The sequence below is a fragment of the Lentibacillus songyuanensis genome (assembly GCF_039548255.1).
GTDB classification, from domain to species: Bacteria; Bacillota; Bacilli; order Bacillales; family Amphibacillaceae; genus Lentibacillus_C; species Lentibacillus_C songyuanensis.
Genome location: NZ_JBCLVH010000014.1, coordinates 57672 through 106379, shown reverse-complemented (window position 1 = coordinate 106379; position 48708 = coordinate 57672). Strand labels below are relative to the sequence as shown.

Here is a 48708-nt window from a genome sequence, read left to right as displayed (position 1 = left end):
TGAATATTGTTTTCTTTTCCCCATAAATCTACTTTAACATCTCCTTATTTCGTGTCTAGATTTATGGGTCCATTATATTATACCTATTTTATATTTAAGCGAGCAATTATTCCAGTAGCGCAACTATGTTTGTTCAGCTATATTTCCTAAAAGGTTTAACCTTTTAATAAAATAGGTTTGCAGTAAAACTCGTTTATCCTTTTTACCAACGTGATAGCATTTTATCGAATGAAATATGATCCATAAACATCTTTTTACATGTGATGCACAACTTATAACCCCATAATCAAAAACGCAACTACATTATTTTTCATCATTGGGAGTTTCTTCTTGAGCTTTTCATTTTAATTTTTAATATTCTATATTCCTCTAGTTTCAAATATAATGAGATTTCAATTTGTAATTCATGCGGCGAAAATATCTGTATTTTCCACTATGTTCAGATATAACAAAGGCACCTGCAAAAAAATATCACACGGTAAAGTCCTTTATATCCCACTATGTTCAGATATAACGATGAAAACGGAAATGGTATGAGCGACAGTCCTGTCTTTATATCCCACTATGTTCAGATATAACGCAATTACCGATTGCCGAAATGGTTGGGTGCTTGAACTTTATATCCCACTATGTTCAGATATAACATATTCACTAGAAGGGACGGATGAATATTGATATTCTTTATATCCCACTATGTTCAGATATAACACGTTTGTGTACTTCCTCCGCCAGACGTAGTTGTTCTTTATATCCCACTATGTTCAGATATAACGATCCGGTAAACGTGAAGCTAGATGACATTTACATGCTTTATATCCCACTATGTTCAGATATAACTAGAATTGGGGGTTCAGTGACCCTCTACTTTTTAACTTTATATCCCACTATGTTCAGATATAACGTAAATGCTAAATCCAACTATCAGTCCGCCTAAAACTTTATATCCCACTATGTTCAGATATAACCCACAGATCGCCTTTTTTCGGGTTAACCGGTTCATCCTTTATATCCCACTATGTTCAGATATAACGCTCGTTTTTATTTTTCAACTCTTCAAAACGGCCAACTTTATATCCCACTATGTTCAGATATAACTATCAATGCCTATTGATATATCTTTTTTAATTCCCACTTTATATCCCACTATGTTCAGATATAACCGCATTGCAAACATTAATCGATCGGTCTACACGTAATACTTTATATCCCACTATGTTCAGATATAACGGTTAAATTTAGGGCGTGGAACAAGAAACTGAACGCAACTTTATATCCCACTATGTTCAGATATAACCTTTCGGGATCCGTTAAAAGTTAGACTAGGTAACACGCTTTATATCCCACTATGTTCAGATATAACTTGCGAGTGAGTAAGTAACAAGGCTGTTCTTGATTGCTTTATATCCCACTATGTTCAGATATAACACTCAATCCAGCCTCTAACATCGTCCGGATCAATAGACTTTATATCCCACTATGTTCAGATATAACCTATTGCATACATACGTTTGATTTGCGCATCCGATCGTCTTTATATCCCACTATGTTCAGATATAACAACCGGATCATTTTATTCAGGTCCGGTAATATCTCCTTTATATCCCACTATGTTCAGATATAACTTTAACTATGAACCAAATATTGGGGAGGAAGATTAAACTTTATATCCCACTATGTTCAGATATAACCATGATTTTGCCACTAGTTACACGTACCGCCATTAACTTTATATCCCACTATGTTCAGATATAACAAGGCAGGAACGCCAGATATATTGGCTTGTATCAACTTTATATCCCACTATGTTCAGATATAACTTAAGGGTTTCAGCCAAGCGGAAATCGCAGATATTACTTTATATCCCACTATGTTCAGATATAACCAACCAGCTCATTAAAAGCCGATTGCATTCTATCGCTTTATATCCCACTATGTTCAGATATAACTTTGAAATGAGCGGGATTATGGATGTTTGGGACAGTGACTTTATATCCCACTATGTTCAGATATAACCAAAACAACCAGGGTTTTATCTATACATGCATGAATTCTTTATATCCCACTATGTTCAGATATAACTAGATGCAGCAGAGCCACTCATTGAAAAAATAGAAAGCTTTATATCCCACTATGTTCAGATATAACTACTAGCAGTTTACGATCTGGTCGAACCAAATCGTGCTTTATATCCCACTATGTTCAGATATAACTGGAAGAGTGTTTAAGTTTGTTTGGAAAGAACCTAAGCTTTATATCCCACTATGTTCAGATATAACTAGTAATGTTGTAGATAAAGTCAAAAGCGGCATCACTCTTTATATCCCACTATGTTCAGATATAACCAAAAATGAGATTAACCATAAACGGCAAAGTACCCGACTTTATATCCCACTATGTTCAGATATAACGTAGATAGCGGTCTGATAAATGAAATTGGTATCGGCTTTATATCCCACTATGTTCAGATATAACTTCTTAATAAATTCACGCTGTGTTTCCTTGAATACTTCCTTTATATCCCACTATGTTCAGATATAACTTGATACAGCATTTGACAGTTTCCATCGTGAGTTTCTTTATATCCCACTATGTTCAGATATAACCGCGAAGGAAATCGAATTGGAAGATCACTTTGAGAACTTTATATCCCACTATGTTCAGATATAACTCGCATGGAAAAGGAAAAGGCTATTTCTAGCGTGCGAACTTTATATCCCACTATGTTCAGATATAACAATAAATGATAAAACAATTGAGATCGTACAAGCAACTTTATATCCCACTATGTTCAGATATAACTTGTAGTTTCATCTGCCTCAGTAAGTTCATCGTGTGGTTCTTTATATCCCACTATGTTCAGATATAACGACCATTACCGGATTTAATTAAATCCTTCACATTGAACTTTATATCCCACTATGTTCAGATATAACGGGAAAGACATTTCTTATGTCTGTTCTAGCCCATCACCTTTATATCCCACTATGTTCAGATATAACCCGTTAGGCAATTACGTTGAAAGTGGTGATGAAATTCCTTTATATCCCACTATGTTCAGATATAACGGTTAATAATTTGTAATTGCCCTTTCGTTGTGACTTCTTTATATCCCACTATGTTCAGATATAACGGGGTTTTGAGTACTGAATATTAGTTTTATTCCACCTTTATATCCCACTATGTTCAGATATAACATCCAATACGACTATGCTTGCTGTTGAGGTATCTACCTTTATATCCCACTATGTTCAGATATAACCCGTTACTCATCAATTAAAGGTGGAGGATAAAAACTTTATATCCCACTATGTTCAGATATAACACGAAAGTTGCTTGTTGGGTTCTTCCAAGCGAATCTCTTTATATCCCACTATGTTCAGATATAACCAAGTGTCAAGGCTTTCTCCTGTTTCTTTTAATACCTTTATATCCCACTATGTTCAGATATAACCTACAGCAAATGGATTAACTATATTAGGTGGAAAAAACTTTATATCCCACTATGTTCAGATATAACAAGCTAACTTTGGCAGGGCGGCAACAGCTTTTCGCAACGCTTTATATCCCACTATGTTCAGATATAACGGATCGATCTCTTTAATCATCGCCGGCCCATGAATCCTTTATATCCCACTATGTTCAGATATAACAATTTAAGTGGCTTTAAATCGCCATCAGTACCGTCAACTTTATATCCCACTATGTTCAGATATAACCATGGACATCATGGATGAATTGAAAGAAGCAAAGACAGCTTTATATCCCACTATGTTCAGATATAACCCAATTTCCTGATTAAGATACTCCAGCTTTTTATACTTTATATCCCACTATGTTCAGATATAACGCGAGAGTGTTGCAAGTAAACAAAGACTATGATCAACTTTATATCCCACTATGTTCAGATATAACGAGTGGCTCTGCTGCATCTAGAGCACCCATAACAGCCTTTATATCCCACTATGTTCAGATATAACCAGCTAAACCTAAGTCAAAGACAACAACAAAGCCTAACTTTATATCCCACTATGTTCAGATATAACGTGAAATCGGGAGGTGACGGCATTGGCGGAAGTGAAGCTTTATATCCCACTATGTTCAGATATAACTAGGATGGAGCGAAAAGTGTATTACCTATCCAGTAACTTTATATCCCACTATGTTCAGATATAACGCAGGACGATTTTAAAACTTTACTCGCTAGATTTACTTTATATCCCACTATGTTCAGATATAACGGTGATGATGTTTTTGAACGTTCTTGTAAATGTGGGCTTTATATCCCACTATGTTCAGATATAACGGGATAGAATGCAATCAATCGGTAGAAATATGTCATCTTTATATCCCACTATGTTCAGATATAACGGATAAAGTTTTTTCCAATATTCATGATCAGAATACGACTTTATATCCCACTATGTTCAGATATAACTGGCCAATTCTTCCACGAAACTATTGAGTAATTGTCTTTATATCCCACTATGTTCAGATATAACAGGGTATAAGCCTATTCGTTATGCGGAAATACCAACTTTATATCCCACTATGTTCAGATATAACCAGCAGCACAACCTCATCAATGCAGACAATGATATCTTTATATCCCACTATGTTCAGATATAACAATATTGCCCCACGGGTTTTCTATGCCGCGATATACAACTTTATATCCCACTATGTTCAGATATAACCGATCGATGTTTGCATTAAACGCTGGACCCATGAACTTTATATCCCACTATGTTCAGATATAACCTGGCCTGTTATAAGCCCCAAAATTAAGCATTTCCCAACTTTATATCCCACTATGTTCAGATATAACCGAGAGCGGAATAAAACAATTAAAGCACCTCCACACCTTTATATCCCACTATGTTCAGATATAACGAAAAATCTGCAATCGTTACGAAGAATGGCAACGGAGCTTTATATCCCACTATGTTCAGATATAACGGCGTCGCTTGGTAAAAGACATCAAAAGCGAGTAACTTTATATCCCACTATGTTCAGATATAACTATGAAAAAGACTTTAATTTAGGTGATAAGGTACAAGCTTTATATCCCACTATGTTCAGATATAACAATGCGTGAACATAACGAAAAAAAGGGATTTGTTTGCTTTATATCCCACTATGTTCAGATATAACTCGACTTTTTTATTGCAGGACAGGCATGTTTTAGTCACTTTATATCCCACTATGTTCAGATATAACCCAAAACGGAGTGATAGGGGTAGCTTCATCATCTCAACTTTATATCCCACTATGTTCAGATATAACCAAAACAATTTTGGCAAAGATGGCTGAACTTGTTGCGCTTTATATCCCACTATGTTCAGATATAACTCTTGACGTTTTATTTCAGCATTTAGCCTAGCCAGTCTTTATATCCCACTATGTTCAGATATAACACGATGACGAGAAAATGGAATTGATAGAAAGTTTGATCTTTATATCCCACTATGTTCAGATATAACTTTGCTGTGTACAATGTGGATCACCTCCTTGAAGTACTTTATATCCCACTATGTTCAGATATAACCTAATTTTAAAGTGTCGTATTGAAGATCTTTACGAACTTTATATCCCACTATGTTCAGATATAACACGTGTAAAGGCCGTAAAGGTCGAGCCTACAGCAAACTTTATATCCCACTATGTTCAGATATAACCCTCGTTTATGGCAGGGAGTAGTTTTCGAGATAACTCTTTATATCCCACTATGTTCAGATATAACTTGATTATTGTTTTTATTAAGTGGCCAGTTGCCGCCTTTATATCCCACTATGTTCAGATATAACCAATATAGAATGACTAATCTATATTGCTTTTTCTTACTTTATATCCCACTATGTTCAGATATAACGTGATGATGTTTTTGAACGTTCTTGTAAATGTGGGCTTTATATCCCACTATGTTCAGATATAACCCGGCTTAGAACTAACTGCACAAGCTAACTTTGGCCTTTATATCCCACTATGTTCAGATATAACCAGACGGGTTTTTCTAGTGGAACATTCACATTTGACTTTATATCCCACTATGTTCAGATATAACTGAACCTCCTCACCTACAGCTTTCCAATCTTCAGCAACTTTATATCCCACTATGTTCAGATATAACGAGCAGTTCTTGAAAGATTTCCAGACATTCCTTGATGAACTTTATATCCCACTATGTTCAGATATAACACTAGACGAACGGATTATACAGGAACATGGTCTGGACTTTATATCCCACTATGTTCAGATATAACTGATTGACGGGACAGTGGAAAACCTTAATAACCGTCTTTATATCCCACTATGTTCAGATATAACTCAGCGTGTTTTAAACTATTTTGATGCCAATGTATTCTTTATATCCCACTATGTTCAGATATAACATGATTTCCGAATGGCGTGGATCACATTTTTAAACATCTTTATATCCCACTATGTTCAGATATAACGTTTTATTTGATAACATGAATTACTAACCGATTCGTCTTTATATCCCACTATGTTCAGATATAACCCGACATCCACAAAGCTATTAAGATGTGCCAAATAACTTTATATCCCACTATGTTCAGATATAACTAATAATATCAGCAGTTTTAAAGTCGTTCTCCATGTCTCTTTATATCCCACTATGTTCAGATATAACCTACCTTGTGCATCATCAGCATATTTAACCCAAGTATCTTTATATCCCACTATGTTCAGATATAACCCTCGCCTGTTTTCTTTTCCTTCTCTACATCTTGTCCTTTATATCCCACTATGTTCAGATATAACCTAATGTTTTTAACATTAAATTTAATAACTTACCTGTCTTTATATCCCACTATGTTCAGATATAACCTAAAAAAAGACGCCTAAAAACCCCGCCATGTCAATAATTTAAAACCTACTAACAAATTTTTCTGCAGTAAACCTCCAATGCAATGTTTACCAAGTTAAAAATATTCTCTACAGCACTTATTATAACAACGTTTATCAGTAGTTTCCACAAAACAAGGTTCACTGCAATTGGAGCATAGGATCATAAAAACATCTCATCAAATGACTTCTCTATCCCAAAAGTCGTTTTTCGCAAATGATTAGGGTTTTTAACTTCATAAACATAGATTGAATCTATATTTACATCGATTATCGTTTCCAATTCATGAAGACATTGCATTAATAATGTCTTGGTGATTTCCCCCTCAAACACAGAGTTCTGAGACCAAGTTAGATATTCTTTTAGCTTTTTACAAACTTTACCGACGCGTTTAACGCCGACATCATATGTAATGATGACAAACATATTTACCACCATGCCTTTAAAGGTTTATACTGCTGATCGCCAATGAAATGTTTTATTAATTTATAGCATTCCAACCTGACAAAATACTTGTATGAAACGTTACGCTTTAATTTTCGATGTCTAATTGTAGTTTCTAGCTTTTCGGTCCATTCCTTAATAAATTTTTTACGTCCTGATTCGTTCAATAAAACCATGTTCTCCATAAACTCAAAATCCGATATTTTAATTTGTTTCCGATTTAATAAAGCAAATATAACCGGATCAACCATTAAAGGTTTAAAAATTTCTGCAATGTCCAGACTTAAGGAAAAGCGTTTAGTAGACGGCTCATGTAAAAAGCTTACTGTCGGGTCTACCTGCGTCTTATAAGTTTCCGTTAGAACTGTTGTATAGCACATACTATTACCAAATGAAATCAATGCATTCAGTGGGTCTCTTGGTGGACGTTTAGTTCGCTCATCAAAGGCAAATTCATCCGGCAGAAAATAATTAAAAGCAGAATAGTACAGTTGTCTGATTGTACCTTCAACGCCCATAATTTCCGGAATACGGTGGACATTTTCTAAAAGCTTAAGGTTGGTTTGAATACGTTTAATAATCAATTCAACCTCAGAATACCTTTTATAATTTCTCAAATTACGCAGCATGTGAAATGTACCGCTGTAAATAAATTGTTTAGCCAGGTACTCCCGTTTATCTTTTTCAAAATAATGTCTGCTTTGATTAACAACTGTAAACCCTGATATATTTTTCGAGCGCGGATAATAGGTCCCGTTATAGAATCCATAATAATTATAAAAATGAACGCGCACATCATTTTGTGTAAGCAGGTTCAAAAAGTTTGTATTGAAATCGACCTGACCAAAAACATGTATATTTTCCATTTGATGAATGGGTAACGATTTCTTGTTTTCTTCTTCATCGATAAAATAAAATGTATTATTTTTTCTTTTCATTCTGCCATTCTTAAAAATGTAGTAGTCCTTGTTCATTTAATCATCACCCTCTTCCGCATAACAAAAATCGTAATATGCACATTTCGTACAAAGGGGGGCGTTAATTACTCCCGGCGGATATGGTTTTTCCATAATCTCATAGATTCGTTCAATTACTTCATTCAGTTTTTTTTCATCATCTTCCGTCAATAAGACCTCTTCTGTCCGCTTCTCTTTCGTATAACTGATCAGCCCCTTTTTGTTAAGCCCGCGTTTTTTCAACTCATATAAATAGAATAGCAGCTGCCAGCGATCTGCCTTAGTCATACTGCTGGTTACCTTTACTTCTCTAACATATTCACCATCGATAGCATCAATTTTGATATTATCTACGGCCAATTCTTTTTTGTCTGAGTTTTTGTACGAACGATTATGCAGTAATTTTCCTGCCTGTACACGTTCATGTCCTTCCTCCAATTGGATGTTCTTGGAGTATAGCCAAAGTTTACGATGACAGACGAAATAGTACTGAATGTGTACACCACTTACCATTTCCATCGACCCACACTCCCTAAAAAAAATTCATAGATACCTCGGATGTATCCTTCGCTGCCAACCCAACTCCACTCAAATCTTCGCAATCAAAATCATACTCAACATCCAGGATCTCAACATGAGGCAATACATTATATTTTCGTCCGTCTTTTCCTGTCTGGTAAAAATCGATTGGAGATCGCAATCCTTTATATTTGTAGGTTGGAACAGAGACGGTATAGCTTTCTATTTCTCTGCGCATTCTAATTCGCTCATTAGAATTTGTTTCTTTTTCCAATTTTTCTAGTAAATCAATGATTTGATCATAAATAACCCTCGGTATGACATTTGATGATTGAATCCCGCGCAATATTTTCTGTGCTTGGTCGTTCGTATATTGATAGTCCTCCAAATTATTCAGTTTGTGCACTGCGCTCCTGAATTCCTCATAAAATTTAGTGCCTGCCAATTCGTCCTTGGAATATATCTTTTTCACCAAATTCACTTTATCCACTTCGGTTATAGCCTGATGGTCAAATGGGCGTAAATACTCCTCCGTCAAATCCAAAATATCTTCATCATACACATATTTTCTGCCCGACACATCCCTCGTATATATGAATACATTAGGATCGTCATGATCCAATTCCCTTTTCCGATAGCAACGGCCAAAGCGTTGCAACAAACTGTCGATAGTAGAAAGCTCGGTAAACAGAACATCAAAATCAATGTCAATAGATGCTTCTACCAACTGTGTCGTAATCCAAATTCCATTTTCATCAGATTCTGCAAATCTTTTTATTTCCTTTTCCAACAATGCTCGATCACGTTGAATAAATCTGGAATGAAGCAAGTGAACATTTTCCCCATCCAGTTGCTGGAAAAGCTCGACTGCACGATCAACTGTATTGACTATGACCAAAACTTTATAATCACTAGCCATTGATGAAATTCTACCCACAGCTTGACCAATTTCTTTATCTTGCAAACTAACTTTGTGCCTGATAAAAGCTTCATCGGCAAACTCCTGATATTCGCAACTGTCATCCAATATTTTTCTGTCCTTTAATTCATCAAGATAGATTTGTGGCAATGTTGCAGTCATGATCATGAATTTGCCGCCAATACGGTGAATCATTTCAATCGCTTTCAGCAGGACTGCAACAATCCACGGGTTATATGCCTGGATTTCATCGATCACTACCTTGGAATATGCCATGGTGGCAAAAAATTTCTCATAGCCTTTGAATTTAAATGGAAATTTTAATATCTGATCGACTGTTGTGAATAATAATTTGCTGGCAAAGTGTTTCGACTGATCATTAATTACTTCCCAATTCTCATCTCCATTTTGATCCAGATGTGATGCACTAGACCCATGTAGCAACCCTACAGTTGGATACTCCATTTCATCATGGACGCGATTATATAAAGCGTTCAACGAAACCCGGATTGGCAGCGTGAAAAACGTCTTATCTTTGCCTGCCCATAATAAAGAGGCCTCGGTTTTCCCCATACCTGTTTGCGCAACAATGATTAAATTTTTGTCTTGATGTTGATACGTGAAGTTTTGGAGCGGTCTAAGAGGCTTTTTGATTTTTTGTTTAAGATATTTTCGGGTCAAATCTGCAATATCTACTTCTTGATCGACCTCGATTGGTACGTGTGCAGACGCTGCATGGTCGAGCCTGTGCAGCAAGCCTTTGATTAAAATATATAAGTAATACGTATCCCTACCGTCTTTGATTTCATTAATACGCTCTTCTTGCCTCAACTCCCTTCTAATCTTAAGTACTTTCTGATCTTTATTTGGTAATTCCACTTCCATTTCTTTTTCTAAATTCAGAAAGTGATTTACCAACTCCTCTTTATATATATTGGATAAAAGTGAAACATCAGGCTGGATATTTCTTTCATGGTGATATGCAATTGCTTGAATGAGAACCCTTCTCTCATCCTTTGTGAGATTCCATTTTGCAACTGGTAAAAAGAAGGGAGACAAATAGTTATGCGGTACATGTCCATATTTTGACGGCACAATTACCTCTCCAGTATTCAAAGCCTTGTGCATTTTACCCTGAAAGTCGTTATTCATTTTACCTAAATCATGATATTGTGCGGCCTTATATAATAGATTCCATATTCGTTCATTAGGAATTAGGCTAAAATAGGCGCCTCTTAATACGTGAAATCTATCAAGTAAATTTTGAGTATGTTCTTTTAATGATTCTTTTACAGGTCTTGTTTTTGCGATGATCACTTATAAATTCCCCCTTTTTAAAAAAAGCCGATGAGTAGCCCATCGGCTTTCAATAATTATATATTCCAGAACACAGGATATTCATTTTCATCTACATAAAGAGGAACTTTAAAACTTTCATCAAGTAGTTCCTCGTTTTTTAATACATAAATGGCAGGTATCTTCTCCCATTCTCGAATACCCTTTTTGATTTTGTATGTCCAATTTAGCAAATAAGGTATGCCGTGTCCGGTTGTCGTAATTTGATTCTTTGGTATATACATCGCATGTTCGGCCTCACATTCATCCGTCTCTTCCAACGCCACATATTTCACTTCATCAATCCGTAACAAGTCCTCATGACGACCCAATGCAACAAAAGAATCCAGTTGCTTAAAAGAATTATATATTTCCTCCAGCACTGCATCCTCCGCCTTAATATGAAAGACTAGCTGAACATTATACAACATGTGTGTATAAAGCGGCATAGACGACATGACACTAGTTGGATATGTTGGCGTTGCATCGGAGATTCCATCAAGAACTATTGGCATGGCAAATTCATGCTTTTTAACAAAATAGGTTTTCCTGTAATCAATAATTTGACTTTCATAATCTCCCTGTATCGATAAAGAAAACGGAACCAGTCTATCGGCGTTCAATACTGCATGTACCATCCCTTTAACTGTTGAATAGGGGGGGAGAGGATACGTCTCAGTTACCTTGTTAGCAAAGGGTTTTTTATAACATGCGGCTTCCTGGAATGCCTTGATTCTCAAGACTTTCATATAGAAACACCGTAATATTGATCTACTTGTTCGGTCAAATCTTGATAAAATGCGTCAACCGTCTCTGCCTTTGCAATACTGGAAAATGCTTCTTCATTTTCAAAAATGCCCCGTACATACCCAATTTGTGTATTGTCCTTAACCGATACATTGAATACAGAGGAATTCACCGTATCTTCTAGTAAGCTGATATTCAATCTATCTTTTCCATTAAGTGATATACGTCCTTGGAAAAATGGATTAGCTATCGGGTAAGCTCCACCAATTACGAACAATGGTGAAAGATTTTCCTGTCTGCCCCTGATTTCGCGATTCAAAAACTTGGTGACTTCCAAAAACTGTTTAACTCGATTCAGCTTTTCCTCTGTATTTAGTTCGACACCTTCATCGATCCCAACGCGCGATAAATCGATTGTAACAGTATAAGCATAATAGCTAATGTGTTGTTCAATGGTTGCCAAATTTGCATCTTCATTAATTCTTGTTGCAAGTCCCATATTGTTCAAAAATTCAAGATCGCTCTTGTACGGCTCAAGCGATATGGCATGGCTTAAGCGAACAACTGCAGATCGTTTTGCCGCACCTGTTTTTGCTTTTGTTTTCATATAGCCAAACAAATCCATTTCAACAGAGTCTTCAATCGTGCACTTTTCCTTGAATTGTATAACGCTCTGCGATTTATCAACTACATCCAGATTCCAGTCAAAAAATCGATTGCCAAGGCGCACCATATCATAGCGGAGACTTTGCCTGGATGCAAAAGAATATACCCCCCCATCGCCGCGATGAAATTTTTTTAACTCGGAAATATTCGCAGTACCTTCCCCATAATTCAATGAATTCGCCCGAAATACAACAGTGAATGTAATTGCTTTATTATTAGCCATTTACAGCCTCTCCTTCTTCATTTGGTTTGGAAATCAATCCAGCGATCCATGCATTCGCAACTGTTTCAAAGTCCATCTTACTTTCATGCAGTACCTCCAGCAGCAGTGATGGCATTTCCAATTCATTGGAAATAAAGGTTCTCATCACAGTATCCATGAATGTGTTCTTGTTTCCAGCTTGGACAGCATTCAGCAAACGATAGGCAATTCCCTGTGCCTTTTTCAAACCAATCTTACTTCTTACAGCCTCACCACTTTTGTATAGTACCCAGACATACTTCTGTTGTTTTTGCGGATCCATATGCATTTCTCTCTCCTTTTTATAAAACTGATCGTAGTGTCTCAACAGCGTCATGAAAACTACTTCCAGAGACGAATACCTTTGTTTGATTTTTTCCCTTAAAACGTTTGAAATGAATTGCTTCGTGTCAATTTGCTTAATCAAATACTTTATAAACGGTATTTTGTTCGTATAATGTAGATACCCAAACAGTTTTCCGTGATTTTGGAACAATTTAATCAAACCAGGCGTTAAAACCATGTAGTCCAGCAATGTTTTTTTCGCTTGATAGTCGGACTCATATTCCACTATTAAATAATGCTTGGCAAGCCAATCAGCCCGTAATTGTTGTTCACTAACCAAATCGAAAATTACTTCATCAAAAGACTTATCCTGGTCAGTCTCTGTGTTGTAGTGTTCATTGGCCTGATAGATTTGATCAAAAGAACCATCAAACTGCACGAATACCGATTTTCTGTTAGAAATAGTGGCTCCTGCCGGTGCACAAAAAAGTAGCAATTTTGCCAGTGCACTTATCGGGAAAAAGTTTTTTCCATCACAGTCCCAAGTGCTGTTCAGGGAATTACCCAAGCTCAGTGCCAGCGGAGAAAACACGCTTTCTTCCAGGGAAAAAAGCCCCAGTGGGAAATCCGTAAAACTACATTTAAGAACTTCTTCATCTATGTATTGTTTCATCTCTTCGGTGGATTTCTTCTTAAATGTTGTTTTAAAGGCTGATAAAGGGTGTTTGGAATTCATTTCTTTCAATAGCTGCAAGCCTTCATCCTGCTTTCCTTCATCAATCAGGCTTATAAATTTCCACTCATCCAAAACGGGTTTGACGTAATCATATGAAAATAGCTCCCTCTGTTCATCAACGGTGAGTGAATTTTGGGATACGTTCAGAAAGCTTGGCTGCCCGAAATATGGCGAGAGATATACAGCTTTAAACGTATTACAAGTTAGCTTTTCATTGATTTCTTTGGTATGGACATCTGCTATGATTCTATCCAACCAGCTGTCCATTTCTTTTTTGTATTCTTTTTCAGCCCTGTATCGTTGGACGTAATTCAAAATTTCCTTACCAGTACTGTCATCTTTGAAATATTTCCCTACCTTTGTTTCAATATCTTTCAGTCGGGTATTTAGCTCTTTTTTATATTTCTTTTCTCCTTTTTTCCATCTGGCATGCCAACTTGTCAGGCGCCTCTTATGGCCATTGGCAACACTATACTTTTGAAGGAAAAAGTTAAAAAAGGCCTCAGGCAGTTTTTCCATCTGCTCTCTGGTAACAACAATGCCATCATCTGTTGTTTCAACATCAATGTCGTAATGGTTCAAAATCCGCTTATAGCCCACCATACCTTGCGTAAGGGACCAATCCCCCATCGATACTTCCATCTGATCCATTTATCCCACCTCCTCAACGATATCCAATAACCCAAGTCCAAGCGAACGCCTCATACTGACACCTGCATCGTATAGACATTGAAGGTCTTCCGGATCACCTTGTAATTGCAACAACCCCTTATTGGCGGTCAGATAAAGTGCGCTGTTTTGTTTCTGGTGAAGATTCTCTTTCATGATTTGTTTCGTCATCATGGTTTGCACGACTTCGATTGATTGTTTCGGTGCTCTCCCAAAGACTTCTGTGATGACCAAGTTTGCAACATATTGAAACTCTTTCTTAAATTCATCATCCGTAGCCAAAACAGGCTTTCCTTTTTTGGTTTCAATTAATATCGGTGACAGCGTCTTGAATATAACGTTTGTTTTAGAAATCCTATTTTCCGGTAATAGCCTTTTCTTTTTTAGCGTGAGTTCTGCTTCCCTAATAAAATAGTTTCTACCTTTTTGTGCACCATTAACCAGGAACATGATAAACTCATAGTTCGGGCTTGAGATATTCAGGTGAAGTTCCGTTCCACGTATTATTTCACCTTCAATAACAAGATTTGGAATAAAGGTCGAATAGGAGAACGGTTTCATTTTTCTTTTAGCTTTGTTGAATAACCTATCATAGTAATCCTCGGAACCATTCCGTATCATTTCTTTAATGATCGATAGCGTCCCCAATCTGTAGGCTACAGGGATTTGCATCATTTCAAATACCATTTGAACTCTCATCTACATTTCACCTCCTAATAAGTTATTTTACTTACAACTTAAAAAAGTTGTATCGCAAGCAATACAACTGTTCCCACTAAGTTCGAATATAAATTTCTTATTCTCAATTTTTTTACCCTTCGCCATTCAGATATATCTTTAACGTCACCATAAATAGGAGGATAAAAACAGGGGATTTAGTTGTATTACATATATTTAGCATAACATAATACCTATACAAAATAATGTATCCCCTAAAAATAATTCTCTGATTGTATTTTTAAAAACAACTATTCTGCCTAGAGATAACTTTTTGAGTACTGCCTTCCTTTTATTCTATCTATCCCCCACCCCCCTCACAATACTGCTCATACTGCTTATACAAATCCTTCAACGCCGATTCCAATGCATTTCCCGCCTTACCTAAATAACGTTCCCGCACTTCTTGCAAAGGCTTATCAATGCCATCCTGTAAACTATAACCTCGCAACAGTTGCTGCACATATTCTCTGCCATGTAATGTTGCTAGCGTACAGCCTGCTGTTACAATAACGCCATATTTTTTATCTACCTCAGCCGTAATCGTTAACGTCTCATAAATACTCTTCGCCGCCATTCCGGATGGCAGCCTAGCATGTCCAGCAATAAAAACCGTATTCATATTCGTCATCCTCCCTGTTGTTCAACTTACAAAACCTTCACCACGATAGCCTAACTTATTCGAGATTGCTTCGGCCGACAGTTTTGTGCTAGTTTTAATAAATGCTAGATTTTCACCTTCGAAATGGCTGGTTAACCCGCTGACCGTTAAAGCGGCAACAACAACCCCGAGATGATTATAAACCGGATACGAGATGCCTGTCGTGTCAGCGTCTTGTTCGCCTATACTACAAGCATAGCCCTCTTGTTTAATTTTTTCTAGTTCCATTGTCAAACTTTTTCGATCAATTGGCTGATGATCACCCAAAAAATGCAGTTCCTCCGCTTGCAAAACTTTTTGCTGTCGCTCCTCGGGTAAAAATGCCAACAGCAGTTTCGGCCCGGAACCCATATATAATGGGGTGCTTTTGCCAATTCTTGTGTACAAGCGCAACGCACGGCTGCTTTCTACCTTTTCAATATATGTAGCTTCATCCTGGCTAACAATGACCAAGTGAATCACTTCATTAATTTCATGGGCTAATCTTTCCATAAACGGTAAAGCAATACCACGCAATTCCAACTGGTCGGATACCATGTGCCCCAATTCGAGCAGTTTTAATCCTAATCGATAGCGGCTGTCATGCTCCGTCTCTTTTGTTTTATATAAAAAGTTACATGACTCCAATGCCGATAATAAGCGATACGCGGTGGGTTTCGGCATATTTGCCTGATGAGAAATTTCCTTCAATGTCAGCTCTTGCTGGTCTTCAGAAAATAAATCGAGTAATTTTAATGCTTTGATTACGCTTTGATTCATCGTAGAAAACTCCTTCAATTATGTACGATATAATCAACCCCCTACCAGATCAGTAGAGGGATTGACAGTTAACGATTCACTTGTGTTTGTTCTGCCGTACTAATTTCCTTAATGTCCACCCCGCGTTTCGCCATTTCCTGAATATACGTTTCTCCTGCAACGATTTGCTCCGGCGGGTAGACACCCTTTTTGACTATTGTACCATTTCCAATCATTTGCGCAACAACCGAGATAGTATTCGCGGTTGCCCGGGCCATGGCAGTGACATTCGTTGTACGATCCTTGTATGTCGTCATTTCGTATTGATAAGTGGCCGGCTTCCCATCTTTTTCACCGGAAGCAACAATTCGTAACAACACGGCATCATCTTTATCCCCTAATTCAACAATCGGATCAAGCACTTTTAATAATACCTGACGCGGATTAACTTTTTCTCCGTTTACGTCCACCTCATAGTCCATCCGTGTTAAATTCAAATCAACTAACAGTTTGAATTTCTCGGCATGCCCTTTATAACGGATTGTCTTGTATTCCAACGTTTTTAATTCAGGATACGAGATTGATAAAGTCGAGGTTCCTCCGGATGTATGGAATGCCTCCAGTGGACCAAATTTTTCAAAATGAACCTCCTCCAACTCGGATAATGATGGGATTTCCTGTTTAATACCGTCACGTATAATCAGGGATGGGTCCGTGTAATGGTCAAATACCCCTTCCATCGAAAACACATGATTGTATTCAAATGGTGGTTCTGGACGCACCGGTATACCGCCAACATACAGCTTGATTGCTTCCAATTTATCCAGTTTGCCTGCCCCATGACCGGATAAAATATTAATCATTCCAGGTGCCACGCCAAGATCAGGGATCAGCGTCACGCCTGCTGCTTTTGCCTCCTCCTTTAATGCTAAAACTTTATCGGTAATGTGTCCAATATGCCCACCAAGATCAACCGAATTGACGCCAACCTTGATTGCCGTTCGCGCTACTATTTCGTTAAAGGAATAAAACAAGGCATTAATAATGACATCAAATTGTCGCATATAATCAGCCAGTTCCTCTTGATCACTGGCGTTCACCTGGTATGCGGTTAATTTTGATGAATTAAGCGAATCGCAGACCTGTTTTGCCCTGGCAAAATCAATGTCAGCCAAACCGACCGCTTCCACACCTTCACTCCCTATTAGATCGCGAGCTGCTTCTTTTCCCATTAATCCAGATCCGAGTACCCCAATTTTCATCCAACCACTCCTTCTGAAAAGTTTTTATGCTGGTATAGGCGTACTAGCGAGTGCCTCAAAACGTTTCATAGAAAACCAGAAACTACCTTACTGCAAGAATCTGGCCCTCTATACCAGATTCCGGTATAGCCATTTCCGGCTCCAACTGCCAGCATATCGTGTGGAATACCCGCTTCTGCGATATCCGCCGGCGTTGGTGCAGGTCGGCCTTCCTTAAAACCAGTCGCTTACGCCTTTGTATTTATTCCACATCAATCTGGGCCCGCTGTAATTTTCCACTAAAATCGACATACACTGCCTTCCATTCAGTAAACACATCGAGCGCTGCCACACCAGAATCACGATGACCATTTCCGGTTCCCTTCGTTCCGCCAAATGGCAGGTGAATTTCAGCTCCTGTTGTTCCGGCATTAACATAAACGATTCCTGTATCCAAATCACGCTGGGCCTTGAATACCTGGTTAACGTCAGCGGTAAAAATGGAACTTGACAAGCCATATGTCACGCCGTTATTCACCTCGACCGCTTCCTCAAAACTTTTTACCGGAATTAGTGACACAACAGGACCAAAGATCTCTTCCTGGGCAATCCGCATATCTGCCGTACAATCCGTGAACAATGTTGGTGCAAAATAATTCCCGTTTTGCGGAACATCTTCATCTACTACATATCCCCCAGCAAGCAGGTTTGCCCCTTCTTCTTTGCCAATTTCCATGTATTGTTTTATTTTTTCCAGTCCTTGTTTGTTAATAATTGGACCGACTTTATTCACTTCATCCAGACCGTCGCCAATAGTCAATTTCTCCATTTCCACAAGAAGACGTTCTTCTAATCGTTCCTTGACCGCTTCATGGACAATCACCCGGCTGCAGGCAGTGCAACGCTGGCCACTGGTTCCAAATGCACTCCATAAAATCCCTTCAACAGCTAGATCCAGATCGGCATCATCCATTACGATCACCGCATTTTTTCCGCCCATTTCCATAGAAACCTTTTTCAATTGCTGGCCACACTTGCTGGCGATATTCCTGCCTGTATCATTGGATCCGGTGAACGAAATCACCCGGATGTCATCATGTTCGACCATCGCATCACCAACCGTCGAACCTGTGCCGAATACGACGTTAAGCACACCTTTAGGCAATCCCGCTTCTTCCAAAATTTTTGCCAGTTCAAAGGCCATGATCGGCGTTTCTGTTGCCGGCTTCCAGACGACTGCATTTCCCGCAACAAGTGCGGGGAAAGACTTCCATGTTGCGATCGCAATTGGAAAGTTCCACGGGGTAATAATGCCGACTACGCCAATCGGAGCACGTACGCTCATGGTAAATTTATCTTTTAATTCTGATGGTGTCGTCTGCCCGAATAAGCGGCGTCCCTCTCCAGCCATGTAAAAAGCCATATCGATGCCTTCCTGGACTTCGCCGCGTGCTTCTTCAATGACTTTTCCATTTTCCATTGTCAGTAATTGTGCCAGACGTTCTTTACGTTCTTTTAACAACGTGCCAACCCTAAAAAGTACCTCAGCCCGTTGCGGTGCTGGAACCAAGGCCCATTCCTTCTGCGCCGTTTTGGCAGCCTTTGCCGCTTGGTCAACACGGGCTGCATCTGATAAAGGTACATGGACAACTGTCTCCCCATTCGCCGGGTTAATCACCGCTGTTGTTTCCTCTTCTGCCGTCAACCATTCTCCGTTGATAAAGTTTTGTAAGCTTTTTACATGCAATAATGCTTCTGCCATGAATATAACCTCCTATATTATTCTAGTAATTCACCGATCCCGAAGCTCCTGAATCGTAGCTGATACGGAAATTTGTTCCTGATCTGTTATAATTTCAATCACAGTTGGTTTCGTCTGCTGCGACGCTAATACTTTGGCAAAAACGTTAGCAAATTCCTCTGCCGAACGGACACAATAACCATTCGCCCCCACACTTTTGGCTAAATCAGCAAATGACACCTGCCCTAAATCTGTCGCCATGACTTTTGTTGGATAGTGGATTTCCTGGTGCATACGAATCGTTCCATACATGTTATTATTAAACACGATACTTATGACTGGAATCTGATTGCGGACGGCTGTCTCCAATTCCTGAACCGTCATCATAAAGCCGCCATCACCTGATAGGGATACTGCCGTTTTTTCCGGAAAAGCCAGTTTTGCCCCCAGCGCAGCCGGCATGCCGTAACCCATCGCCCCTGACGTTGGTCCAACATACGTATGTTTTTGAGTGAATGGATAAAATGCATGAAGCCACCCGGCGAAATTCCCGGCATCATTCGTTAACAGCGCGTCATTTGGCAGTCTATTAGCCAGCGTTGCGATGATATGCTTATTCAAATGATCGTTTGGTGTAACGATTAGGCGGCTAATGGACTCGTATGCCTGTCGACGTTCATTCACCCATCCCTTCCATGGGCGCATCGGCAACTTTATCGTCTGTAAACTCGTTAATGCTTCACGAAGATCGGCGACAATCCCGATTGCAGGTTGATATACCTTGCCAATCGATTCATCATCAATATCAATATGAATCAGCTTTTTATCAGGATCCATAATGCTATAGTCCTGTGTCGTTACTTCTGACAGCCGGGTGCCAAGCGCGAGAATAACGTCTGCTTCCTGCACCGTTTGCAGAACTTTTTTATTCGTTGCGAGCCCCAGATGTCCGACATACATGGGATGATCATTTGGAAATGCGTCCTGCCGGCGAAATGCGGCCATAACGGGGATCTGGTATCCTTTTGCAAAAGCCTGTAATGCTTCTTCTGCCTGGGATGCCTTTACACCGCCACCAGCGATAATCAATGGATGTTTCGCATGGGCAAGCAAATGCTCCACTTCCACTACCTCTTGTTTAGCCGGAGCAGGTGTTGGTTTGATAAAGTGCGGACCAAATTGCATTTCCGCGGCGACCGGCAACACATCTTCCGGTAGTGAGATGACAACAGGTCCAGGTCTGCCGGATTGTGCCACGCGAAATGCCCGCTGGACAATTTCCGGGATGCGTTCGGAATCTGTTATTTCCACCGCCCACTTGGCAATATGTTGAAACCAGCGATCCAAATCGACCTCCTGAAATCCCTCACGCCCGCGGAATTTGCTATGTACCTGGCCCAGCATAACGACCATTGGGGTAGAATCCTGATAAGCGGTATGCACCCCAATAGCAAGGTTTGCGGCACCAACCCCTCTCGTCGCCAAAACTACACCAGGTATTAATGATGACTTGCCATATCCTTCCGCCATAAAAGCAGCGCCACTTTCATGCCGGCAAGAAATAACCTGAATCGAGGATTCATCATGCAATGCATCTAACAATGGAAGATAGCTTTCTCCAGGTACACAGAATACCTTCGTGACCCCCTCTCGTTTCACGCACTCCACAATCGCCTGGGCACCAGTTTGTTTTAAACTTATCATTATGTTTCCGTCTCCCCCTTCCAATTAACAGTCTTGAGTCGCTTGACTGCCTCCTCCAGCCGTGAAGACGCAACGGTTAATGCAATTCGGAAATACCCTTCACCCGAGTCACCAAACGCTGTCCCTGGTGTGACAATAATACCCGCCTCCTCCAGCAGCTTGTTGGCAAACGCCATTGATGTAAATCCAGCCGGCACTTTTGCCCACATAAAAATCGTTCCCTTTGGTTTAGCTGCTTCAATTCCTGCTTCATTTAATGCTTGATGCAGCTTTTCCATTCGTTCCTGAAAAATGGCGGTATGCGCAACCACTGCGGTGAGATCACTCCTCAGTGCAGCTGCAGCAGCTTGTTGAATCGGTAAAAATTGACTCGTATCGATGTTGCTTTTCAATGTTGAAAGCGCCTGAATTACCGTTTTATTACCAACTACATAACCAATCCGCCAGCCGGTCATGTTGAAACTTTTCGACAATGAACCAAATTCTACTGCAACGTCTTTGGCATGCGGCACCTGCAAAACACTTGGCGCCTGATAATCGCCAAATGTTACTAAATCATATGCTGCATCGTGCGCTAATAACATTTGATTCTCACAGGAAAATGTAATCGCTTCCATAAATGTATTTAAGGAGATGGTAGCTGCTGTAGGATTGCTCGGATAATTTAGTACCATCATTTTAGCCTTTTCCTTGTCAGTAGCCGATATTTGATCAAACAACGGTATATAGCCGTGATTTGCATCAAGTGTTAATGGTACACTTCTTCCGCCGGCAAGATGCACAGCCGTACGATACGCCGGATATCCCGGATCAGGAACAAGCACGGTATCACCAGGATTCAGCACTGCTTGCATCAGATTGGCAATACCCTCCTTCGAACCAATTAAGGCAAGCACTTCTGTTTGAGGATCTAACCCGACACCATAATACTTCTGGTAAAATGCCGCAACAGCTTCCCGGTATTCCTGACAGCCGCTATAGGTCGAATACCGATGATTAGTTGAGTCTTGCACTGCCTCCACTAGTTTATCAATGATAAAATCTGGTGTCGGCAAATCTGGTGCGCCAATCCCCAAATCGATCACGTCTACTCCACTTGCCATCAATTCCTGCTTTTTCTTTTGAAATGCAGCAAATAAATACGGTGGTAAACTTGCTACTTTCGTTGAAGCGACTTCCATACACGCCCTCCGTTTCATTAAATGAAATGACATTTTACTTAACTGAGAACAGTATAAATCATTTGCTATAAAATTTCAATTATTTTCAATTAATTAGTAAAATTTTATCATTGAGCAACCTCTTCATCCACGTTCTCCGCACTTTTAGAACGATTGATAAATACAAATAATAATCCTAAACAAATTATTACAGAAAGTAAGCCGAGCCAGGCATTACCAACGACACCTAACACGATGTACCCAATCCCAGCTATTCCCGCAGCAACCAATGCATACGGAATCTGTGTTGTTACATGGTCAATATGATGGCAGCTAGAGCCGGTTGATGACAGAATGGTCGTGTCCGAGATTGGGGAACAATGATCTCCAAATACGGCACCAGCAAGAACGGCGGCGAGCATTGGTAAAATCAAATCAATATCAGTTGCTGCTGCGATATGTCCAGCAATCGGCAGCAAAATTCCGAATGATCCCCACGAAGTACCCGTAGCAAATGCGATAAAACCAGCGATTATAAACAAAATAAAGGGCAAAAATGCTGGACTGATATGTGCATGATTAACAACACCTGCTAAATATTTACCAGTACCAAGTTCATCAATCAAGAAAACAATTGCCCAGGCAAAGATCAGGATAGTAAACCCGGGTATCATAGATTTTGCCCCTTCATACAAGCCAATACCAATGTGTTTACTGGACAATTTCCCCTTTGCAATATGCCGTAAAAATAAAATGAAGGTAATCGCGATCCCAATTAATCCGCCATATAATAAAGCTTCTGATGCATCAGCACTCCCAAAAATATTGATAAACGTTTTCTCACCTTCGACAGCTTCAAGGCCGTTTACATACATCGAAATAATCGTGGCAATAAATAAAGCAACAATGGGAATTAATAAATCACGAACTTTCCCCAAATCACTTACTGGCAATTGTGAAGTGGTATCCACTTGTTCCTTCTTCTCCGGATCCAGTACTTCTCCAATCCGAATCGCCCGTTCCTCATGTACTCTCATCGGTCCAAACTCCATCCGCGATAAAGCAATTATAAAGACCATCCCTAACGCCGACCAAACATAATAATTCATCGGAATGATCTTTAGGAATGCCCCAAGTGCCGTATGACCAGTTATACTTTGAGCCGCCAGCACTGTCCCCAGGATACCGATAATATACGCTCCCCAGCTAGATACTGGGGCGATTACACATACCGGGGCCGAAGTTGAGTCAACAATATATGCTAATTTGGCCCGAGATATCCGATGTTTATCGGTAACGGGCTTTGCAACCTGCCCAACCGTCAAACTATTGAAGTAGTCATCAACAAACACAATAATTCCCAGAACCGCAGTCATCATTTGCGCCCCGGCCCGTGTCTTGACCCGTTTGATCATCCAGTCACCAAATGCCTTTGTTCCACCCATCATACTGACAAACGCTGTTAGTATGCCTAGCATTAGCACAAATAACAGGATATAGATATTCCACGTATTCAAGGACCCTTCCTCGACAAATACCCCTTTGAATGATTCCCAAATCAATCCAATTGAAGCGACAACATGAAAGCTTTTAATAAAAAAGGCAGCGGCAACAATTCCTACACCAAGAGATAACAATACCCGTTTCGTCAATAACACCATGACAATAGCCAATATCGGCGGAATCAATGACCAAGCTGAATTTACCAATGGAAAACCTCCTTATTCGGTTGTCATTTTTTAGCAAACTAAACTTCTCCCATTCACCCCCTTTATTGTAAACGTTTTCAGTAGTTAGCTATTTCTTTTATTCTATACTTATTGGAAAAATCCTTTTTTAACACAAAAATTATTACCTGTCTTCTAGTGAGGTGTCATTTATGATCACACAGCAAAGCTATCCCCCTAATACTTTGATAGCCAGCATATGCTTAGTCATTTCCGCAATGAATTTTACGTTTCCGATGAACTGATTTATTTAGATGGTAACTTATTGGAGTATTATTTCTTTCCAGAACTGTGGAAGGTACGGACGGAGATTTGAAAACACGTTAGAATAGGTCTATTTATATTTTAAAGGGATGAGTACAACTTCTTTTTCCCTCTTGCACTCTACCAACAACTAATGGTACTTTAAATAAATAATCTTTTTTGGAGGCCAACATATGCAAAACAACACAGATCAGTGGTCATCGAGAATTGGCTTTATTTTATCGTCAGCTGGTGCTGCAATTGGTTTGGGTGCCATTTGGAAGTTTCCATACATGACAGGAATGCATGGCGGCGGGGCCTTTTTTCTTTTATTTATCGCATTCACTATTATTATCGGTCTTCCATTATTAATTGCCGAATTCATCATTGGCAGAGGTGCACAAAAAGAGGCGGTTAGTGCCTATCGAAAACTTGCACCAAATAGTATTTTATCCCATATTGGAAAATGGGGTGTTCTTAGTTCATTTATCCTGATGTCGTTTTACAGTGTTGTCGGGGGCTGGGTGCTCATCTATAGTGTGATGTCGATTCCGGGCAGGATTATTACAGACGGAGCTAATTACCAGGAGCTGTTTGCGACGATAACCGGAAACCCGATTATTACCATTATTGGGCACGGTATCTTTATCATCCTAAACATTGTTGTCGTCTCATTTGGAATTCAAAATGGTATCGAAAAAGCAAGTAAGGTATTAATGCCATTATTATTTATCTTTTTTATCGTCATCGTGGTTCGTGCTGTAACTTTCCCCGGTGCACTGGAAGGCTTGTCCTTCTTCCTGAAACCGGATTTCGCCAGCCTTGATGCGGAAAACGTGCTTTATGCACTTGGTCAGTCATTTTTTTCACTGGCAGTCGGCGTTTCCGTAATGGTGACGTATAGCTCATACCTAAATAAGGATGTCAGCTTACCTGTTTCAGCCGGTAGCGTATCGGTGATGAATATCTTTGTATCGTTATTAGCAGGCTTGGCCATTTTTCCAGTTGTCTTCGCTTTTGGACTGGAACCTGCAGAGGGACCAGGATTATTATTTATGGTCTTGCCGGAAGCATTTGCCCAGATGCCATTTGGTCAGTTATTTCTTTGTTTGTTCCTGCTCCTATTCTTGTTTGCTATCTTAACATCGTCTTTTAGTATGCTGGAAATCATTACATCCGCCTTTACCGCAAACAAAAAGCGGTCCCGGGTAAAAGTTGCCTGGATTTCCGGATTGTTTGTATTTCTCGCTGGCATTCCGGCAGCACTGTCATCCAATACATTGGCAAATGTTAAAGTATTCGGCTTAACGGCATTTGACGCATCTGATTTTCTTGTTAGTAATATCATGATGCCACTCGGATGTTTGTTCATCGCGATTTTTATCACATTTAAAATGAACCGAACACTGGTTAAGCAGGAATTTAATTATGGCAGGGAATTTTCACCTGGTCTTTATCAGACATGGTTTCAAATCATGCGCTGGCTTGTTCCGATTACGATTATTATTGTATTTGCTAGTACGCTTGAACTAATTTAAGAAGCCAACCAAAAGCAGATGTTATGCAGACATCTGCTTTTGGTTAGACCAGGAGCATGTTAGCCTATTATAAATAATCATACCATTCATTTTCCCCCTTGCCTCTACCAACAACTAGTGGTAATTTAAATGGATAAACCATTTATTTTTGGAGGCCAACATATGCAAAATAAAACAGATCAATGGTCGTCACGACTGGGCTTTATTTTTTCAGCAGCTGGTGCCGCGATCGGTCTTGGCGCTATATGGAAGTTCCCCTACATGACGGGAATTCATGGTGGTGCAGCTTTCTTATTATTATTTATAGCGTTCACCGTTATTCTCGGTCTCCCATTGCTTATTGCGGAATTTATCATTGGCAGGGGCGCACAAAAAGAGGCAGTTAGTGCCTATCGGAAACTTGCACCAAGCAGTTTTTTTAAACATACTGGAAAATTAGGCGTTATTGGCGGATTTATTCTGATGTCCTTTTATAGTGTTGTCGGTGGCTGGGTCCTTATTTACAGTGTTATGTCCATCCCTGGTATGATTATCACCGATGGAGCCAATTATCAGGAGCTGTTTGCCACGATCACCGGGAATCCTGTTATTACCATTATTGGACACGGCGTTTTTGTTATCTTAAATATCCTTGTTATCTCATTCGGTATAAAAAATGGGATTGAAAAAGCAAGTAAAATACTTATGCCATTATTGTTTATCTTTTTTATAATTATTGTGATACGTGCTGTGACCTTTCCAGGAGCGGGGGAAGGCCTGTCCTTTTTCTTAAAACCTGATTTCTCTAGTCTTAATGCGGAGAGTGTCCTTTATGCGCTTGGACAATCATTCTTTTCCTTGGCAGTTGGTCTTTCGATGATGGTCACGTATAGTTCCTACTTAAAAAAAGATGTCAGTCTTCCTGCTTCAGCTGGTACGGTCGCCATTATGAATATTTTTGTTTCCCTATTAGCAGGGTTAGCGATCTTTCCTATCGTCTTTGCGGTTGGACTGGAACCGACTGAGGGACCGGGATTATTGTTCATGGTGTTACCGCAAGCCTTTGCTCAGATGCCGCTCGGGGAATTGTTCTTGTGTCTGTTTCTGTTCCTGTTCCTGTTTGCGGTTCTGACGTCATCATTTAGTATGCTGGAGATTATTACATCTGCTTTTACGGCAAACAATAACCGATCACGGACGAAAGTAGCCTGGATTTCCGGGTTCATCGTGTTTATTGCTGGTATTCCAGCAGCATTATCATCCAGCACCTTAGCGAATTTTAAAATTTTCGGGTTGACGGTATTTGATGCGTCTGATTTTCTTGTTAGTAACATCATGCTGCCGATTGGGTGTTTCTTAATCGCCATTTTTGTGACATTTAAAATGAATAAGGCGATGGTCAAACAGGAATTTAATTATGGTAAAGAACTGTCTAATGGTTTGTATCAGACATGGTTTCAAATCGTACGCTGGCTTCTTCCTATCACGGTCGTTATTGTATTTGCCAGCACCATTGGATTAATTAAATGAATACCTGCAAAAAAACAGATGTCGCACTGGCATCTGTTTTTTGCTTACTTTTTTCGGACAAGGGTATTATATAAGTAAACGAAGAAAGGAGTGTATCTATTGAAACAAAGAATCGTTATTGTTGGCGGGGTTGGCGGCGGATCCACCGTTGCATCACAAATCCGCCGATTGAATCAGGAAGCAGAAATTACCTTGTTTGAGCAAAGTGGTTATATTGCATTCTCCAATTGTGGCATGCCGTACTATCTTGGTGATGTTATACATGAACGGGATGCCATTTTAACCGATGCCGAAAAGTTTTCCGAAAAATATGCAGTAGATGTACAACTAGATACCACGGTAACCAGCATTGACCGCGATCAAAAAATCATTACATACCAGCATGAATCAGGATCTGGTGAAGCGCCTTATGATGTACTCATTCTGTCCCCGGGGGCATCGGCTATCGTCCCACCCATCAATGGAATAGATTGCCAAAACACATTTACATTACGGACCATCCCCGATATGGACAAGATCAATAACTACATTCAAGAAACGAACCCACAAACGTGTGTCATTGTCGGCGGAGGCTTTGTCGGGTTGGAAGTGGTGGAAAACTTAACAGCCCAAGGAATCGACTGTAGCATTGTTGATCGATCAAACCATCTTTTGCACATACTGGATGAGGATATGGCTGAGCTAGTGCATCGGCATGTCCGTGAAAAAGGGATAGACTTACGATTGCAACAATCCGCGGATTCCCTTACCAATGATGGAAAAACATTGCGTTTAGACAACGGGGATACATTAAGTCCAGACATGACGATTCTTGGTGTTGGGATTAAACCAAATACGGAACTTGCTCAAAACGCCGGGCTAGCTATTGGTGAAACAGGGGCCATTGCCGTTAACGATTATATGCAAACTTCCGATCCGGCAATTTATGCGTTAGGTGATGTCGTCGAAACGAGGGATTTTTTAACAAAACATCCGCGTAATGTTGCCCTTGCCTCCCCGGCACACCGACAGGCATTTATTATTGCTAACCACCTTCATGGTCAGTCCATTCCTTACCAAGGGGTAGTCGGCACAGCTATTCTAAGGGTATTTGATCTGGTAGTGGGAAGTACCGGCAACACAAGTGCAAGTTTACAACATGCTGGTAAACCATTCCAAACTATCTCCCATGAAGCATTATCTAATGCAGGCTACTTTCCTGGCGCAGAAAAAATCACATTAAAAATTCTGTTTGAACCTGGTAGTGGAAAATTGCTAGGCGGACAGGTCATTGGCAGAAAGGGCGTTGACAAACGACTGGCTGTACTGGCTACTGCAATCAACGGTGGTCTCACAGTCTCGGATTTAACCGAATTAGAACTAGCCTATGCTCCACCATATTCCTCACCAAAAGATCCGGTTAATACGATTGGGTATAAGGCGTTGGCACAGATGGACTGATTCTATGCTAAAAAATATTATGTGGCTGCTTCGAGGTAGCCATATAATATCCTCGTAAAGCAAATCACCATCTTGGGACGAAATCAAAATGGTAAAAGGTTAATAAACCTCCATGGAGATTAAAAAGAATATGAAGTACAATTGAAGGAATGATCGATTTCGTCTTATAAAAGAGAAATAGAGAAAGTAACGCAAAAACACCTACTAAAACTGGCTTTTGCATATGTAATAAGCCAAAAATAACTGCTTGTAAAATGACACTGGACCAAACTGGTAGAAACCTGGATAATAGAACCATTATACAAACCCTATGAACTAATTCTTCCCAAATAGGAATAAGTAGACAAGAAGTCAGCAGATACAGCAAAAATTCCTGGAAAGAAATAAATGCATACCTGATCCCTAAATTATAGTGATTAACAAACTGTTCATCCATAAAGAAGCCATACTTAAAGAACAGACGGTTTAAGTAAAAGAGAGCAACATAAACCAATACAATCCAAAAATAAGTGAAGACTTTTTTCATCGCTGTCCAAACAAGTACTTTTAAATACAATTTTCTAGTCGGTGGGTAAAGAAAACTGATTAATAATATAATGCCTGCTGAAGCAATTATAAATTTACCGGGATAAAGATAATATGAATGATCAAAGATTTGCCCTAAACTAAATATAGTAAATATCACAATTAAATACAAAAATAAAGAGATTGTTGAAATACCTTCACCTAACTTTTTAATATACATAAATCACCTCAAAAAATGGCTCACCCTTCTAGTTATATTGTATTATATTTGTAAAAATTTGCAATATATTTTATTATCCTTACTTGAATTAAAAATAAGTTGAACACACAAAACGAAAGCTCCCAAATAGTAGGAGCTTTCGTTTATTTTTTAAAGCTTGTTGGACGAGTAGTCTTACACTTTTAAAAATCCTCTTCCACCCGATAAATCAATTTATAACGGTCTTCATCAATCAAATCAGCAGCAAGCAAACGCGGTCCATGTCCAAAAATAACTTCATTATCAGTCATGGCTACAATCATCGCCTTCACACCGGTTTGCACATCCAGGTAAATATCACCAACCACCGGCTTCATTGGCGAATCATCTGCCTGTAATATTGCCGGTGACTCATCCGCTCGTAATTGGTCTTCAGAAACCAGATTACGATCAAAGTAAGCAATATCCTGGCTGTCCTCTAATTTTCCCGGCACCATCACAACATATTCACTATGCTTCACGCCATTATCCCTGGTTGTTACCACATTGCCGTCTTCCACATTATCCACTTTTTCAATTTCATTAAGGGAGTAATGATCAAGAAAGTCAGGGGTAGGTTTGATAATAAGGATATAGTCGCCTTTTTCCGGAACCTTGTTTTTATCAATCGTATAACGATGGCCATAAAAAATAAATGAATCCATATGTTTTGGCCGGTACAACTGAATCTCACTTGCCCGTGTCAAAATTTGCTGCATATCCTTTAACCGATACAAATGAATAGATTTCTTAAACATCGGTTTAACCGAGTAAACCTTGTGAAGTTCATTATTATAAAATACAAATTGTCCCTTTCTTACTTGAAAAAGCTTCAATTCCGCAACCTCCCAAATAAATAATATGATTGATAATGATTCACAAAAAAATTAACTGACAAACATATACGGCTGGCAAGTATAACCAGTGGAATACCGGACTTATCTCGTCTCTTTAGTATTCCCTTTATGTTCGCTCCACTAAACATAATATACGCCACTTACCGTAAAGTAAACGTAATTGTACCACTTTTTTATTCACATAACTATATGAAATGGTTAAAAAACAAAAAGACTTCCAAATTATAAGGAAGCCCACTCCACTGGTATAACTTATGATTTCTTATTTCGGTTATGTATGAAACCAGATAATAAGACTGCTGCCATCAATATTAGGATTATCGCATACATGTATGGGCCACGTTCCAATTGAAGTACATCGACAACCAGCTCGTCCTCCGTTATCATTTCTCCAGCCGTCCAAGCGAGGATTGCCGTACCAACATAAGCGACCCACTTGAATCGTTCCATCACGCGAACAATAACCTTTGAGCCAAAAATCATAATCGGAATACTAACGGCAACACCGAGCGCAAGCAATCCAAGATGCCCTCTCGCAGCACCGGCTATCGCAACCACATTATCAAGACTCATAATCGCATCAGCAACAATAATGGTCAGCACTGCTTTACTCATACTGTTTGCAGATGCGACATTCGTCTTTTCATCATCATCGGCAATAACATTATAAGCGATCCACAACAGCAACAGCCCACCAATAAAATGTACAAGTGGTACTTGCAGCAAATAGACAATCAAAACCGCAAATAAAATCCGTAAGATAACAGCCCCAACCGTACCCATGATAATTGCTTTGTTCTGCTTATCTTTTGGCAATCTTCTGGTGGCCATGGCAATCACGATGGCATTGTCACCTGATAGGATGATATCGATTGCGATAATTTTTAATAAAATCATGATTGATTCCGAAGTAAATTCCAGACCAAACAAATTGAAGCCACCCTTCTGCATGAAACGCTCTTTATTATACTATTTCTGACTATCATATGAAAGAAGTATATGATGTTATTCTTGCAGAAATGGCTCTAAGCTAATTACAATATATCTATCTCCCAACAACCAATAGAGCAATTTGTTTACCATTTTATTCTTCCATCTGGCCACTTTTAACCTTACCCGGTCGTGACCGCTGTGGCTTATTAATCGCAATAATCCCAACTGCCACAAGTACCAGCGCACCAATAATAAACACAGTCAAATGCTCTCCAGGAATAAAGATCGCTGATAGTATCGTCCCGGAAACTGGGGTGGCAAATTTATAAATGCTGACTTCACCAGCTTTATTATATTTCAAAATAGAGTACCACAAAGCAAATGCGACCGCAGAAAGTACAGCAGCATAAATCAATAGACCCCAGCCAAATGGAGTAAATTGTATCGCACCTGACTCAAGCTGTGGCAACCCAACAAGCAACATGATAACCGAACCAATCGTCAGCTGCCAGCCGGTTAAAGCGAATGGATGGATTCCTACCGCCATCTCTTTAGCCATGATTGCACCAATGGCTCCCATCAAACCAGCCAAAATCATAAATCCTTCACCAGTCAATTTAAAGTCCATTTGGAACGATTGCCCCCAGTTTGCTACAATCACACCAGCGAATCCGGCAATCAGACCGATCATTTTGGGTACATTCAAGCGGTCATTCGTATAAAAAAAGTGTGCAATCAATACAGTAAAAAAGGTACCGCTCGATGATAATACGGCCCCTTGCATCCCGGAAGTATTCGCTAAACCATTATAGAAGAAATAATATTGCAGCGCCGTTTGTATGATCCCAAAAATAACGAGAAACATCGCTTGTCTTCGTGTGACCAGCAATGCCTTAGGTTTCATAATCAACATGCCCACAAGTAATATCAAGCCCGCCAATAAAAAACGCATGCCAGCAAATACAATTTGAGCAATCGTATCATCTGACGCCATTTCTAATTCCAGATAACTGACCTTTAAGACCGGAAAAGCACTGCCCCATAAAATTGCGCAAAACACCGCAATACTGATGACAATCCATTTTTGTGTTAAATACTTCTGCAAATCGTTCAACTCCTAGTTTTCATTGATACTTTTAGCCTTACCGTACATGCTCATCCATATGAACAAATGGCAAGTCTGTATCAACCTCACCTAATACACGTTTCGTCATAAAATCTTTCCCCTCAAGCCAAGCAGCAAAATCAAATACGACTGGTTCCCGATTGCCACCTAAGGCAAACCAAGCTTTTTGTTCCTTAGGTAAGTAACCCGATGTGTGAATGGTTCCGGACCAGTTTTTATATTGCTTGGAAAAAACGCCTTTATTCGTATCATTCAGCATCCGAAAAGCTTGATAGACATCGGTCAACTCTTTTCCTTGCTTTTGCATTGCCTCCAGCCGCTCACGGGAATCAGCCAAATGATGTCGATTTTCATCCGTTAATCGTTCAAAATGATTGGTACAGACATTCGACTGGCGTACCACAACACTTCTCGGTGTTGCCTCGACAATATAAGTTTCCCCACCCTTGTCCAAAACTGTGTAACTAAATGAGTGCCGATGCGGGATTTCCTTCAGCATGGCCACAGCTTCGTCAACCGATGCACAGCTTTCCAATATGATCCGGCCAATCATATTGCAAATAAACCCATCACCAGGCGTCTTCCGGTGCATAAAATTATATCCCATAGCGAGTCCCTTTTCATTCATGCCATCCATCCGACCGGTAATTCGCTGGGATGGTCCAATAATCGCATACCCCTGATCAGATGGCTGAAACACCATGTAGCGACCCTCATAGGTTTTCGGGTGGTAATCATAGTTACGAATCAAGTAATCTTTCCCGGTAAAAATCGAGCAGCCACTGCGTACATATTCTAGCCGGTACCCGCCAAATTCCTGAAGGGTATCCTTTAGGTTCCATTCCAGCGCATCAGCAAGTCCAAGCAATTCATCCCATATGCCCGGCGCAAATGCACATATTGCTTGCTTTGTTTCGTCCACATCAATCGTAAAACGTGGACGTCTAATCTTCCACTGCCGTTCACGGTTTTTTATCGTTAAGGAATCCTTTAACAACATCCCCTGCTTATAGCCAAACGCATAATGCGTACCGCGAAATTGGAGGATCTCACTAAAAATCTTTTTCATTTTTATTACCCCATTTCGGAACATTCCTTTTCCACTCTAGGCTTGCCCTCGCACGGTTCGAGCCTGCTCCTGCACGTTTCAAGCTTGCTTCCGCACGTTTCTGGCCTGCTCCCGCACGTTTCCAGCTGCTTCTCGCACGTTTCTGGCCTGTTCCCGCACGTTTTTACAAGCGATTATTAAAAGATTTCTTAGCGGTCTCAAGCCATCTCATATCTCACCGACAAGAGCCGCCTTCATTCATCTACTCCGCCAGCTCAGACAATTCAGCCCAGCGGTCCATTTTGGCTTCCAGTTTTTCTTCGGTTTGCTGTTGCTCGTTATACAGCTCTTGCACTTGTTCCAGATCACTTCCGGCTTCAGCAATCTTCTGCTCTATCGATTCTAACATCGCTTCTAATTCAGCGATTTCGTCCTCAATTCCGTCCCATTCCCGTTTTTCCATATAGGACAATTTTTTCTTCTTGGCTGGTTGTTGCTCTTTCTTTTTTACTGGTGCTGGCTCGTGCTTTTCCATTTCCTTTTTTGCCTGTTCTAAATATTCATGGTAGTTTCCGTGATATCGCTCGACTTGTCCATTTCCGGTAAACACAAGTAAGTGATCAACAACCCGATCCAAAAAGTAGCGATCGTGCGAAACGGTGATGACCACACCAGGAAATTGCTCCAAGTAATCTTCCAGCACACTCAATGTTTGGGTATCCAAATCATTTGTCGGCTCGTCTAATAGCAAAACGTTTGGCTCGGTCATTAATACTTTTAGCAAATACAGCCGACGTTTTTCACCACCAGAGAGTCTGCCGATGTACGTCCATTGCTCACTCCGGGAAAAAAGAAATCGTTCCAGCATTTGTTCCGCGGTAATGACCTCGCCATCTTTGGTGTGGATGACCTCAGCAACTTCCTTAATATATTCAATAATCCGCATGCCATCATCAAGTTCTTCCTCACCTTGGGTATAGTAGCCAATATGAACGGTTTCACCAATTTCAATCGTACCTTCATCCGGGATTACCCTTTTTGCCATCATGTTTAATAGCGTTGATTTTCCAGAACCATTTGGCCCGATGATTCCCAGTCGCTCGCCGGGAACAACAAGATAGTTAAAATTCGTTAATAGCGTTTTATCGCCATACCCCTTTCTAATATGCTCTAATTCGATAACCTTTTTGCCTAATCGTGCGGAACCTACCTGAAAGGACACTTCCTGTTTCGTCGTATCAAAGGTCTTTTCCTTCATTTCCTCGACACGATCAATCCGTGCTTTTTGCTTGGTGGAACGCGCCTTTGCTCCCCGCTTTAGCCAGGCGATTTCCCGTTTTAAGGTATTTTGATGTTTTTGTTCCAAGCTATGCTCTAATGCTTCCCGTTCCGCCTTCTTTTCCAAAAACAGTTCATAATTACCGGCATACGTGTACAAATTTCCTTTATCCAGTTCAAAAATACGATTTGTTACCCGGTTAAGAAAATAGCGATCATGCGTAACCAGTAATAATGCTCCTTTATAATTCGCCAAAAATTTCTCCAGCCATTCTACCGTCGCATTATCCAAATGGTTGGTTGGTTCATCTAAAATCAATAAATCGGCAGGCTGAATCAAAGATTTGGCAATTGCGACCCGCTTTTTTTGACCACCAGAAAGTTCATGAATATGCGTATCAAATGCTGTAATCCCCAATTTGGTTAGCACAGTTTTGGCCTGTGTATTGGCCTCCCAGGCTTCAAACTGATCCATTTGCTGCTGCATGGCTAATAGATTTCCTTGTGCCTTTACATTGTCCGGATCCTTTTCCAATCGCCGTAATGCTTGCTCATACTCGCGCATGGCCTTCATGACTTGGGAATCCCCATAATAAATTTGCTCAAGCACCGTCAAATCAGGATTCAACTCCGGGTCTTGGGCTAAATACTCGATTCGATAGTCTTTCGAGTGATTAATCGTTCCTTCTTCAGCTGATTCAATGCCTGCAAGGACTTTGAGAAAACTGGACTTCCCTGTGCCGTTAACGCCAATCAATCCAACACGATCTTGCCCGGTGATGGAACAGGAGACATGATTAAATAATACTTTTTCACCAAATGATTTATATAAATGTTCAACTGTAAGCATTGTTTTTCATCCTAACTACAAACTGCCATATTTACTCTCCTTATTTTATCATAAAGTGAAACTTCATTCAGTGGGGCGTTCCCTCCCCACTGAATGTTAGTTGAACTGAATCGGACCTTTATACGTCTATTATCTCCCTATCTCTGTTACTAGACTCGCCATTTCAATTGCGGCCACCGCGGCTTCAGCACCTTTATTACCAGCTTTTGTCCCGGCGCGTTCTATCGCCTGTTCAATCGTCTCGGTGGTTAAAATTCCAAAAATAACAGGTTTACCCGTTTTCAGCGATACATTCGCTACTCCCTTTGCCGCCTCACCGCAAACATAGTCAAAATGTGGGGTTGCGCCACGAATAACCGCTCCCAAAGTGATGACCGCATCATAGTGTGATTCGGCCATTTTTTTCGCGGTAAGTGGAACTTCGAATGCACCCGGTACCCAAGCAACATCAATATTATCCTCATAAACACCATGCCGTTTTAATGTGCCAATCGCACCATTTAACAGATTATTAGTAATAAATTCATTAAAACGAGCAATAACAATTCCCACGGTTAATTCCGTACCAACTAGACTTCCTTCATATGTGTGACCCATGATCCTCATCCCTTTCCATGATTATTGCAGGTTCAGCAAGTGACCCATTTTCTCCTGCTTCGTTCGCATGTATGTTTCATTTTCCTTGCGATGGCCGGTTTCCAGCGAAATTCTTGATTTCACCTGAATCCCATACGCTACTAATCCTTCTATTTTTTCCGGATTATTCGTTAACAAATCAATGCGTCGAACACCCAAATCCAACAAAATTTGGGCGGCTACATCGTATTCGCGCAGATCCGGAGCAAATCCGAGCTGCTCATTCGCTTCGACCGTATCCATTCCATTTTCCTGTAATTTATACGCACGAAGTTTATTAAGTAAACCAATTCCGCGGCCCTCTTGCCGCATGTATACCAGAACACCTTGTCCCGCTTGGTTCATTTTTTCCAGTGCATCATGGAGCTGATTGCCACAATCGCAGCGAAACGAGCCAAACACATCCCCTGTCAAACATTCCGAATGAATGCGCGTTAAGATTGGCTGATCCGTATGAATGTCACCCTTTACCAGGGCAATATGTTCCTTCCCATCGAGATCGTTGGAATAACCAACTACACGGAAATCGCCAAATTCGGTTGGCAATACCGTTTCAATCTCACGTGTTACATGGTTTTCATGCTTTTTTCGGTAATCGATTAAATCCGCAATGGTAATAATTTTTAAGTCGTATTGCTCGGAAGTCTCCATTAAGTCTGGCACACGCGCCATCGTTCCATCTTCTTTGACGATTTCACAGATTACACATGATGGAAAGGCACCGCTCAAATCGGCTAAATCAACGGATGCTTCCGTGTGTCCTGCCCGCGTCAACACACCGCCAGTCTTAGCAATCAATGGGAAAACATGGCCAGGTTGCTTGAAATCATTTCCATTGGTATCCGGCCGCAGTAAAGCCTGGATTGTTTGCGAACGTTCCACCGCACTTATCCCTGTTTTCGTATCTTGATGATCAATGCTCACGGTAAACGCGGTACCGAATGGGTCAGTATTTTGTTTCGCCATCATGGATAAACCTAGTTGTTTGGCTAATTTTTCTGTGATCGTTGTACACACCAGGCCCTTCGCATGGGTAATCATAAAATTGATCACTTCCGGTGTTGCTTTCTCAGACAACACAACCAGATCCCCCTCATTTTCCCGGTTTTCATCATCTACAACAATAATTGGTTTTCCTTGTTTTAAATTAGTAATCGCCTCATCAATGGAATGAAACATGTTTGCTACCCTCTTTCTTTGTGGAATATTTGTTGTTCCATCATGTTCTGTACATATTTCGCTAACATATCGAACTCTAGATTAACGCTGTCTCCAGGCTCTTTTCCTCCTAAAACTGTCTCGGCAACTGTATGGGGAATCAAGGATAGCGTAATTTCCTTGTCACTCACTGAGAAAATGGTTAGACTCACACCATCAACAGCAATTGACCCTTTGACAAATACAAATCGCTGGAACTCTTCTGGAATGACAACCTTATAGTAAGACGCATTTTCTTTTCTTTGTTTTTCCATTACTTTCCCAATACCATCGACATGCCCGGATACAAAATGTCCGCCAACCCGGCCGTTGACCGCAAGTGACCGTTCCAAATTGACATGTGACCCTGTATCAAGGTCGTTCAGCGAGGTTGATTTCATCGTTTCCGGCATCACATCAACTTGAAAATCACACTGAGAAAAATTCGTAACGGTCAGACAAATCCCGTTTATAGCAATACTGTCGCCGACCTGCAAATCGGTTGTTACGTTTTCCACACCAATTGTTAACCGAACAGCCTGATCAGAGACATAATCCATTTGAGTGATTGTACCTTTTTCTTCAACAATCCCGGTAAACATCGCTATCATCCTTTCGTGGAACACACGTGATTTTAATCGTTTCCCCAATCATTTCTACCTGTTTGATTTCCATCGATAGGGCATCGCTTAATTTTTCAAATCCTGCCCCAGCAAAGGAAGTCGGCGTGTTTGCCCCACCTATCAGCTGAGTCGCCATATATATAATAAATTGGTCGATCTTTTTGGCTGCTAGAAAGGAACCATTAACCTTCGCGCCGCCTTCTACCAATAGCGAGGTAATCCTTTTTTTGCCTAAATATCGCAGGACGTCTTCAATGTGTACCTGCTGGTGCTCAATCGGGATAACGGTAACCTGCTCTTGCTTCTGAAAAAGCTTCAAGCGCTCCCCAGGAACATCTTTACTGGTGAAAATAATCGTTTTCGCTTGCTTATCGGTGACAACTTTGGCATCTAATGGCGTTTTTAGCATCGTATCCAAAACTACTCGGATCGGGTTTTTTCCACCATCACCAATTCGTGTGGTCAAACGTGGGTTATCTGCCAGTATTGTGTTCACCCCAACAAGAATGGCATCATGATAGTGTCGGTACCGGTGTCCATCCAAACGTGCTTCTTCCCCGGTAATCCATTTGCTCTCTCCGGTTACAGTCGCAGTTTTCCCGTCTAAACTCGTAGCCGCTTTCAATGTCACATACGGCATTCCAGTTGTTATGTAATGGAAAAACACCCGATTCACCTGCTCTGCTTCCGCTTGTAACATCCCGACTTCAACAGTTATTCCAGCACTACGGAGTTTCGCAATCCCTCTGCCAGAAACCTTTTTATTCGGATCTGCCACCGCAACAACCACCCGATGGATTCCTTTTGCAATAATGTAATCCGCACACGGTGATGTTTTTCCCGTATGACTGCACGGCTCAAGCGTGACAAAAATCGTCGCTCCATTTGCTTTTTCTCCAGCCATATCCAGTGCATAAACCTCCGCATGCGCCTCACCAGCTTTTAGATGGGCGCCAAAGCCAACAATCACGTCATCTTTCACCACCACCGCTCCTACCGGCGGATTTGGACTGGTCTGTCCCAATACTGCTGTGGCCAGTTTCAAGGCAAGTTCCATATAATCCTTATCATTCAAAATAGCTCTCCCTCCCTTTTTTATTCTTAAAATCAAAAAAGCCTCTGAAATCAGCTTCAGAGGCGTTAGGGTAGAAGTTTAAATAAACAAGCACATGCTTCTATTAAGGTATACTAAAAATTGGCAATACAGATTATTGGTATACAAATAATCCGATCGCACAGACGAAACCTTTTCACGATCATGCTTGCTATCTAACATTCCTTCTCCCATCCAGACTTTAACTGTCGGCTCTGGAGTTACACCAGATCCACCGCTTGGTTACGAAAACCGCACGGGTCACGGACTTAAAGCAAAACGCTGCTTCTTACCGTCGGTCGGGAATTGCACCCTGCCCCGAAGGATTGTAATATGAACTTGTATATTATTTATAACGTAAATGAAAACGGACTGCAAGTATTTTAGGATGATTTATGCTATTATGACTACTCAACTAGTTCTATCGTCCATTATATAACCTTACCAAAATTAATAGAGGAGCGTGCTTGGCGATGAATCTCGCAAAAGGAACATCCAATGGCATTACCGACGTACCAGGGGTTAAAGTTGGTCATGTCACCTTATATAAAAAAATCGATGACATTAACACCATTTGCACCGGTGTAACAGCTATTCTCCCGCATGGCGATAATCTTTTCACTAAGAAAACACGGGCAGCGAGCGCCGTCATTAATGGGTATGGTAAAACAGCCGGACTCATTCAAATGGATGAGCTCGGACTACTAGAATCGCCCATTATGCTCACCAACACATTTAGTGTCGGGGCTGTGCTGCAAGGGACATTGCAATATATGCTGGAAACAAACAAGGAAGTCGGCGACTCCACCAGTTCGATAAATATTGTGGTTGGAGAGTGTAATGATAGTTATTTAAATTCGATGCGGCTGCAAGCAGTCAAACCTGAGCATGCGATTCAAGCTATTAAAAACGCAACAACAGGTCCGGTGGAACAAGGCGCTGCCGGTGCTGGAAAAGGGATGGTTTGTTTTGGTTATAAAGGAGGAATTGGCACGGCATCAAGAATGATTTGTGCGGAAGGGACTGAGTATACAGTTGGCTGTCTGGTGTTAAGCAATTTCGGCAAGCGGGAAGATGCGCAGTTTGCCAACTGGAATAACAAACAACTCGACACACCCGATGGTTCAATTATGATGATCGTTGCCACCGATGCCCCACTTTACGACCGGCAATTGAAACGTTTGGCCAAGCGTTGTGCCGCTGGACTCGGACGAACCGGAAGCCAGATCGCCAATGGCAGCGGAGATATCGCGATTGCGTTTTCGACAGCCAATCCATACATGCATGAAAGCAATCATCAGACAGAGACGCTTGTCCATATCCGCGATGATCATCCAGTAATGAATCAACTCTTTCAGGCGGTTGTAGAGACTACTGAGGAAGCTGTAATGAACTCGCTTAAGTATGCAGAAACAACGGTAGGAAGAAAGGAACGAGTGATTGAGAAGGCGCCAATTTGATAAGAGTGAAAAGAGCAGCTTACAAGGAGGCTGGTGAAAAAGTGAAATAGATTTATTTAGAAAACCTATGCATCTCGCACGTTTCAAGTCTGCTCTCGCACGTTTTTAAGCCCGTTTTCTTCTAAACGATTATGAAAGGTACTTTTCAGTGATCTCGCTTACAAGCGGCTCTTTTCACGATCACTTATGAAGCGTCTCACCAGCATATTCAGACGCATGTTCGCGCAAATAATTGTTTGTTTTGACCATTGCCAACATAAATCCGCCAAAAATGATTGCCGAAAAGATATACCCGCTAACTTTCCGATAGATTAATACTTGATCATATCCATCCACACCAAATTTATAAATTAGCCATGCTTTCAGCGAGTTTTGGAAAACCCCTTGAATCACAAATAACAGCGTCACTAGTTGATACCATTGGAAGAGTCCTTTTTTCGTAAATAACGCCATGCTGTCTTTCCGGCGATACCCTTGTAAATATGCCCCATCCACCGCAAAGTAAAGTCCCAATGGCTTTCGAATCACCATTGATAATAAGTAAATAAATGCAAATCCATAACCTAAGTAGACTTGATTCCAAAGCATATTCTCCGCGTTTGCTGACATCAGATCGACAGTTGTCCCGATTACAAGCGAACTAATGATAAACAGACCCGCGATATTAAACTGCCGCTCTTTGATAAAACGATAAGCCGTATAAATGAACCCGGGGACGGTGGAAAGCAGCATTGCCCAGTAGTCACCAGTAAAATCACGGACGTACTTCCAAATCAGAAACGGGATGACCCCATAGCACAATAAATCAAGAATAATCAGTTTTTTATTCATACATGATCCACACCATTCGATTCCTGATATAGATATACACAGGCTTTGTTAATGAATGTCACTACTTTTTCATCAAACTGATAGAATCCAAGGCTCTCTTCATGATCACAATCCACCTGCCACACCTTATGAGCTAATTCCCGATCATTATCGAACATTTCATATGCTAGATCCATCCATCTTTTTGCTAGTTTCTGCGCCTCTGGAGATGCAGGGTCCGTGCCAAGCATGTTTCGAATGTCGTTTACGATATGGATCCATTTGTTGACCAGTTCGAAATCCTGTCCAATCTTGGGTAAACATTTGATTTTATCCAGTTCCTCTTGTGTAAAATAACGATTTTGTTTTGCGGCTATGTCTTGAGCGCTGACTTGGTTTGTGGAAACGTAATCAACATAATGCTCCCAATCCTCGGTCCCTTCCAGCTCCATTAATTGAATTAAAAAATGAATCTTCTCCTTCGCCTTATCCAGACGCTGTTGCTCTAATTCAATAATATGTAACTGCATAAACAGCAAATCCTTTGGTGATTTCACTTGTTTCTCCACCATTTCCCGGATCGTTTCAAGTGAAAATCCAAGCCCTTTTAACATGGTAATGATCTGCAGTTTTGCCGCAGCTTCTGAATTGTAATAACGCTTACCACCACCATCAACACGATTAGGCGGCAACAATCCAATTTGATCATAATACCTTAATGTGCGGACTGTTACATCACTCATTTTTGCTAATTGACCAATCGAATACACATCCTCCCACCTTCCTCACCTTTATTATACCAGTTGACGTAACGTAAGGCGCAAGTATTTTTTGCGATTCAAAAAAAAGAACCTACAAGGCTGTAGATTCTTTACCTTACTTTTTGCCAAAATGATTTCGGAACATCTGCTTCAAACCGCAACACTTTTCCTGTCATCGGATGGGTAAACGCGAGGACTTTCGCATGAAGTCCAAGCCGCCCGATCGCATTTACCGTCGATCCATATTTTTTATCGCCGACAACCGGATGGCCAAGGTCTTGCATATGAACACGAATTTGATTTTTTCGCCCGGTCTCTAACTGAACCTCCATTAAAGAAAAATCATTCCCTGCTTTGATCACGTTATAATGTGTCACCGCGAGCTGGCCATCTTTTTTATGTTGACTGGAGTACACCAAATGGGTACGGCTTTCTTTCAGCCATGAGGTGACTGTTCCCTTTGGCTGTTTCACTTTTCCCTCGACTAAAGCAACGTAAATCCGCTCCTTCACGTTATGCTTCCAATTCGTTTGCAGTTCCCGCTTCACTTTTTCACTTTTGGCAAACATCATGACGCCAGATGTGTCTTTATCCAATCGATGTACGACAAAAATACGATTTTGCGGATTTTCCTGACGAACATAATCCATTAGCTGGTAATGTGCCGTTCGTTGCTTTTCCTTTTCCGTAGCAATCGAAAGTAATCCGGCATCCTTGTTAATCACGATCATATCTTTATCTTCATAAAGGATCGACATACCGATAAAGACACTTTCCTTCACCGCCGCCTTATTTTTCAAAATCGTAACCGTCTGCCCGGAGCGTAATGGATAATTATGCTTCGTTTCCACATGGTCATCAACCGTAACTTGCCCCCGTGTCAGGATAGATTTAACCGAATTCCGGCTGCGGCTTGACATAGCACTTAATAAAAATGGCAATAGCTCAGATGGCTTTGTGACATGATATACGAGTGTCTTCTGCTCTTTTTTCGCTTGCTTTTGTTTATCCTTCATCTATTTCTCCTTAATCTTCATCTTTTACATCAATATCTTCCGGAATCGGTTCACTTAAATACTCTTCCATTAGCTTCTTATATTTCTCCATCTGTTCAAAGTAAGTAGAAAACTGATCTTTATTGATGAGGTAGTTTTGGCCATCATATACTGTACGAATCCGCCCCTGTAAGACAAATGCTCTGACTTTTTTCTCATCAAGCGACAAATATTCTGCAGTTTCTTTTATGGTGAGATACACAGGAATAACCCTTTCCAATTGAATTTATCATCTTCATTATAACCCTACTTGTATGGTTACAACCAGTGCGAAAAACCAATAATGACATTCCTATAACCATATGATAAAATTGCACGGAATAACGTTTTTAATTTACAGAATCTTATTAGCAACTGGGAAGGTGAATGAATTTGATTTATACCACCTCGTTAGAAAAGATTCACCCTGATATGCTTACTGGATTTTTTGTCGATTGGCCTAATCCGCCAAATACTGCTACACATTTTCAATTATTAAAAAATAGTGATCATGTGGTTCTGGCAATCGATGAACAACAGAATCAGGTTGTTGGTTTCATTACTGGGATAAGCGATCATGTCCTGTCAGCCTATATCCCACTACTGGAAGTCCTCCCCGCCTATCAAGGCCGCGGAATTGGTAACGAAATGGTTGCACGTATCCTAGACGAACTGAAAGATATCTATATGATTGACCTGATGTGCGATGAAAACTTGCAGCCTTTTTATGAAAAAAATAACATGATCAAATCAACTGGTATGATACTACGCAATTACCAACATCAATCGGGCAAGAAATAGCATATATCCAGTGAGGAGGATTATTTATCAATCTAAATAATGAAAAAGTACTTTCTTTACAAGATTTAACCATGAACTACTCCGGAAAACAGGTGCTCAATGGGATTCATTTAGATGTTTACCAGGGACAAATTATCGGCTATATCGGTCCAAACGGTGCGGGAAAAAGCACCACATTAAAAATCATGCTTGGTTTGGTTGATGGATATGACGGTGTGGTGGAGCTCTTTGGGCAAAACATTGCCGCCGGTGATCATACATACAAACGGCGAATTGGTTATGTGGCGGAAAACGCAGAAATTTATGATAACCTAACCGCTGCCGAATATTTAACCTTTATTGGTGAACTATACGGATTGGATCGCGACCATGTTGAAAACAAGGCGTTACAATTGATGCAAGCATTCGACATGCAGGACGTATTTGATGCACGAATTTCCTCTTTCTCCAAAGGGATGCGTCAAAAGGTACTGATCATTTCCAGTTTACTGCATGATCCAGACCTTATTTTTCTTGATGAACCGCTTAGCGGGTTGGATGCCAATAGCGTCATGATCATTAAGGATATTTTAGAACAATTAGCAGCGAGAGGGAAAACAATCTTTTACTCATCGCATATCATGGACGTTGTCGAAAAGATCAGCAATCGTATTGTACTCCTTATTGATGGAAAAATTGCTGCTGATGGTACATTTGATGAATTGAAACTAAAAAGCAAGGTTGGATCATTAGAGGGGATTTTTAATCAACTGACAGGGTTTGATGAGCACCAGCAAACTGCGGAACATTTTGTGGATATTGTCACAAACGGTGATCACCATGCATGAATTCCGTTCCTTAAAGTTTCTAGATCTCTTCCAAGCCCTGTTTCGAGCGTTTAATATTGACTACTATGCCATGCGTAAAATCCTGCAAGTTAAGTTGACCATGGACGAGCGGCGTGTGCCAACCATTTTTGCCAACCAATCCGCAAAAAAGTCAACAGGTAATCAATTTATCAAGTCACTTGGCATTTACGCGCTTTATGGTTTGATCCTCATTCTATTCTTATTTCTTGGGGATAATTTAATGCTGCAAACCAGTATTATGTTCGGCGTCGCGATGTTTATTTTAATGACATCAATGATTTCCGATTTCTCATCTGTACTGCTCGATGTTCGCGACAAAACCATTTTGCAGACGAAACCAGTAAACACACGGACAGTCAATGCGGCCAAACTTATTCATGTCACGATCTATATGGCCATGCTGACCGGCGCGTTCATTGCAATCCCTGCCATTGTGATGTTGTTTGTAAAGGGTATTTCCTTTTTCATTCTTTTTTTAGTTGAGATCATTTTGCTCGTTTTATTTATCATGACGCTAACTGCATTAATCTATATTTTTATATTACGATTTTTCAACGGAGAACGACTGCGAGATATTATCAATTACGTACAAATTATCTTGTCTGTGGGTGTGGTGGTTGGGTATCAAATCGTTATCCGCGCCTTCGACTTTGTGGACTTTGATTTTGGCTATGTCTTTAGCTGGTGGCATATTGTTATTCCACCAATCTGGTTTGGGGCGCCATTTGCACTGTTCCTGCAACATGACCATTCAACTGTGATCATTGGGTTCTCCTTGGCAGCATTAATCATTCCAATTATCTCCATTTTAACCTATTATCGACTCATGCCAGCGTTTGAGCGCAACCTGCAAAAATTAATGGAGGATACGGCTAAAACAAAAAGGAAACGGGCAACCTTCACGAATCTCTGGGAACGATTGCTTTGTTTTAGCAAGGAGGAAAAGCTGTTCTTTCGGTTTTCACAAATCATGATGAAGCGTGAAAGGGAATTTAAATTAAAAGTATATCCATCACTAGGAATGGCGTTTATTTTCCCGTTTATCTTCATCTTCAATGGATTGAATGCGGAGTCATTTTCGGAGGTTAGCAATAGTAAACTGTACTTTAATATTTACTTTGCCAATATCATGATCAGTGCTGTTGTTCATATGTTGAAATTCTCCGGGAAATATAAAGGTGCATGGATATTTGGTATTACACCGATTCAACAAAAAGAACGTTTTTATAGTGCTGCACTTAAAGCGTTGCTAGTTAAATTGTATTTACCTGTCTATCTTGTGCTCAGTATTGCGTTTGTTGCGATTTTTTCAGTCCGGATTGTGCCAGACCTGATCATCGTCTTGGTCACAACCATCTTACACACTTTAATTGCCTATAAGATAATCAACAATGAAGACTATCCATTTTCAGAAGCCTTTGAGTCGATGCAACAGGGCACGAACACCGCCCTGCACTTTCTGCTCATGTTTTTTGTCGCTATATTTGCTGGGATCCATTATCTTGCAACGACCGTTCATATGGGCAAGTATATCTATCTTGCCATTTTAATTATTATCACGGCGATCGCCTGGAAGCGAACATTCTCAAAAAAGATAGACATAGTGAATTGAAACAGAGGAACGGCCCGAGACCTCTGAAAAGCGTGAAATTGTCTTGTTCAGAAGACTTCCACTACTCTTCATATCGGGCTCGTTCTCGCACGTTTTGAGTAAGATCCGGCACGTTTCGAGCTTGTTCTCGCACGTCAGGCCTGGCTGCTGCACGTTTCGGACATGTTCCTGCACGTTTCAACCATGTTATCGCACGTTTTGGCCATGTTCCCGCACGTTTCCAGCGTGTTCCTGAATGCTTCCAGCAAGTTCTCGCATGGTTCCTACCTGATCATTAGAAAAGGCTTTTTAGTGGTCTCAAACGTTCCCTTTGTTCCAATGGTTGTTCCACCGCGCATTATTATGTATCGTCACTAGCCAACACATCATGATATTCCGGTGTTTTGTGAAGCTTGCTTTTCGCATATGAACACTCGGGGATCAGTTTCTTTCCTTCCTCCCTGGCGTGGGTTACCATTTTATCTACCAATTGCCCGGCGACTCCTTCACCACGAAGTTCATCTGACACATAAGTGTGATCGATAATCAGGCTAGTATCATCAGCCTGTTTAAATGTAATTTCCGCCAATGGATCTGTCTCATTTTCACCTACAAAAAACTTGTTTTCTCCTTGTTTGATTGTAACCATCTTTATTACTCCTTTTCCAACATTGTTAAACCGTTTACATTTAGCTTAAACAACAATTCGTATCACATTCATTTCATTAAAATGTATCTTCATACATACTTTCCTTCATTTTCACCAATCTAAACACGAAAGGAGTGATAGCAATGCCTAGAGAAACGGCAAATACTGGCTCCAACCCCTCTCCCCATTTTGATGGCAGGCGAGAATCCATCATCAACGACGCTTCAGGAATACAAATGGGCGTACGAGGAGATTTCAAGAACACAAAAAATCCACACTACCTAAAAAGATTAAATAACACGGATAATGATAATGCGGGTCAATAGTCTTGGATGATACTTTTTAGGGGAAAACATAAGATTTCCCCTAATTATTTTTTATCCCGCTCACTTTATGCAGTAAATAAAGGTAAGGTCACTACAATCATCAATAAGAAGAGTATGGTCAGATAACTTAACGAATAAATGAAATTCTTATGGGCCCATTGCCAATCATCTTTTGCCGAAAAGCCCCGAATTCCCAAAATAAGCCAACCAACATTTAAAATGGTGGCAATAACCATAAAGGTTGTCCCAAGGGATGCCAATAAAAATGGCAAGGGTAACAGGCAAGCAATATAAACAACCATCTGTCGTTTGGTAAACAAAAATCCGTAAACAACTGGCAGCATGGCGACTTTTGCTGCTTTATACTCATCATATTTTTTAATGGCAATCGAAAATGTATGCGGAATTTGCCAAATAAATATTACAAAGAATAACACAATCGGTACAACATGATATGCAGGTTCAATCGCTGCCCAGCCGATTAACGGGGTAACCGCACCCGATATACTCCCAATAATGGTATTCAGCGTGTATTTTCGTTTGGACCACATGGTATACAAAATTACATAGGTAAACCAGCCAATAAACGCATAAATGGCTGCTTCAAGCGTGGTAAACAACAAAATAATCAATCCGATAACGGACAGCGCAATCCCAAGTGCAAGTACCGTCTTTAGTGAAATGCGTCCCGTCACGGTTGGCCGCTTCTGCGTTCTAGCCATCACGGTATCAATATCAACATCATACCAATTATTCAGGAGCAGCGCACCGGCCATGACACAAGTACTTCCAATGATCGTTAGTATAAATACACCCCAATAATTGGCAAATGATGCATTCGTAAAATATAGTGCCAGCCAGAATCCAGTAAACACTGGCAGGACATTGGAAATTAAAACAATTGCCTTAAACAGTTCTTTAAAGTCTGTAATGATCGAATTTGAATTCGTAACCCTTATGTTCGTTTCCATCTTCTTTGACGAAGGGGTACCCGATTTGGTCATTCCGTCTCCTCCTTGAACAGAGAAATTCACCCCTGAAAAATATAGTCACATCTTCATTGTAATACTTTTACCCAATTAAATTAAGTAGAAAGAACTGGGACTGAAGTTGACAAGGGCCATTGTCTCACTACAAAGTTGATAGCCAAACCCTTCTCAATAAAGGTACCATTGAATTCATCTGCTAAGTATGGGTGAACAGATCGAAACAGTCGATGT

The 48708-nt window shown here is 40.4% G+C and carries 39 protein-coding genes, 1 CRISPR repeat array and 1 riboswitch; of the genes, 8 read left to right on the top strand and 31 right to left on the bottom strand.

Annotated features, from left to right (window positions below):
• Positions 1 to 421: 421 nt before the first annotated feature.
• A CRISPR array of direct repeats spans positions 422 to 6849; the repeat unit is 29 nt; unit sequence CTTTATATCCCACTATGTTCAGATATAAC.
• A 181-nt stretch (positions 6850 to 7030) separates the two neighbouring features.
• The 15 genes from cas2 to WMZ97_RS14225 form a co-directional block, all read right to left on the bottom strand.
• Positions 7031 to 7294, bottom strand: a complete 264-nt coding sequence (gene cas2 / locus WMZ97_RS14295) for a CRISPR-associated endonuclease Cas2 (protein WP_343272767.1) — start codon at positions 7292 to 7294, stop codon at positions 7031 to 7033.
• Positions 7295 to 7296: 2 nt separating this feature from the next.
• A complete protein-coding gene (gene cas1b / locus WMZ97_RS14290) occupies positions 7297 to 8286 on the bottom strand; it encodes a type I-B CRISPR-associated endonuclease Cas1b (RefSeq protein ID WP_343272766.1) in 990 nt (329 codons plus the stop codon).
• The gene (gene cas4 / locus WMZ97_RS14285; protein WP_343272765.1) at positions 8287 to 8787 is read right to left on the bottom strand and encodes a CRISPR-associated protein Cas4; all 501 of its coding nucleotides are present in this window, start codon (positions 8785 to 8787) and stop codon (positions 8287 to 8289) included.
• A gap of 13 nt (positions 8788 to 8800) precedes the next feature.
• Complete coding sequence (cas3, locus tag WMZ97_RS14280; protein ID WP_343272764.1) at positions 8801 to 11023, bottom strand: CRISPR-associated helicase Cas3'; 2223 nt, start codon at positions 11021 to 11023, stop codon at positions 8801 to 8803.
• 56 nt (positions 11024 to 11079) lie between these two features.
• Positions 11080 to 11790, bottom strand: coding sequence for a type I-B CRISPR-associated protein Cas5b (gene cas5b, locus WMZ97_RS14275; protein WP_343272763.1), 711 nt, complete (start codon positions 11788 to 11790; stop codon positions 11080 to 11082).
• Positions 11787 to 12677, bottom strand: a complete 891-nt coding sequence (gene cas7i / locus WMZ97_RS14270; protein WP_343272762.1) for a type I-B CRISPR-associated protein Cas7/Cst2/DevR — start codon at positions 12675 to 12677, stop codon at positions 11787 to 11789. Before cas7i ends, cas5b begins: the two co-directional genes overlap by 4 nt.
• The gene (locus WMZ97_RS14265) at positions 12670 to 14367 is read right to left on the bottom strand and encodes a hypothetical protein (RefSeq protein WP_343272761.1); all 1698 of its coding nucleotides are present in this window, start codon (positions 14365 to 14367) and stop codon (positions 12670 to 12672) included. Before WMZ97_RS14265 ends, cas7i begins: the two co-directional genes overlap by 8 nt.
• Entirely contained in the window at positions 14368 to 15084 is a 717-nt protein-coding gene (cas6, locus tag WMZ97_RS14260) for a CRISPR-associated endoribonuclease Cas6 (RefSeq protein WP_343272760.1), read from the bottom strand.
• A gap of 319 nt (positions 15085 to 15403) precedes the next feature.
• A complete protein-coding gene (locus WMZ97_RS14255; protein ID WP_343272759.1) occupies positions 15404 to 15724 on the bottom strand; it encodes a DUF3870 domain-containing protein in 321 nt (106 codons plus the stop codon).
• Between the two features lie 21 nt (positions 15725 to 15745).
• A complete protein-coding gene (locus WMZ97_RS14250; protein ID WP_343272758.1) occupies positions 15746 to 16522 on the bottom strand; it encodes an IclR family transcriptional regulator in 777 nt (258 codons plus the stop codon).
• Between the two features lie 68 nt (positions 16523 to 16590).
• Positions 16591 to 17763: a saccharopine dehydrogenase family protein gene (locus tag WMZ97_RS14245; RefSeq protein WP_343272757.1), complete on the bottom strand. Its 1173-nt coding sequence runs from the start codon at positions 17761 to 17763 to the stop codon at positions 16591 to 16593.
• Positions 17764 to 18004: 241 nt separating this feature from the next.
• Entirely contained in the window at positions 18005 to 19504 is a 1500-nt protein-coding gene (locus WMZ97_RS14240) for an aldehyde dehydrogenase family protein (protein WP_343272756.1), read from the bottom strand.
• Between the two features lie 30 nt (positions 19505 to 19534).
• Positions 19535 to 21187: a thiamine pyrophosphate-binding protein gene (locus WMZ97_RS14235; protein WP_343272755.1), complete on the bottom strand. Its 1653-nt coding sequence runs from the start codon at positions 21185 to 21187 to the stop codon at positions 19535 to 19537.
• Positions 21187 to 22368 (bottom strand): LL-diaminopimelate aminotransferase, encoded by a 1182-nt coding sequence (locus WMZ97_RS14230; protein WP_343272754.1) that lies wholly within the window; start codon positions 22366 to 22368, stop codon positions 21187 to 21189. The genes WMZ97_RS14235 and WMZ97_RS14230 overlap by 1 nt, the downstream gene beginning before the upstream one ends.
• Positions 22369 to 22475: 107 nt before the next feature.
• Positions 22476 to 24056 (bottom strand): Na+/H+ antiporter NhaC family protein, encoded by a 1581-nt coding sequence (locus WMZ97_RS14225; protein WP_343272753.1) that lies wholly within the window; start codon positions 24054 to 24056, stop codon positions 22476 to 22478.
• Positions 24057 to 24511: 455 nt separating this feature from the next.
• Between WMZ97_RS14225 and WMZ97_RS14220 the strand changes: the two genes are divergently transcribed.
• From WMZ97_RS14220 to WMZ97_RS14210, 3 genes are all read left to right on the top strand, one after another.
• Positions 24512 to 25855, top strand: coding sequence for a sodium-dependent transporter (locus WMZ97_RS14220; RefSeq protein WP_343272752.1), 1344 nt, complete (start codon positions 24512 to 24514; stop codon positions 25853 to 25855).
• A gap of 162 nt (positions 25856 to 26017) precedes the next feature.
• Entirely contained in the window at positions 26018 to 27364 is a 1347-nt protein-coding gene (locus tag WMZ97_RS14215) for a sodium-dependent transporter (RefSeq protein WP_343272751.1), read from the top strand.
• Between the two features lie 90 nt (positions 27365 to 27454).
• Entirely contained in the window at positions 27455 to 28804 is a 1350-nt protein-coding gene (locus tag WMZ97_RS14210; RefSeq protein WP_343272750.1) for an FAD-dependent oxidoreductase, read from the top strand.
• Positions 28805 to 28868: 64 nt separating this feature from the next.
• Here the strand turns inward: WMZ97_RS14210 and WMZ97_RS14205 are convergent, their stop codons facing one another.
• The 10 genes from WMZ97_RS14205 to ribD all read right to left on the bottom strand — a co-directional run bounded on the left by WMZ97_RS14205 (position 28869) and on the right by ribD (position 39190).
• Positions 28869 to 29549: a CPBP family intramembrane glutamic endopeptidase gene (locus WMZ97_RS14205; RefSeq protein ID WP_343272749.1), complete on the bottom strand. Its 681-nt coding sequence runs from the start codon at positions 29547 to 29549 to the stop codon at positions 28869 to 28871.
• 182 nt (positions 29550 to 29731) lie between these two features.
• A complete protein-coding gene (locus tag WMZ97_RS14200; RefSeq protein ID WP_343272748.1) occupies positions 29732 to 30403 on the bottom strand; it encodes a hypothetical protein in 672 nt (223 codons plus the stop codon).
• 273 nt (positions 30404 to 30676) lie between these two features.
• Positions 30677 to 31321, bottom strand: a complete 645-nt coding sequence (locus WMZ97_RS14195; protein WP_343272773.1) for a TerC family protein — start codon at positions 31319 to 31321, stop codon at positions 30677 to 30679.
• Positions 31322 to 31508: 187 nt separating this feature from the next.
• Entirely contained in the window at positions 31509 to 32462 is a 954-nt protein-coding gene (locus WMZ97_RS14190; protein ID WP_343272747.1) for a DMT family transporter, read from the bottom strand.
• Positions 32463 to 32499: 37 nt separating this feature from the next.
• Positions 32500 to 33552, bottom strand: coding sequence for a C45 family peptidase (locus tag WMZ97_RS14185; protein WP_343272746.1), 1053 nt, complete (start codon positions 33550 to 33552; stop codon positions 32500 to 32502).
• A 241-nt stretch (positions 33553 to 33793) separates the two neighbouring features.
• Positions 33794 to 35659 carry an ABC-F family ATP-binding cassette domain-containing protein gene (locus WMZ97_RS14180; RefSeq protein ID WP_343272745.1) on the bottom strand — a complete coding sequence of 622 codons (1866 nt, stop codon included), beginning with the start codon at positions 35657 to 35659 and terminating at the stop codon, positions 33794 to 33796.
• A gap of 129 nt (positions 35660 to 35788) precedes the next feature.
• Positions 35789 to 36256, bottom strand: a complete 468-nt coding sequence (ribH, locus tag WMZ97_RS14175; RefSeq protein WP_343272744.1) for a 6,7-dimethyl-8-ribityllumazine synthase — start codon at positions 36254 to 36256, stop codon at positions 35789 to 35791.
• Between the two features lie 21 nt (positions 36257 to 36277).
• Complete coding sequence (locus tag WMZ97_RS14170; protein ID WP_343272743.1) at positions 36278 to 37474, bottom strand: bifunctional 3,4-dihydroxy-2-butanone-4-phosphate synthase/GTP cyclohydrolase II; 1197 nt, start codon at positions 37472 to 37474, stop codon at positions 36278 to 36280.
• A 5-nt stretch (positions 37475 to 37479) separates the two neighbouring features.
• Positions 37480 to 38094, bottom strand: coding sequence for a riboflavin synthase (locus WMZ97_RS14165; protein ID WP_343272742.1), 615 nt, complete (start codon positions 38092 to 38094; stop codon positions 37480 to 37482).
• Positions 38075 to 39190, bottom strand: coding sequence for a bifunctional diaminohydroxyphosphoribosylaminopyrimidine deaminase/5-amino-6-(5-phosphoribosylamino)uracil reductase RibD (ribD, locus tag WMZ97_RS14160; protein WP_343272741.1), 1116 nt, complete (start codon positions 39188 to 39190; stop codon positions 38075 to 38077). Before ribD ends, WMZ97_RS14165 begins: the two co-directional genes overlap by 20 nt.
• A gap of 197 nt (positions 39191 to 39387) precedes the next feature.
• A riboswitch (FMN riboswitch) is annotated at positions 39388 to 39538 on the bottom strand.
• A gap of 143 nt (positions 39539 to 39681) precedes the next feature.
• Between ribD and WMZ97_RS14155 the strand changes: the two genes are divergently transcribed.
• Positions 39682 to 40668, top strand: a complete 987-nt coding sequence (locus tag WMZ97_RS14155) for a DmpA family aminopeptidase (RefSeq protein ID WP_343272740.1) — start codon at positions 39682 to 39684, stop codon at positions 40666 to 40668.
• A gap of 180 nt (positions 40669 to 40848) precedes the next feature.
• Here the strand turns inward: WMZ97_RS14155 and WMZ97_RS14150 are convergent, their stop codons facing one another.
• From WMZ97_RS14150 to WMZ97_RS14135, 4 genes are all read right to left on the bottom strand, one after another.
• Complete coding sequence (locus WMZ97_RS14150) at positions 40849 to 41499, bottom strand: VC0807 family protein (RefSeq protein WP_343272739.1); 651 nt, start codon at positions 41497 to 41499, stop codon at positions 40849 to 40851.
• Entirely contained in the window at positions 41496 to 42248 is a 753-nt protein-coding gene (locus WMZ97_RS14145) for a MerR family transcriptional regulator (protein ID WP_343272738.1), read from the bottom strand. Before WMZ97_RS14145 ends, WMZ97_RS14150 begins: the two co-directional genes overlap by 4 nt.
• 101 nt (positions 42249 to 42349) lie before the next feature.
• The gene (locus tag WMZ97_RS14140; RefSeq protein WP_343272737.1) at positions 42350 to 43255 is read right to left on the bottom strand and encodes an RluA family pseudouridine synthase; all 906 of its coding nucleotides are present in this window, start codon (positions 43253 to 43255) and stop codon (positions 42350 to 42352) included.
• Positions 43256 to 43265: 10 nt separating this feature from the next.
• Positions 43266 to 43496 (bottom strand): helix-turn-helix domain-containing protein, encoded by a 231-nt coding sequence (locus WMZ97_RS14135; RefSeq protein WP_343272736.1) that lies wholly within the window; start codon positions 43494 to 43496, stop codon positions 43266 to 43268.
• A gap of 170 nt (positions 43497 to 43666) precedes the next feature.
• Here WMZ97_RS14135 and WMZ97_RS14130 point away from each other — a divergent pair, with 170 nt between their 5' ends.
• The 3 genes from WMZ97_RS14130 (at position 43667) to WMZ97_RS14120 (ending at position 46534) form a co-directional block, all read left to right on the top strand.
• Positions 43667 to 44074, top strand: coding sequence for a GNAT family N-acetyltransferase (locus tag WMZ97_RS14130; RefSeq protein ID WP_343272772.1), 408 nt, complete (start codon positions 43667 to 43669; stop codon positions 44072 to 44074).
• Positions 44075 to 44145: 71 nt separating this feature from the next.
• Positions 44146 to 44901 (top strand): ABC transporter ATP-binding protein, encoded by a 756-nt coding sequence (locus WMZ97_RS14125; RefSeq protein WP_343272735.1) that lies wholly within the window; start codon positions 44146 to 44148, stop codon positions 44899 to 44901.
• Positions 44894 to 46534, top strand: a complete 1641-nt coding sequence (locus WMZ97_RS14120; RefSeq protein WP_343272734.1) for a hypothetical protein — start codon at positions 44894 to 44896, stop codon at positions 46532 to 46534. Before WMZ97_RS14125 ends, WMZ97_RS14120 begins: the two co-directional genes overlap by 8 nt.
• A 340-nt stretch (positions 46535 to 46874) precedes the next feature.
• On the opposite strand, the gene WMZ97_RS14115 is transcribed toward WMZ97_RS14120, so the two are convergent.
• Positions 46875 to 47168: a GNAT family N-acetyltransferase gene (locus WMZ97_RS14115; protein WP_343272771.1), complete on the bottom strand. Its 294-nt coding sequence runs from the start codon at positions 47166 to 47168 to the stop codon at positions 46875 to 46877.
• 137 nt (positions 47169 to 47305) lie between these two features.
• On the opposite strand from WMZ97_RS14115, the gene WMZ97_RS14110 reads away from it, so the two are divergent.
• Positions 47306 to 47488, top strand: coding sequence for a hypothetical protein (locus tag WMZ97_RS14110; RefSeq protein WP_343272733.1), 183 nt, complete (start codon positions 47306 to 47308; stop codon positions 47486 to 47488).
• A 65-nt stretch (positions 47489 to 47553) separates the two neighbouring features.
• Here WMZ97_RS14110 and cyoE read toward each other — a convergent pair whose 3' ends face one another.
• Positions 47554 to 48492, bottom strand: a complete 939-nt coding sequence (gene cyoE, locus WMZ97_RS14105) for a heme o synthase (RefSeq protein ID WP_343272732.1) — start codon at positions 48490 to 48492, stop codon at positions 47554 to 47556.
• Between the last annotated feature and the right edge of the window lie 216 nt (positions 48493 to 48708).

Coding starts and splice junctions, on each gene's coding strand:
- cas2 (WP_343272767.1), bottom strand. CDS start 7,294: ATGTTTGTCATCATTACATATGATGTCGGCGTTAAACGCGTCGGTAAA.
- cas1b (WP_343272766.1), bottom strand. CDS start 8,286: ATGAACAAGGACTACTACATTTTTAAGAATGGCAGAATGAAAAGAAAA.
- cas4 (WP_343272765.1), bottom strand. CDS start 8,787: ATGGAAATGGTAAGTGGTGTACACATTCAGTACTATTTCGTCTGTCAT.
- cas5b (WP_343272763.1), bottom strand. CDS start 11,790: ATGAAAGTCTTGAGAATCAAGGCATTCCAGGAAGCCGCATGTTATAAA.
- cas7i (WP_343272762.1), bottom strand. CDS start 12,677: ATGGCTAATAATAAAGCAATTACATTCACTGTTGTATTTCGGGCGAAT.
- WMZ97_RS14265 (WP_343272761.1), bottom strand. CDS start 14,367: ATGGATCAGATGGAAGTATCGATGGGGGATTGGTCCCTTACGCAAGGT.
- cas6 (WP_343272760.1), bottom strand. CDS start 15,084: ATGAGAGTTCAAATGGTATTTGAAATGATGCAAATCCCTGTAGCCTAC.
- WMZ97_RS14255 (WP_343272759.1), bottom strand. CDS start 15,724: ATGAATACGGTTTTTATTGCTGGACATGCTAGGCTGCCATCCGGAATG.
- WMZ97_RS14250 (WP_343272758.1), bottom strand. CDS start 16,522: ATGAATCAAAGCGTAATCAAAGCATTAAAATTACTCGATTTATTTTCT.
- WMZ97_RS14245 (WP_343272757.1), bottom strand. CDS start 17,763: ATGAAAATTGGGGTACTCGGATCTGGATTAATGGGAAAAGAAGCAGCT.
- WMZ97_RS14240 (WP_343272756.1), bottom strand. CDS start 19,504: ATGGCAGAAGCATTATTGCATGTAAAAAGCTTACAAAACTTTATCAAC.
- WMZ97_RS14235 (WP_343272755.1), bottom strand. CDS start 21,187: ATGATAAGTTTAAAACAAACTGGTGCCCAGGCGATTGTGGAGTGCGTG.
- WMZ97_RS14230 (WP_343272754.1), bottom strand. CDS start 22,368: ATGGAAGTCGCTTCAACGAAAGTAGCAAGTTTACCACCGTATTTATTT.
- WMZ97_RS14220 (WP_343272752.1), top strand. CDS start 24,512: ATGCAAAACAACACAGATCAGTGGTCATCGAGAATTGGCTTTATTTTA.
- WMZ97_RS14215 (WP_343272751.1), top strand. CDS start 26,018: ATGCAAAATAAAACAGATCAATGGTCGTCACGACTGGGCTTTATTTTT.
- WMZ97_RS14205 (WP_343272749.1), bottom strand. CDS start 29,549: ATGTATATTAAAAAGTTAGGTGAAGGTATTTCAACAATCTCTTTATTT.
- WMZ97_RS14195 (WP_343272773.1), bottom strand. CDS start 31,321: ATGATTTTATTAAAAATTATCGCAATCGATATCATCCTATCAGGTGAC.
- WMZ97_RS14185 (WP_343272746.1), bottom strand. CDS start 33,552: ATGAAAAAGATTTTTAGTGAGATCCTCCAATTTCGCGGTACGCATTAT.
- WMZ97_RS14180 (WP_343272745.1), bottom strand. CDS start 35,659: ATGCTTACAGTTGAACATTTATATAAATCATTTGGTGAAAAAGTATTA.
- ribH (WP_343272744.1), bottom strand. CDS start 36,256: ATGGGTCACACATATGAAGGAAGTCTAGTTGGTACGGAATTAACCGTG.
- WMZ97_RS14170 (WP_343272743.1), bottom strand. CDS start 37,474: ATGTTTCATTCCATTGATGAGGCGATTACTAATTTAAAACAAGGAAAA.
- WMZ97_RS14165 (WP_343272742.1), bottom strand. CDS start 38,094: ATGTTTACCGGGATTGTTGAAGAAAAAGGTACAATCACTCAAATGGAT.
- WMZ97_RS14155 (WP_343272740.1), top strand. CDS start 39,682: ATGAATCTCGCAAAAGGAACATCCAATGGCATTACCGACGTACCAGGG.
- WMZ97_RS14150 (WP_343272739.1), bottom strand. CDS start 41,499: ATGAATAAAAAACTGATTATTCTTGATTTATTGTGCTATGGGGTCATC.
- WMZ97_RS14140 (WP_343272737.1), bottom strand. CDS start 43,255: ATGAAGGATAAACAAAAGCAAGCGAAAAAAGAGCAGAAGACACTCGTA.
- WMZ97_RS14125 (WP_343272735.1), top strand. CDS start 44,146: ATGAACTACTCCGGAAAACAGGTGCTCAATGGGATTCATTTAGATGTT.
- WMZ97_RS14120 (WP_343272734.1), top strand. CDS start 44,894: ATGCATGAATTCCGTTCCTTAAAGTTTCTAGATCTCTTCCAAGCCCTG.
- WMZ97_RS14110 (WP_343272733.1), top strand. CDS start 47,306: ATGCCTAGAGAAACGGCAAATACTGGCTCCAACCCCTCTCCCCATTTT.
- cyoE (WP_343272732.1), bottom strand. CDS start 48,492: ATGACCAAATCGGGTACCCCTTCGTCAAAGAAGATGGAAACGAACATA.